Annotated in this window: 52 protein-coding genes and 1 pseudogene (2 of these 53 cut by a window edge); 31 read left to right on the top strand and 22 right to left on the bottom strand. The window is 59.1% G+C overall.

What is annotated here, in order from left to right:
- Together CPY51_RS08660 and oiaX are read right to left on the bottom strand one after the other, a co-directional pair.
- Positions 1–1,338, bottom strand: partial view of a four-carbon acid sugar kinase family protein gene (locus tag CPY51_RS08660; RefSeq protein WP_111159903.1) — the 5' portion only. Its footprint begins 3 nt before the window's first position; 1,338 of the gene's 1,341 nt are visible here — the first part of the coding sequence; its start codon is at positions 1,336–1,338; the stop codon falls past the left edge of the window.
- 5 nt (positions 1,339–1,343) lie between these two features.
- Positions 1,344–2,603, bottom strand: a complete 1,260-nt coding sequence (gene oiaX, locus CPY51_RS08655) for a 3-oxo-isoapionate-4-phosphate decarboxylase OiaX (protein ID WP_111159862.1) — start codon at positions 2,601–2,603, stop codon at positions 1,344–1,346.
- 187 nt (positions 2,604–2,790) lie between these two features.
- Between oiaX and CPY51_RS08650 the strand changes: the two genes are divergently transcribed.
- The 8 genes from CPY51_RS08650 (at position 2,791) to CPY51_RS08610 (ending at position 10,943) form a co-directional block, all read left to right on the top strand.
- Positions 2,791–3,495 carry a transcriptional regulator NanR gene (locus tag CPY51_RS08650; protein ID WP_111159861.1) on the top strand — a complete coding sequence of 235 codons (705 nt, stop codon included), beginning with the start codon at positions 2,791–2,793 and terminating at the stop codon, positions 3,493–3,495.
- 631 nt (positions 3,496–4,126) lie between these two features.
- Positions 4,127–5,206, top strand: coding sequence for an ABC transporter ATP-binding protein (locus CPY51_RS08640; protein WP_111159859.1), 1,080 nt, complete (start codon positions 4,127–4,129; stop codon positions 5,204–5,206).
- A 10-nt stretch (positions 5,207–5,216) separates the two neighbouring features.
- Positions 5,217–6,287: an ABC transporter ATP-binding protein gene (locus CPY51_RS08635; RefSeq protein ID WP_111159858.1), complete on the top strand. Its 1,071-nt coding sequence runs from the start codon at positions 5,217–5,219 to the stop codon at positions 6,285–6,287.
- A gap of 3 nt (positions 6,288–6,290) precedes the next feature.
- Positions 6,291–7,157, top strand: a complete 867-nt coding sequence (locus tag CPY51_RS08630) for a carbohydrate ABC transporter permease (protein WP_111159857.1) — start codon at positions 6,291–6,293, stop codon at positions 7,155–7,157.
- An 85-nt stretch (positions 7,158–7,242) separates the two neighbouring features.
- Positions 7,243–8,079 carry a carbohydrate ABC transporter permease gene (locus CPY51_RS08625; RefSeq protein ID WP_420820681.1) on the top strand — a complete coding sequence of 279 codons (837 nt, stop codon included), beginning with the start codon at positions 7,243–7,245 and terminating at the stop codon, positions 8,077–8,079.
- A gap of 2 nt (positions 8,080–8,081) precedes the next feature.
- Positions 8,082–8,369 carry a DUF2160 domain-containing protein gene (locus CPY51_RS08620; protein ID WP_111159855.1) on the top strand — a complete coding sequence of 96 codons (288 nt, stop codon included), beginning with the start codon at positions 8,082–8,084 and terminating at the stop codon, positions 8,367–8,369.
- An 81-nt stretch (positions 8,370–8,450) separates the two neighbouring features.
- A complete protein-coding gene (locus CPY51_RS08615; RefSeq protein WP_111159854.1) occupies positions 8,451–10,175 on the top strand; it encodes an ABC transporter substrate-binding protein in 1,725 nt (574 codons plus the stop codon).
- A 171-nt stretch (positions 10,176–10,346) separates the two neighbouring features.
- Positions 10,347–10,943, top strand: coding sequence for a DUF922 domain-containing Zn-dependent protease (locus tag CPY51_RS08610; RefSeq protein ID WP_111159853.1), 597 nt, complete (start codon positions 10,347–10,349; stop codon positions 10,941–10,943).
- Positions 10,944–10,988: 45 nt separating this feature from the next.
- On the opposite strand, the gene CPY51_RS08605 is transcribed toward CPY51_RS08610, so the two are convergent.
- Positions 10,989–11,636 (bottom strand): TetR/AcrR family transcriptional regulator, encoded by a 648-nt coding sequence (locus CPY51_RS08605; RefSeq protein WP_111159852.1) that lies wholly within the window; start codon positions 11,634–11,636, stop codon positions 10,989–10,991.
- Positions 11,637–11,767: 131 nt separating this feature from the next.
- Between CPY51_RS08605 and CPY51_RS08600 the strand changes: the two genes are divergently transcribed.
- Both CPY51_RS08600 and CPY51_RS08595 read left to right on the top strand, forming a co-directional pair.
- The gene (locus CPY51_RS08600) at positions 11,768–12,973 is read left to right on the top strand and encodes an HlyD family secretion protein (RefSeq protein WP_111159851.1); all 1,206 of its coding nucleotides are present in this window, start codon (positions 11,768–11,770) and stop codon (positions 12,971–12,973) included.
- 26 nt (positions 12,974–12,999) lie between these two features.
- Positions 13,000–14,583, top strand: a complete 1,584-nt coding sequence (locus CPY51_RS08595; RefSeq protein ID WP_111159850.1) for a DHA2 family efflux MFS transporter permease subunit — start codon at positions 13,000–13,002, stop codon at positions 14,581–14,583.
- A gap of 28 nt (positions 14,584–14,611) precedes the next feature.
- Here the strand turns inward: CPY51_RS08595 and CPY51_RS08590 are convergent, their stop codons facing one another.
- Positions 14,612–15,178, bottom strand: coding sequence for a TetR/AcrR family transcriptional regulator (locus tag CPY51_RS08590; RefSeq protein WP_111159849.1), 567 nt, complete (start codon positions 15,176–15,178; stop codon positions 14,612–14,614).
- A gap of 113 nt (positions 15,179–15,291) precedes the next feature.
- On the opposite strand from CPY51_RS08590, the gene CPY51_RS08585 reads away from it, so the two are divergent.
- On the top strand, positions 15,292–15,978 hold the full coding sequence (locus tag CPY51_RS08585) for a glutathione S-transferase family protein (RefSeq protein WP_111159848.1): 687 nt from the start codon (positions 15,292–15,294) through the stop codon (positions 15,976–15,978).
- Positions 15,979–15,994: 16 nt separating this feature from the next.
- Here CPY51_RS08585 and CPY51_RS08580 read toward each other — a convergent pair whose 3' ends face one another.
- The 5 genes from CPY51_RS08580 to CPY51_RS08560 form a co-directional block, all read right to left on the bottom strand.
- Positions 15,995–17,098: an ABC transporter ATP-binding protein gene (locus CPY51_RS08580; RefSeq protein WP_111159847.1), complete on the bottom strand. Its 1,104-nt coding sequence runs from the start codon at positions 17,096–17,098 to the stop codon at positions 15,995–15,997.
- On the bottom strand, positions 17,098–19,689 hold the full coding sequence (locus CPY51_RS08575; RefSeq protein ID WP_111159846.1) for a GH116 family glycosyl-hydrolase: 2,592 nt from the start codon (positions 19,687–19,689) through the stop codon (positions 17,098–17,100). The genes CPY51_RS08580 and CPY51_RS08575 overlap by 1 nt, the downstream gene beginning before the upstream one ends.
- Before the next feature lie 21 nt (positions 19,690–19,710).
- Positions 19,711–20,562, bottom strand: a complete 852-nt coding sequence (locus CPY51_RS08570; RefSeq protein WP_111159845.1) for a carbohydrate ABC transporter permease — start codon at positions 20,560–20,562, stop codon at positions 19,711–19,713.
- Positions 20,559–21,467, bottom strand: coding sequence for a carbohydrate ABC transporter permease (locus tag CPY51_RS08565; protein WP_111159844.1), 909 nt, complete (start codon positions 21,465–21,467; stop codon positions 20,559–20,561). Before CPY51_RS08565 ends, CPY51_RS08570 begins: the two co-directional genes overlap by 4 nt.
- A 116-nt stretch (positions 21,468–21,583) precedes the next feature.
- Positions 21,584–22,867, bottom strand: a complete 1,284-nt coding sequence (locus CPY51_RS08560) for an ABC transporter substrate-binding protein (protein ID WP_111159843.1) — start codon at positions 22,865–22,867, stop codon at positions 21,584–21,586.
- A gap of 207 nt (positions 22,868–23,074) precedes the next feature.
- On the opposite strand from CPY51_RS08560, the gene CPY51_RS08555 reads away from it, so the two are divergent.
- Entirely contained in the window at positions 23,075–24,109 is a 1,035-nt protein-coding gene (locus CPY51_RS08555; RefSeq protein WP_111159842.1) for a LacI family DNA-binding transcriptional regulator, read from the top strand.
- 20 nt (positions 24,110–24,129) lie between these two features.
- On the opposite strand, the gene CPY51_RS08550 is transcribed toward CPY51_RS08555, so the two are convergent.
- On the bottom strand, positions 24,130–24,447 hold the full coding sequence (locus CPY51_RS08550; protein WP_111159841.1) for an ArsR/SmtB family transcription factor: 318 nt from the start codon (positions 24,445–24,447) through the stop codon (positions 24,130–24,132).
- 115 nt (positions 24,448–24,562) lie between these two features.
- Between CPY51_RS08550 and CPY51_RS08545 the strand changes: the two genes are divergently transcribed.
- Positions 24,563–25,735 (top strand): MFS transporter, encoded by a 1,173-nt coding sequence (locus CPY51_RS08545; RefSeq protein ID WP_111159840.1) that lies wholly within the window; start codon positions 24,563–24,565, stop codon positions 25,733–25,735.
- 314 nt (positions 25,736–26,049) lie between these two features.
- Here the strand turns inward: CPY51_RS08545 and CPY51_RS08540 are convergent, their stop codons facing one another.
- The 4 genes from CPY51_RS08540 to CPY51_RS08525 form a co-directional block, all read right to left on the bottom strand.
- On the bottom strand, positions 26,050–26,742 hold the full coding sequence (locus CPY51_RS08540; RefSeq protein WP_244598540.1) for an aldo/keto reductase: 693 nt from the start codon (positions 26,740–26,742) through the stop codon (positions 26,050–26,052).
- A 63-nt stretch (positions 26,743–26,805) separates the two neighbouring features.
- Positions 26,806–27,063 carry a hypothetical protein gene (locus CPY51_RS32790; protein WP_195909476.1) on the bottom strand — a complete coding sequence of 86 codons (258 nt, stop codon included), beginning with the start codon at positions 27,061–27,063 and terminating at the stop codon, positions 26,806–26,808.
- A gap of 127 nt (positions 27,064–27,190) precedes the next feature.
- Positions 27,191–27,871, bottom strand: coding sequence for a 3-oxo-tetronate 4-phosphate decarboxylase (gene otnC, locus CPY51_RS08530; protein ID WP_111159839.1), 681 nt, complete (start codon positions 27,869–27,871; stop codon positions 27,191–27,193).
- A gap of 16 nt (positions 27,872–27,887) precedes the next feature.
- On the bottom strand, positions 27,888–28,886 hold the full coding sequence (locus CPY51_RS08525; protein WP_111159838.1) for a LacI family DNA-binding transcriptional regulator: 999 nt from the start codon (positions 28,884–28,886) through the stop codon (positions 27,888–27,890).
- Positions 28,887–29,129: 243 nt separating this feature from the next.
- On the opposite strand from CPY51_RS08525, the gene ltnD reads away from it, so the two are divergent.
- The 6 genes from ltnD to eglC all read left to right on the top strand — a co-directional run bounded on the left by ltnD (position 29,130) and on the right by eglC (position 37,116).
- A complete protein-coding gene (ltnD, locus tag CPY51_RS08520) occupies positions 29,130–30,074 on the top strand; it encodes an L-threonate dehydrogenase (RefSeq protein ID WP_111159837.1) in 945 nt (314 codons plus the stop codon).
- 12 nt (positions 30,075–30,086) lie between these two features.
- On the top strand, positions 30,087–30,863 hold the full coding sequence (otnI, locus tag CPY51_RS08515) for a 2-oxo-tetronate isomerase (protein ID WP_111159836.1): 777 nt from the start codon (positions 30,087–30,089) through the stop codon (positions 30,861–30,863).
- A 3-nt stretch (positions 30,864–30,866) separates the two neighbouring features.
- Positions 30,867–32,147: a 3-oxo-tetronate kinase gene (gene otnK, locus CPY51_RS08510; RefSeq protein WP_111159835.1), complete on the top strand. Its 1,281-nt coding sequence runs from the start codon at positions 30,867–30,869 to the stop codon at positions 32,145–32,147.
- Positions 32,148–32,408: 261 nt separating this feature from the next.
- On the top strand, positions 32,409–34,154 hold the full coding sequence (locus CPY51_RS08505; protein WP_111159834.1) for a type I secretion system permease/ATPase: 1,746 nt from the start codon (positions 32,409–32,411) through the stop codon (positions 34,152–34,154).
- The gene (locus CPY51_RS08500) at positions 34,151–35,461 is read left to right on the top strand and encodes an HlyD family type I secretion periplasmic adaptor subunit (RefSeq protein ID WP_111159833.1); all 1,311 of its coding nucleotides are present in this window, start codon (positions 34,151–34,153) and stop codon (positions 35,459–35,461) included. Before CPY51_RS08505 ends, CPY51_RS08500 begins: the two co-directional genes overlap by 4 nt.
- Before the next feature lie 215 nt (positions 35,462–35,676).
- On the top strand, positions 35,677–37,116 hold the full coding sequence (gene eglC, locus CPY51_RS08495; protein ID WP_111159832.1) for an endo-1,3-1,4-beta-glycanase EglC: 1,440 nt from the start codon (positions 35,677–35,679) through the stop codon (positions 37,114–37,116).
- Positions 37,117–37,163: 47 nt separating this feature from the next.
- On the opposite strand, the gene CPY51_RS08490 is transcribed toward eglC, so the two are convergent.
- Together CPY51_RS08490 and CPY51_RS08485 are read right to left on the bottom strand one after the other, a co-directional pair.
- A complete protein-coding gene (locus tag CPY51_RS08490) occupies positions 37,164–38,069 on the bottom strand; it encodes a proline iminopeptidase-family hydrolase (protein WP_111159831.1) in 906 nt (301 codons plus the stop codon).
- A gap of 53 nt (positions 38,070–38,122) precedes the next feature.
- Positions 38,123–38,905, bottom strand: a complete 783-nt coding sequence (locus CPY51_RS08485; protein WP_111159902.1) for a helix-turn-helix transcriptional regulator — start codon at positions 38,903–38,905, stop codon at positions 38,123–38,125.
- Positions 38,906–39,033: 128 nt separating this feature from the next.
- Here CPY51_RS08485 and CPY51_RS08480 point away from each other — a divergent pair, with 128 nt between their 5' ends.
- From CPY51_RS08480 to CPY51_RS08460, 5 genes are read left to right on the top strand one after another with little or no spacing between them, the layout of a single operon-like run.
- Positions 39,034–39,924: a proline iminopeptidase-family hydrolase gene (locus CPY51_RS08480; RefSeq protein ID WP_111159830.1), complete on the top strand. Its 891-nt coding sequence runs from the start codon at positions 39,034–39,036 to the stop codon at positions 39,922–39,924.
- Between the two features lie 51 nt (positions 39,925–39,975).
- Positions 39,976–40,914, top strand: coding sequence for an ABC transporter permease (locus tag CPY51_RS08475; RefSeq protein WP_111159829.1), 939 nt, complete (start codon positions 39,976–39,978; stop codon positions 40,912–40,914).
- Positions 40,911–41,762, top strand: coding sequence for an ABC transporter permease (locus CPY51_RS08470; RefSeq protein WP_111159828.1), 852 nt, complete (start codon positions 40,911–40,913; stop codon positions 41,760–41,762). The genes CPY51_RS08475 and CPY51_RS08470 overlap by 4 nt, the downstream gene beginning before the upstream one ends.
- Entirely contained in the window at positions 41,759–43,462 is a 1,704-nt protein-coding gene (locus CPY51_RS08465) for a dipeptide ABC transporter ATP-binding protein (RefSeq protein WP_111159827.1), read from the top strand. Before CPY51_RS08470 ends, CPY51_RS08465 begins: the two co-directional genes overlap by 4 nt.
- An 18-nt stretch (positions 43,463–43,480) precedes the next feature.
- The gene (locus CPY51_RS08460; RefSeq protein WP_111159826.1) at positions 43,481–44,995 is read left to right on the top strand and encodes an ABC transporter substrate-binding protein; all 1,515 of its coding nucleotides are present in this window, start codon (positions 43,481–43,483) and stop codon (positions 44,993–44,995) included.
- 81 nt (positions 44,996–45,076) lie between these two features.
- On the opposite strand, the gene CPY51_RS08455 is transcribed toward CPY51_RS08460, so the two are convergent.
- The 4 genes and pseudogenes from CPY51_RS08455 to CPY51_RS08445 form a co-directional block, all read right to left on the bottom strand.
- Entirely contained in the window at positions 45,077–45,709 is a 633-nt protein-coding gene (locus tag CPY51_RS08455; protein ID WP_338049415.1) for a Gfo/Idh/MocA family protein, read from the bottom strand.
- A gap of 93 nt (positions 45,710–45,802) precedes the next feature.
- Positions 45,803–46,047, bottom strand: a pseudogene (locus tag CPY51_RS33895) (Gfo/Idh/MocA family oxidoreductase); the annotation flags it as partial.
- 60 nt (positions 46,048–46,107) lie between these two features.
- Positions 46,108–47,271, bottom strand: coding sequence for an adenosylhomocysteinase (locus CPY51_RS08450; protein ID WP_111159825.1), 1,164 nt, complete (start codon positions 47,269–47,271; stop codon positions 46,108–46,110).
- Between the two features lie 536 nt (positions 47,272–47,807).
- Positions 47,808–48,590 carry an alpha/beta fold hydrolase gene (locus tag CPY51_RS08445; protein WP_111159824.1) on the bottom strand — a complete coding sequence of 261 codons (783 nt, stop codon included), beginning with the start codon at positions 48,588–48,590 and terminating at the stop codon, positions 47,808–47,810.
- A gap of 373 nt (positions 48,591–48,963) precedes the next feature.
- Here CPY51_RS08445 and CPY51_RS08435 point away from each other — a divergent pair, with 373 nt between their 5' ends.
- Both CPY51_RS08435 and CPY51_RS34045 read left to right on the top strand, forming a co-directional pair.
- A complete protein-coding gene (locus tag CPY51_RS08435) occupies positions 48,964–49,650 on the top strand; it encodes a GntR family transcriptional regulator (protein WP_111159822.1) in 687 nt (228 codons plus the stop codon).
- Between the two features lie 521 nt (positions 49,651–50,171).
- Positions 50,172–50,597 carry a hypothetical protein gene (locus CPY51_RS34045; RefSeq protein WP_111159821.1) on the top strand — a complete coding sequence of 142 codons (426 nt, stop codon included), beginning with the start codon at positions 50,172–50,174 and terminating at the stop codon, positions 50,595–50,597.
- Positions 50,598–50,696: 99 nt separating this feature from the next.
- Here the strand turns inward: CPY51_RS34045 and CPY51_RS08425 are convergent, their stop codons facing one another.
- A complete protein-coding gene (locus CPY51_RS08425) occupies positions 50,697–51,002 on the bottom strand; it encodes a hypothetical protein (RefSeq protein ID WP_111159820.1) in 306 nt (101 codons plus the stop codon).
- 365 nt (positions 51,003–51,367) lie between these two features.
- Between CPY51_RS08425 and CPY51_RS32500 the strand changes: the two genes are divergently transcribed.
- The 3 genes from CPY51_RS32500 to CPY51_RS08415 all read left to right on the top strand — a co-directional run bounded on the left by CPY51_RS32500 (position 51,368) and on the right by CPY51_RS08415 (position 54,267).
- Positions 51,368–51,508: a hypothetical protein gene (locus CPY51_RS32500; protein WP_154677725.1), complete on the top strand. Its 141-nt coding sequence runs from the start codon at positions 51,368–51,370 to the stop codon at positions 51,506–51,508.
- A gap of 209 nt (positions 51,509–51,717) precedes the next feature.
- Positions 51,718–53,757, top strand: a complete 2,040-nt coding sequence (locus tag CPY51_RS08420) for an EAL domain-containing protein (protein ID WP_111159819.1) — start codon at positions 51,718–51,720, stop codon at positions 53,755–53,757.
- A 72-nt stretch (positions 53,758–53,829) separates the two neighbouring features.
- Positions 53,830–54,267 carry a CoA-binding protein gene (locus tag CPY51_RS08415; protein ID WP_111159818.1) on the top strand — a complete coding sequence of 146 codons (438 nt, stop codon included), beginning with the start codon at positions 53,830–53,832 and terminating at the stop codon, positions 54,265–54,267.
- A 562-nt stretch (positions 54,268–54,829) separates the two neighbouring features.
- Here CPY51_RS08415 and CPY51_RS08405 read toward each other — a convergent pair.
- Positions 54,830–55,120, bottom strand: a complete 291-nt coding sequence (locus CPY51_RS08405; RefSeq protein WP_195909475.1) for a winged helix-turn-helix domain-containing protein — start codon at positions 55,118–55,120, stop codon at positions 54,830–54,832.
- Between the two features lie 462 nt (positions 55,121–55,582).
- Here CPY51_RS08405 and CPY51_RS08400 point away from each other — a divergent pair, with 462 nt between their 5' ends.
- A complete protein-coding gene (locus CPY51_RS08400; protein ID WP_111159901.1) occupies positions 55,583–56,005 on the top strand; it encodes a DUF4168 domain-containing protein in 423 nt (140 codons plus the stop codon).
- Positions 56,006–56,211: 206 nt separating this feature from the next.
- Positions 56,212–56,807, top strand: the beginning of a protein-coding gene (locus CPY51_RS08395; RefSeq protein WP_111159816.1) for an elongation factor G. Its footprint extends 1,366 nt past the window's final position; only the first 596 of its 1,962 coding nucleotides appear in the window; the start codon lies at positions 56,212–56,214; its stop codon lies beyond the right edge, outside the window.

Genomic DNA, 56,807 nt, shown 5'->3' with positions numbered 1-56,807 from the left:
TGCCGGAAGTCCGTCGCGAATCTGTGAGAAATAGCTGTCGGTTCCGACCTGCCCGCCTTTCAATGCGATCTGCAGCCCGTTGGTGGCGGGATAGGTGCCGTGGGCGGTGCAAAGCGGCGAGCCGGGTGTCCGCGGCAATGGCAGAAGCGTCGTCAACGCCTGCACATGCAATTCCTTGAGCGCGTGACTTGACGTGTCGCCGCCGGCGATGACGGCGCGGCCGAGGTTCTCGGCTTCGACAAGTCGCCGAAGGATCGTTCCGAGCGCGCGTCCGAGGCGATGGCGGGCGCCGGGCATCCGGTCGATGTCGTCGCCGCGATCAGCCGATGGCCCAAGCGCCGTATGAAGAACGACGCTGTGACCGTTTTTCAGGATCCGCAGCCCGGCGGCGATGGCGCGTTCGATTGCCTGTTCGCCGTCTTTACCGACGAGCGAAAGAGGATCGACACCGATGCCGCCAAAGCCATTTTCGGTCGCATGGCGGATCTGGCGCTCGGTCGTCGGCGAGACACTCCCGGAGACGACCGCAAGGCGATCGACCTTGCCCGGCAGAGGGAACGCGATCTTGCCCCCGCTGAGGCCCCCGGCCCGCCAAGCGGCCAGCAGGGCATATTCGACGCCGGAGGAACCAGCAACGAACCATCCGCCCGGTTGACGCAACCGCCAGAGCTGTCGACCTGCCCGGGCCTGGGATTCAGTGCTGTCGACGTCGAGAAGCAATATTCCATCGCGCTCTTTGGCCAATGCATCGATGCGCGCGTCGGCATCATCGGCGCTGAGCAAGGCGAGATCCGCGACTGCGATGCCAAGTGTCGTCTGGTATGAGAGGTGAATGGCAAGATCTGCCTCGGCCATCGGCGTTACCGGGTGGCGGCTCATGACCGGATGCCGGTCGATGCGGTAGATGGCGCCCTGATAGGCGGCGAATAGATTGCCGAATGCCGTGTAGCGCTTCAGCTGCGGCGCACCGACAATGACCGGCACCATTTCCTGGCCGAAGGTTTGCCTGCCGATCTCGATTGCTTTGCCGATATTGCCAATTCCGGGGCTGGAATCGAACGTCGAGCAGACCTTGTAGTGGCAGATATCGGCGCCGAGGCTCTTCAGCCAGTCGATATCAGGCAAAAGATGTTCGTCCATCCATTGCGGCGTTTCGCTGCGGCTGGTGCCGGCAATGCCGATTGCCCGACAGTCGGCGAAACGTGCCAGAAGAGCCTCGTCGGGTATATCCATGAACAGTACCGTCGGGACGCCATTTGAAGCGAGTGCTTCCATCACGTCGGTCGATCCGGTGAAGTCGTCGCCATAGTAGCTTAGGAGCAGGTTGCGATCAGCCATGTCGGTCACGCTTCCCTGCCGTTTCCGAATTTACGGATAGAGGCGGCAAGCTCTGGATGATCCTTGGCGTAGGTTTCCAGCGGGATGTCGGCCACGGCGGCCTGCCAAGCCTGCTGCACGGCACGGACGCCAGCGGTCGGGCCACCCGGATGGCTGACGATGCCGCCGCCACAGAGATAGAGGAGGTCGGTCGTGCGGCCTGTAAGCTGATAGGTCTCCGGCGCCTGGCCACCCCATTGACCGGAGCCGGCGACCGGGAGGGGGCAGTCGGCGGGGTCAAACAGAGGCGTGCTGACGGCCTTGAAGGATTCGACAAAGCTCTCGTCCGGCTCCCAATATTTCACGCGGATGCCGTTGATCTGAAACTGATCAACGCCGATCAGCCGCCAGAATTGTTGCCAGACCTTGAAGTCCATGCCGGCCCCTGGGCTGCGGGTCAGCAGATCCCAGCCGTTGCGGTGGGCATGCAACACGAGGCCAGAGCGCTTGCGCAGGAAAGTGACGCCACCCATGCCGATCGAATTGATGTTGACGACGGCGCAGTTGCCACCGGCCTTGAGAACAAGATCATGGTTTCGCATGATCTCGTCGGGATCGGCGTGCGAAATGCCGAAGGCATACATGACCTTCTTGCCGGTCTTCTGCTCCTGATCGAGGATCAGCGGCATGATTGCCGCGACGCGCTGCCTGAGCGGCGAATAAACCGGGCTCATTAGCTTCTCGTCGTCCTTGATGAAATCGACGCCGGACTGGACCAGTTCACCGACGAGACCTGCCGTTTCGGTCGGCCTTAGCCCGACCGCCGGCTTTACGATTGTCCCGATGATCGGCCGGTCATGCACGTTGGTGAGACGGCGGCTGCCGGCAATGCCGAATTGCGGTCCGGGATGGGCCTCGCGAAACGCATCCGGCAGCTTCATGTCGACGATGCGAATGCCGGTCATGCCCTTGATCGAGAAGACACCGCCGATCGCAATGGTCATCAGCGCTGACAGATCGGTGCCTATGGCATCCAGCGGAAAAGCAATATCCGTGTCGGCGCGGCGGATCGGGCCATGGCCCTCAGCCAGTTCCGGCCATGTCGGGTGCTCGGCGTCGTCAAGCGGACGGATTGCAAGCACGCGCGCCGCGACGCGGGCCTTCAGTTCCTCCGTCTCGCCGGGAACGGCAACGAAGGTACCGGTCGACTGGTCGCTTGCAATCTTGGCGGCCATCGCCTCGACGCTGCCGGATGTCTCGATGCGGTATGTCAGGGTGATCATCATCGCGGAAACCAGTTGCTCCTCTCGCCAGAAAAATCACCATGGCGCCAACTCATCATCTGGTATAATGAGTATCCCGATTTTGCAACAGGTTTTTCCCGTGACATCTCTGCCGCGCGGCAAAAGAGTGGCTTTCGTCGGCGGGTTCGAAGATGCATAAAGGGGAAATGCCTTGAGCCAGCGAGAGACCATGAGCCAACCGATCGAACCGATTGTGCGTCGAAAACTGTCCGACCAGGTTTTTGACCGGTTGGAGCGCTTGATCACGTCGGGTGAATTAAGACCGGGCGACGAAATGCCGTCGGAACGCGTCCTGATGGAACGGTTCGGTGTCGGCAGGCCGGCCATTCGCGAGGCCATGCAGTCGCTGGCCAGCATGGGTCTCGTCGTCATCTCCCACGGCGAACGCGCCAAGGTTCTTGAATTGACGGCGAGATCGCTGTTTCGACAGGTCGACCTGACCGCGAAGATCATGCTGTCGCAGTCGGCAGACTCGCTCGAGCATCTGAAAAGCGCGCGCATCTTCTTCGAAAGGGGAATGGCTCGCGAGGCAGCGGCGAAAGCGAACGCCCAGGATATCGAGGATCTTCAGAGGATTCTTGAGGAACAGCACGGCTTTCTCGGCCATGCAGACGAATTTATAGCCGCTGACATGCAGTTTCACACCCGCATAGCGCAGATTTCCGGCAATCCGCTCTATGTAGCCGTGAGCGAGGCAATGCTGGCGTGGCTGAAACAGTATCACACCGAGATGCTGATCTGGACCGGCAAGGAAAAATTCACGCTGGTCGAACACAAAGAGATCTTGGATTCTATTGCCGAACACGATGTCGAAGGCGCGGAAGCGTCGGTCTTGAGGCATCTGGAACGCTCAAGGGCGCTTTACTCGAAGTAAAGTTGCCGCGCTGGCCCTCACGGCTGTATATTCATCCTGGCATTCATAGCTCCGGTTTCGGACGGCGGACCTGACAGAATGTCGGGGAGCTCAGCAGTCTGCGATCGGCGTGCGTACCGCCTGTTCAGAATGTCTGGTACCTCGGGAAAGTGCCCATTTGCGAGCGCCCGCGCTGGTTCCTTGACGGCAAGGCGTGGCTCGCGCGATGCGAGTATTCCATGCAGTAGGAAAGTCGGAGGCAGATATTTCGGAGCGCGAAAAATAAACTTTCCAATACCGAGTGACATTCTTTTGACATTCGATTGAATTTCATTTTAACTTGTCTGGCTTTCGTTTCGGCTTTTGTTTGGGTCAATGCGAAAAAGAGGAACTCCGGGGGGAGAGACGAGTGAGCGACGGGGTCTACGATATTTTTGCTGTCGGCAGTGGGAGCAACGGCCATGGGATCGCCTGCAAAGCGGTCAAGGCCGACCGCGGACCTGTGGCGCATGTCACGGGGCATGACCGGAGGGGTCTCGGTCTGTCGCCAAGCGAAACAAGCATGTCAAGGGAATGCATCGCCGCGGTGGTAGGCTGAGAAGCCTGGCGCTGGCGATATGTGGTTCTGTGTGTTGAGGAGGTGCAGACTGGAATGCTCGAATTGAGGAATGCTGCCAAGGTAGTCAGCGGTGAATATCACATTCACCCGACCAATCTTATCTTGGAGCGAGGAACGCTGAATGTCCTGCTGGGTCCGACGCTGTCGGGCAAGACGTCGCTCATGCGGCTGATGGCCGGCCTCGACAAGCCGACCAGCGGAACGGTGCATTTCGATGGTGCAGACGTCACCGGGGTTCCGGTGCAGAAACGCCAGATTGCCATGGTCTACCAGCAGTTCATCAATTATCCGGCGCTGACCGTCTACGAAAATATCGCCTCGCCGATGCGAATTTCCGGAAGGGATGCGGCCACCATCGACCGCGAGGTGCGCAAGGCCGCCGAGTTGCTGAAGCTGACGCCCTTTCTCGACCGCACGCCGCTCAATCTCTCCGGCGGCCAGCAGCAACGCACCGCTCTTGCCCGCGCTCTGGTCAAGAACGCTAGCCTGGTTCTTCTCGACGAGCCGTTGGCAAACCTCGACTACAAGCTGCGCGAGGAATTGCGCCAGGAGCTGCCGAAAATCTTTGCCGCCTCCGGTGCGATCTTCGTCTATGCGACCACGGAACCATCCGAGGCTCTGCTGCTTGGCGGAAACACCGCGACGTTGAGCGCGGGCCGCATCACTCAGTTTGGACCGACGATCGATATCTACCGCAATCCGGGCGATCTTCTCACAGCAAAGACCTTCGCCGATCCGCCGCTGAACCTGCTCGATGTCACCAAGCTGGACGGCAGTTTCAATCGGGACGGCAAGCCTGTCTTTCCTGTTCCGGCCCATATGACCGGCATAGGCGACGGGCCGATCACGATCGCCTTCCATCCCCACCATCTCGGCCTTTCCCCGCAAACGGGCAATGCCGCGAAACTGCGGATAAGGTCGCTTGTGTCGGAAATTACCGGTTCCGAGAGCTTCGTGCATCTCGACAATGCAGGCGTCCGTTGGGTCATGCTGGCGCATGGCATTCACGACATTGATCCCGACACGGAAATCGACGTCTTCGTCGACACGCGACATCTGATGGCGTTCGGTACGGATGGCGGTGCCATCGTGACTTCAGGACAGCGGGCATAGAGGGAACACCATGGCACGCATCACCCTCGATCATATCCGGCACGCCTACGGTCCCAACCCGAAATCGGAGAAGGACTACGCGCTGAGGGAAGTCGATCACGAATGGAACGACGGCGGCGCCTATGCGCTGCTCGGCCCGTCCGGCTGTGGCAAGACAACCCTGTTGAACATCATTTCCGGCCTTGTCCAGCCGTCGCATGGCCGCATCCTATTCGACGGCAAGGACGTCACCGATCTGTCGACCCAGCAGCGCAACATTGCGCAGGTGTTCCAGTTTCCGGTCATCTACGACACGATGACCGTCTACGACAATCTCGCCTTTCCGCTGCGCAATCGCGGTGTCGCGGAGCCGGAAGTCGATCGGCGTGTCCGCGAAATCCTCGAGATGATCGATCTTTCGGGCTGGGCCAACCGTCGGGCGCGGGGGCTTACCGCCGACCAGAAACAGAAGATCTCTCTCGGGCGCGGTCTTGTGCGCTCGGACGTCAACGCCATTCTCTTCGACGAACCGCTGACGGTCATCGATCCGCACATGAAATGGGTTTTGCGATCGCAGCTCAAGCGCCTGCACAAGCAGTTCGGCTTTACCATGGTCTACGTCACCCATGACCAGACCGAGGCCCTGACCTTCGCCGACAAGGTGGTTGTCATGTACGACGGAGAGATCGTCCAGATCGGGACGCCCGCCGAGCTTTTCGAGCGCCCGAGCCATACCTTCGTCGGCTATTTCATCGGTTCCCCGGGCATGAATTTTATGCCAGCCAGGGTCGAAGGAAATGCGGTTCGGATGGGCGGCGAAACCCTGACGCTAGACTACGCGCCGAAGACCACGGGCGCGACCAAGACCGAATTGGGAATCCGCCCGGAGTTCATCCGGATCGGTCGCGAAGGCATGCCGATCACCGTCATCAAGGTCGAGGATATTGGCAGGCTGAAGATCGTCCGGGCGCAATTCGCCGGTCAGCCGCTCGCGATCGTCACGTCGGAAGACGCCGAAATCCCAAGCGAGGCGCGCGTCACTTTCGAACCAACAGCGATTGGCATCTATGCCGATAGCTGGCGCGTCGGCAGGGAGGCCTGAGCCATGGACAAGACATGGAACAACAAGGCGTGGTTTCTAGTGCTGCCGGTGCTGCTGCTGGTTGCCTTCTCGGCCGTCATTCCCTTGATGACGGTGGTCAACTACTCGATGCAGGATACGTTCGGCAACAATCAGTTCTTCTGGGCAGGGACCGAATGGTTCACCCAGTTGCTCGCTTCGCCGCGCTTCTGGGCCTCCATGGGGCGCAATCTGGTATTTTCGGCCATTATTCTTCTGATCGAAGTACCGCTTGGCATTTTTATCGCGTTGAACATGCCGAAGAAGGGACTGGGAGTCCCGTTCTGCCTGGTGTTCATGGCGCTGCCGCTATTGATTCCGTGGAATGTCGTCGGCACGATCTGGCAGGTATTTGGCAGAAACGACATCGGGCTGCTTGGCTACTATGTCAACGCGCTGGGCATCGACTACAACTATGTCCAGCATCCGCTCGATGCGTGGATCACCGTCATCGTGATGGATGTGTGGCACTGGACGAGCCTCGTCGTGCTGCTCTGCTACGCCGGCCTAGTATCCATCCCCGATGCCTACTATCAGGCTGCGAAGATCGACGGCGCCTCCGGCTGGTCCGTTTTCCGCTACATCCAGCTTCCCAAGATGAAGCGCGTGCTGCTGATCGCGGTTCTCCTGCGGTTCATGGACAGTTTCATGATCTACACGGAGCCGTTTGTTGTCACCGGCGGCGGGCCAGGCAATTCGACGACCTTCCTGTCGATCGACCTCGTCAAGACGGCCCTCGGTCAATTTGACCTCGGTCCGGCGGCGGCGATGTCGCTGGTCTACTTCCTCATCATCCTGCTTTTGTCATGGGTGTTCTACACCGTCATGACGACCTACGACGCGGAGGGCTGAAATCATGTCTGTCAGCCAGGGAACCACGAATGCGGAGCGGGAAACGATGAACGGTCAAGCAAGATCCGCAGATTCCGCGCATGAGATGCCGAGAAACGACGTCCGCCGTCTGAACCGGGAAGAATCGCGGTTCCGCTGGCTGATCCCGACGATCTACATCATCATTCTGCTCCTGCCGATCTATTGGCTCATCAATATGAGCTTCAAGACCAACGACGAGATCGTCAACTCGCTGACGATCTACCCGCATGCGCCGACGCTTCGAAACTACTACATCATCTTCACCGAAAAGGCTTGGTACTCCGGCTACATCAACTCGATCATCTATGTCGTCATGAACATGGTGATCTCGGTATGCGCGGCGCTGCCGGCGGCCTATGCCTTTTCGCGCTATCGCTTCCTCGGCGACAAGCATCTGTTCTTCTGGCTGCTGACGAACCGGATGGCGCCGCCGGCGGTCTTCGCCTTGCCATTCTTCCAGCTCTATTCCGCCTTCGGCCTGATCGACACGCATATCGCCGTGGCGCTGGCGCATTGCCTGTTCAATGTGCCGCTGGCGGTATGGATCCTTGAAGGCTTCATGTCGGGTGTGCCGAAGGAAATCGACGAGACGGCCTATATCGACGGCTATTCGTTCCCGCGGTTCTTCCTGAAGATCTTCGTCCCGATGATCGCCAGCGGCATCGGCGTCGCGGCCTTCTTCTGCTTCATGTTCTCCTGGGTCGAGCTGCTTTTGGCAAGGACACTGACGACGACCGACGCCAAACCGATCGCGGCAACGATGACCCGTACGGTGTCGGCGTCCGGCATGGATTGGGGGCTTCTGGCGGCTGCCGGCGTGTTGACGCTCATTCCCGGCGCGCTCGTCATCTACTTCGTCCGAAACTACATCGCCAAGGGCTTCGCCCTGGGGAGGGTGTGAGCATGAACCTCGATTTTACATGGATGGCCTGGACCTGGCCGACCGCCATCTTCTTCGTCGTCATTCTCACTTTGATCCTTGGCATGGGCGTCTGGGAATATCTTTCGCCTGGCGGCAATCCCCGCGTCGGCATTCTCCGCTTTGAGACGACGCGCGGCGACCGGCTGTTCGTATCGCTGCTTGGAGCGGCTTTCATTCATCTTGCATGGCTGGGTCTGGGTGGACCCAACCTGTGGTGGGCTCTTGCCATCTCCGTAATCTACGCCGTCGGCGTATTTCGTTATGTGTGATGCAAGTTGATACAGATGGCCGGGGTAGGACTGGCCGCCTGGAACGTGAGGACTGCAATCGCAAACCTTTGGGAGGATAATATGCGAAGGCATCTATTGACGACAACGGCAGTGACACTGCTTGCTCTTTCAGGCTCGGCTTATGCCGGTATGGACGAGGCCAAAACCTTTCTCGACAAGGAGATAGGCGGCGTTTCGACCCTTTCCCGCGCTGAGCAGGAAAAGGAAATGCAATGGTTCGTTGACGCGGCCAAGCCCTTCAACGGAATGGAAATCAAGGTCGTCTCCGAAACCCTGACGACTCACCAGTATGAATCGCAGGTTCTAGCGCCTGCCTTTACCGCCATCACCGGCATCAAGGTCACGCACGACGTCATCCAGGAGGGAGATGTCGTCGAGAAGATCCAGACGCAGATGCAGACTGGCCAGAATCTCTATGACGGCTGGGTCAACGATTCCGATCTGATCGGAACGCATTGGCGCTACAAGCAGGTCCGCAACCTGACCGACTGGATGGCTGGTGAAGGCAAGGATGTCACCAATCCGGGGCTCGACCTCAAAGACTTTATTGGGACTTCGTTCACCACGGCTCCTGACAAGAAGCTCTACCAGCTTCCTGACCAGCAGTTCGCGAACCTCTACTGGTTCCGTTATGACTGGTTTAATGACGCGAAGAACAAGGCCGACTTCAAGGCGAAATACGGCTACGAGCTCGGCGTTCCGGTCAACTGGTCTGCTTATGAAGATATTGCCCAGTTCTTCTCCGGCCGCGATGTAAACGGCAAGAAGGTCTTCGGCCATATGGACTACGGCAAGAAGGATCCGTCGCTCGGCTGGCGGTTCACTGACGCCTGGCTCTCGATGGCCGGCAACGGTGACAAGGGACTGCCAAACGGCCTTCCCGTCGACGAATGGGGCATCAAGGTTGACGACAATTCCCGTCCGGTCGGATCTTGCGTTGCTCGCGGCGGCGATACCAACGGGCCGGCCGCCGTCTATTCGATCCAGAAATATCTCGACTGGATCAAGGCCTATGCACCGCCGGAAGCCCAGGGCATGACCTTCTCCGAAAGCGGTCCAGTTCCCGCGCAGGGCAACGTCGCTCAGCAGATCTTCTGGTACACCGCCTTCACCGCCGACATGGTCAAGCCCGGCCTGCCTGTCATGAATGACGACGGCACGCCGAAATGGCGCATGGCACCGTCGCCGCATGGTGTCTACTGGAAGGACGGCATGAAGCTCGGCTATCAGGACGTGGGCTCCTGGACGCTGATGAAGTCGACGCCTGTCGACCGCGCCAAGGCCGCATGGCTCTATGCGCAGTTCGTGACGTCGAAAACCGTCGACGTGAAGAAGAGCCAGGTCGGTCTCACCTTCATCCGCGAATCCACCATCCGCGACAAGAGCTTCACCGAACGCGCTCCGAAGCTCGGGGGTCTTATCGAGTTCTATCGCTCGCCGGCCCGCGTGCAGTGGTCGCCGACAGGCACCAACGTTCCGGACTATCCGAAGCTTGCGCAGCTGTGGTGGCAAGCCGTTGGCGACGCCGCCGCCGGTGCGAAGGATGCTCAAGGTGCGATGGACTCGCTGTGCGCCGAACAGGAGAAGGTGCTTCAGCGTATCGAACGCGCCGGCATCCAGGGTGACATCGGACCCAAGCTCGCCGATGAGCACGATCTGGCCTACTGGAACGCAGATGCTGTCAAGAAAGGCAACCTCGCTCCTCAGCTGAAGATCGCGGACGAGAAGGAAAAGCCGGTCACCATCAACTACGACGAGCTCGTCAAGAGCTGGCAGTCGAAGTAAAGATAGACCTGGCCGGGCGGGTGCCAATGCATCCGCCCGGCTTTTTGCTGTCCAGAGTTACGACTTGCGGAGTTTGGAAATAAGCGACCGTATCTGCACATGGCCGATTGAAGACGGTGTCTGTCCCATCTAGTTGTCTGTCGAATAAAGCAATGATCGTCGAGGATTCGCGTGAAAATAGTCGTCGGATTTTGCTTGCTGCTCAGCGCTTTCACATCATTGCCGAGTGCCGCACGTGCAGAATGGCAGGCGGTTGAAAAGGTCCAGAACTATTCGATCGCTGGGAAATCCGGTGCTGAGCTCTATGCGTCCATCGGCGAGCGAGGGCCTGAGATCGGCAAAGGTCTCCGGGTCATCGCGCATACCAATTTCAAGCTGACATGGTCGAGAAAATACGAGACTGAAGGCGATATCTGCACGCTGGTCTCCGTGCGGCCCAATCTCGTCATCACCTACACGCTTCCCAAGCCGACCGAGCAGCTACCGGCCTCCACAGAGAAGCGTTGGCGGACATTCATAGCCGGCGTACGGGACCATGAGCATGTGCATGGCGGCTTCATCAAGGACATGGTGAAGAAGATCGAGATGGCGACGGCTGGCCTGTCCGTTCCCGATGATCCGAAATGCCAGAAGATTCGGATCGAGCTGACAAGACGGCTCTCCGAGATATCGGACTTTCGTCAAAAGCAAAACATCGATTTCGATCACGCCGAGATGAGCAAGGGCGGCAAGATTCAGCAGCTGATCCTAGCGCTGGTCAATGAATAGCGATCAGGCCTGAGGCGACGCCATTCCGGCATGCCGGCGAGGAATTCAAAGAGTGCAGCCCTTGAGGAACAGGCCTGCGCACATTGTTGCCCGGGCTCTGATCTCCTCGGTTCCCGGCGCGGGCTTCTGGCCCAGGGTTGCTGCGCGCTGCGGCTCCATGATCATCATTCCACGCAGCATGCCGCATGCCTCGTGCGGGTCCTCAAGCTCGATCAGCCCGCGTTCGCATTGACGACGCAACCAATCTTCCATCACCCTGTTGGTCGGAATAATCGCACGCTCGTAAAAGGCGGTGGCCATCTCGGGGAACCGATCGGACTCGCCCACGACCAGCCGCGTCATGCGAACGGTTTCGTCTGAAAGGGTCAGCATGCCGTAGGCAGTCAGTATGCGCTCCAACCCCTCGCGCAGACCCATTGTTGCAAGCATGCCCTGGTCCAGCGCCAGAAAGAAACGCCCGATCTTTTCCGAGATTACGCTGGAAAAGAGATCGGCCTTGGCCGGAAACAGCCGGTAGAGTGTTTTGGTCGAAACGCCGGCATTCTGCGCGATCACGCTAATACTGGCGGCAGCGTAGCCGCGTTCCCGAAATTGATCGTTCGCAGCCTCGATGATGACGCTTTTGGTGTCGTCGTCGCAGCGGACCTGCGGCCGTCCACGCGACCGCGTCTCAATTTTCGTAATTTCGACCATGATGATTTTCCAAATTCATATTGACATTCGCTTTATAAGGCATATTTTAGAAAACAGCAAGTTTCCAAAATAGCATTTACGCATTCAGAGGCCGCGGCGCCAACGACGGCGACCGGCACCAGGAGACCACAATGACCAAGCTGCATGCCCTGAACAACAATTCTGCTCCGGCCGCGAAGGTTGAAATTCAGCCCGTCGCCACGCCGACCCTGGAAGCGGCCAAGCCGGCGAAAATCGCCGAAGCCCTTCCGGCGACGGCTGCTGGCGAAACACCTATCCGCAAGCGCGGCGGTCGTTCGTTGCTTTTGGGTGCGACTGCCATCGCCCTGATTGCCGCAGGCGCGTACTATGGTCACGAATACTGGACCGTCGGCCGTTTCGAGATCTCGACGGATGATGCCTATGTGAAAGCCGACAGCAGCTCCATTGCGCCGAAGGTTTCAGGCTATATCGCAGCAGCGCTCGTCGGCGACAATGAAACTGTCAAGGCCGGCCAGCCGCTCGCCCGTATAGACGACCGCGACTATGTGGCCGCTCTCGACCAGGCCAAGGCCGATGTCGCTGCAGCAGAGGCCACCGTCCAGGCCAAGCAGGCTTCCCTGGACATCCAACAATCGACGATCGCCGCGGCCCGAGCGACGGTCGACGTCGATCGCGCCAATGAGACGTTTGCCGAGCAGAACGACAAACGCTACGCCGGACTGGCCACCAACGGCTTTGCCTCCGTTCAGACCGCCCAGCAGGCCGCATCTCAGATCGCCTCTGCCAAGGCCGCGATTGTTCGCGACAACGCCTCTCTCGAAGGAGCGACGAAGCAGGTCGATTTGCTGAAGGCGGAAGTGGCCCAAGCCAGCGCGACGCTTGCCCATAGTCAGGCTGTCCAGCATCAAGCCGAACTCAATCTCTCCTATGCAACCATTGTCGCTCCCGTCGACGGCGTTGTGGGAAATCGCACGCTCCGCGTCGGCCAGTATGTCCAGGCGGGCACGCAACTGATGTCGGTCGTGCCGACTACGGCTGCCTATGTCATCGCCAACTACAAGGAAACGCAGCTGACCGACGTCCGTCCAGGACAACAGGTCGATATCGACGTCGATATGTTCCCGGGCAGGGTCTATCACGGCCACGTCGACAGCCTTGCTCCGGCAAGCGGCCAGGAATTTGCGTTGCTGCCGCCCGACAATGCCACCGGCAACTTCACCAAGGTCGTCCAGCGCATCCCGGTGAAGATCGTTCTCGACGCCGATAGCATTGCCGCCGGAGATCTGCGTCCCGGCATGTCTGTCCAGCCGAGCATCGACACAAAGGCCGATGCTGCCAAGCGCCAGAGCCATTGACCCCGAGGGGTCAGAAGGATCGTGTCATGTCTACTATCGCATCAACCGGCACTGCGGTCTCGCCGCCGCGCGCCAGCACCAGGGAATGGATCGCCGTTCTCGCCGGGATGATCGGCGCCTTCATGGCTATTCTCAACATCCAGATCACCAATGCCTCGCTGCTCGATATCGAGGGCGGGATCGGGACGGGCGTCGACAACGGCGCCTGGATATCCACGTCCTATCTGATCGGCGAGATCATCGTTATTCCGCTGACCGCCTATTTCAGCAATGTGTTTTCTTTCCGCCGCTATATCCTCGTGAATTCGATACTGTTTCCTTTGTTCTCGATCGCCTGCGCCTTCACCCATGATCTCGGCTCGATGATCGTCATGCGTGGCCTGCAGGGTTTCGCCGGCGGCGTGCTGATCCCCATGGCCTTCACCATGGTCCTGACGAAGCTGCCAAAGCCGCAGCAGCCGATCGGCCTTGCCGTCTTCGCGCTCTCGGTCACCTTCGCGCCTGCCATCGGCCCGACAATCGGCGGCTACCTGACCGAGAACTACGGCTGGCAGACCATTTTCTTCATCAACGCCATTCCGAGCGCCATCATGGCCGTTGCTCTTGCGGCAACGCTCGACAAGGCGCCGATGCAGCTGCGATTGTTGAGGGAAGGGGACTGGGCGGGCATCGTCACGATGGCGATCGGCCTGGCGGCGTTCCAGACCGTGCTCGAAGAGGGAAACAAGGAGGACTGGTTTTCCTCGCCGTTTATTCTGAAACTGAGCCTTGTCGCCTTCGTCTTTCTCAGCGCCTTCATTTGGATCGAGCTTGCCGTGGAAAAGCCGCTGGTAAAGCTGCGCCTGCTGAAGCAGCGCAACTTCGGCATCGGCGTCGTGGTCAATGTGCTGGTCGGCGTCGCGCTCTTCGGGACGGTGTATATCCTGCCGCAATATCTCGGCCAGGTGCAGCGCTACAATGCTGAACAGATCGGCAATGTTCTCGCCTGGACCGGCCTGCCGCAACTGCTCCTGATCCCGCTCGTGCCAATGATGATGAAGCGCTTCGACGCCCGCTATATCGGCTGTCTCGGCATCAGTATCTTTGCGATCAGCTGCTTCATGAACATCACGCTTTCGGGAGACAGTGCAGGTGACCAGTTCTGGATACCGAACATTGTCCGCGCAATCGGGCAGGCTCTTGTTTTGACGCCGATCACGGCGATCACGACGGCGGGTATTGCCGCTGCCGATGCCGCCGCCGCGTCAGGACTTACCAACATGCTGCGCAACCTCGGCGGGGCCGTGGGTACGGCGACGCTTGGCACGGTTCTGACCAAGCGCGAGCAGTTCCACTCGAACATCATCGGTCAGTCGATCACCCCTGCGCGCGAGGAGGTGCGGCAGCGTCTGGACCAGATCACCGGCTACTTCATGTCGCACGGGGTTTCCGACCATGCCGTTGCTGCCCAACAGGCCGTCATCGCACTCGGTCGCATCGTCAAACGGCAGGCGCTGATCATGGGTTTCAGCGACACCTTCGCCGTCATCGGGGTCCTGCTAGCGCTCGCAGCCGTCACCCTGCTCTTTGCCCAGAAGCCCAAGGCAGGGACAGGTGCGGGCGCGCACTAGACAAACCGGGCTGTTGCGTTTGACGGCGTCAGGGGAGGAGACCGGCCACGCGATACGCTTCCACCGATTGGTCAAAGGCGGCGATGTCACCGCGGCCTCTCGCTATCAACTGGGCGCCTTCGATGGCAGCGAATATGGCAAGTGCCTGTCGCTGGATCAGCGCCGCATCCGCTTTCGGCGCTCGTTTGGAGAGCACCGCCGCCAGCCATTCGACATTCGCGTCGATGAAACGGTTCACCTCGAGGCGAACCTCGGAAGGCAAATCACTGTGTTCGGCGGCCATGATGCCGGCCATGCACATGCGGTTGTCGTTCAGGAGCGGCGAGCGGAAAACGTCGGTGTAGTATTGCGCCCACCTCTCGCCGCTATCTGGTAACGCCAGCAATCCGCCGAGATAGCCGGTGAGTTCCTCGGTGTAGCGACGGGCAAGGGCGGCGCCAAGGTCACCCTTGGTGGGAAAATGATAGTGGACGCTGGCGCTCTTGACGCCGACGGCCTTGGCCACCTCGCGGAAGCTCAAAGCATTGTAGCCATTGGCCTGCACCATCAGACGGGCCGCGTCCATGATTGCTTCCCGCGTGTCATTCGTTGACATGGAATGTCTCCTTTTGTCTATCTATCGATAGGTAGCACTTGACAGAGGAAAGGAAAAGGCGGTTTATAAATTTGCCTATCAATCGATAGATAAACAAACGAAGGATCTAACCCATGAAAATCTTTGACCGCCCCGGATTCCCAAACCCGGCCCGCATCCGCATCGTTCTGGCCGAAAAGGGACTGGACACCAAAGTTGAGTTCGTCTCGGTCGACCTGATCGGCGCAGAACACAAACAGCCAGACTTTCTCGCCAAGAACCCTTCGGGTGTTCTGCCGGTTCTCCAGCTGGATGACGGCACATACCTCTCCGAGTCGACCGCCATCACCGAATATCTCGACAATCTCGATGGAAACCCGACGCTTACGGGAAAGACGCCACGCGAAAAGGGTATGATCCACATGATGCAAAGGCGCGCCGAAGCCGAGTTAATAGACGCCGTCGGGATCTATTTCCACTATGCCACGCCGGGCCTCGGCGCGGAGCTGCAGGTTCATAAAAGCCCTGATTGGATCGGCCGGCAGGAATGGGGCAACAAGTCGGGCCAGAAGGCCCTCGCGGGAATGAAATATTTCGACGAGGTTCTGAAAACTCGCCCCTATGTCGCGGGCGATAGCTTCTCGATGGCTGACATCACCGTCTATGCCGGGCTCGCTTTCGCCGACGCTGCGGGTCTCGCTATTCCCGAAGACGCAACTGCGCTAACAGCCTGGCGTGCCCGTGTCGCCGAACTACCGAGCGTCAAGAACCGCACGGGACAGTATTTCGGTTCGGAAGATCTGCGTCGCCTCGGCTTCTGATCGGGTTGGGCAGGCGCTAGCTCAGATAGGCACTTCGCCAATCACTGCTGGCGCCGACCGTCAGGCCTGTAGCGTCAAACAGATGGACAAAGGGTTCCGGTAGGTTGACGGGGATCAGGTCGCCCGGCTTTGCCGCGCTGATGCCACGCTGGGCGATCGTGAAGGGATCGCCCGCTTTCGTTTCGGCGTGGATGATGGTTTCCGAGCCTAAAATCTCGGTGCTGTTCACCGCAACGTCGAAAAGGCCGTCGCGAATCTCGATGTGTTCGGGGCGGACACCAAGAGTAATAGGCGCACCGTGCGGAAGACCGATATCGCGGCCACTCAAGGGGATGTCGACGCCGTCGCTAAGACCGACGCTCGTCTGGTTCCCTTTCCGGCCGAGCGTGCCCTTGAGAATGTTCATGGGAGGAGCGCCAAGAAAACGGGCGACGAAGAGATTGGCCGGACGAGCATAGAGCTCGACGGGAGAGCCCACCTGGACAACACGCCCCTCGTTCAGAACCACGATCTGGTCGGCCATCGTCATCGCCTCGACCTGGTCGTGGGTCACGTAGACCATCGTCGATCCAAGCCGCTTATGAAGGCTGCTCAGCTCGCCGCGCATCTTCACGCGCAACTCGGCATCCAGATTGCTGAGCGGTTCGTCGAAAAGAAAGGCCTTCGGCTCCTTGACGATTGCCCGGCCAATGGCAACGCGTTGGCTCTGGCCGCCGGACAACTGGCTTGGCCGCCGGGCAAGAAGATGTCCGATCTGCAGAATTCCCGCCGCCTTGGCGACCCGCGCGGCGATTTCGAGTTTGCTCAGCTTCTGATTTTCCAGGCCGAACCTCAGATTTTGCTCGACCGTCATATGCGGATAAAGCGCGTAGCTCTGGAACACCATGGCCATGCCGCGGGCCGATGGCAGGAGATGATCGCATCGGATACCGTCGATCTGTATCTCGCCTGAGGTTACCTCCTCGAGGCCGGCCATCATCCGCAGCAACGTCGATTTTCCGCAACCGGATGGGCCGACGAAAACCGTAAACGAGCCGTCGGCAATCTTGAGGTCGATACCGTGAATGACTTCAAAGCTCTGGAAGGCCTTGCGAACCGACTTGAGTTCAATCCCAGCCATTACGCTACAGCCCCAATTTCCACTGTGCAGCCGGCTTTGAGCGGTCCGCGTTCCGAAATGCGGTGAACCCTTCCGTCGATGAGGATCTCGGCGACATCGAGCGTCCCTCCAAGAACCGTCAGGGTCACTTGTCCATTCTGCCTTGTCAACTTTCCGAAACCCTTGCCTGCTGACCAGAACAACGAATAGTCCCCGGCAATCTTCGGCGAGAAGGCAAGGACGCCGGAGACGAAATCGGCACTGAGCCCCGAGAAGGCATTGACGAGCTGCCAGGCCGACATCGAGCGCGCATAATAGGAGCCGCACTCGATATCGTTCCAGGGATTGCGGCGGGTGCCATCGTGGCGATGGCGAACGCCCCGAACGATATCGATGCCCTCCTCGACGAGGCCGTGCATGATGAGATGGGAAGCCGACATATATTCGATGCCGGTCCAGACCTCTTCGGCATAGGGCGCTGCGACCATCGGCTGCCGGATGCCCTCGGGATAGGTGGCGATCAACAGGCCCGCCTCATCCTCGTACGCATAGTTGCGGCACGGATTGAAATGATCTTCCAGTGTGGGGCGGAAGTTGTTGGTGTGGACCGATTTCAGCGCGGTCCGGATCTTGGCGGCATCGAGGAATCCGCCGATTCCCGCGACCTCGGCATGCCACTGTCCGAGGATCTGGTCGGATATGCAGCCCTCGCCCATCTGATACTTCAGTTCGGAGAATTCCTCGGACCAATAGGTCTCCATGAACCCGTCGGCAAGGACGCCTGCGGCGCGGCCAACGTCAAACGGAGTGAGGACACCCTTGTCGGAGAGATCGAGCTTTTGAATGAACCAGCGGCCATTGAAAAGTTCGGAGTTGATATAATCCGCACCAGCCGCACCGAGGCGTCCCGCCTTTTCGGCCAATGCCTCATCTCCCATGACTGCGGCCATCTCGGTCGTTGCGAGAAGCGCTGCGACATACATCGAGCCCAGCCAGGAATTCGGACCGAAGAGCTCCATGTCGAGCGTGTGATGCTGGCGTCCGGAAAGTATACCGGTTTCGCCGGGGTCCCAACGGTCAGGATTCTCCGGCGACCAGGCGTATTCCATGGCGCGTTTGACATTCGGCCAATAGCGTCGCAGCCAGTCCGTATCGCCCGACATTTTCCAATCGCGATAGGTCTTGATGATCGCGCCGAAATGCCCATCGGCGCACGGGCCGATAATGTCGAAACCCGATCCGAGCGGCAGCTTTTGGCGAAAGGTCAGGCCACCCGTCGGGAGTTGATTGTAGGCGAATTCGGTCTCGCGCAGCGTCCGCTCGATCGCCGGGAAAAGATGGGACAGCGCCTGCTGGTAGTTCCAGACATGGGTGCAGGAGCCCTCGCAGGAACCATCGTTGGTGTGCTGGCCTTCCCATCCCCAGAGCTCGCCGTTTTCAAGCCGGATGCAAGTTGCGGTGCGCAGAAGCGCCAGGGTCGAGCTTGCCGCATCGATGACTTCGGCGGGCAGGGTGGTGTCGAACAGACCGTCGCGGAAGGCGAGGGTGGCGGCCGTGAGGTCGTCCCACCGCCGGAGGGCTTCGGTCGCGCTATCGGTCGAATCCACCCATTGGGTGGCATAGTAATTCTTCCAGCTCGGCGTCGGCCGGTCCGGGATGACGCCATCGGGTTTGTTGCGGTAGGCCCAATAGATGTCGCCTTCCGGGAAGTTCCACGAGATCACGAAACGCACTGTTTTCCTGCTGCCGGCGGGCACGGTGAACCGAGCGCCCAAGGTGCCGTGTTCCGGCTGCAGGCTCATATGTCTCGAGGCGCGCGGCTGGTCGTAATGCCGCTTTGGAAGGTGGCCCGGGCGCGCGAATTCCTTCCAGTAGACTGCGAGGTCGTCAAACCATTGGCCGCGATAATGATGGTCGGTGTGATCGACGTCTGCCGCATCCGTTGCGACGGTGAGGCTGCCACGTTGCGTCGACGGCAGGTCTTCATCCGAGGATGTCAGGTACAGGCGGCTGATGCCGTTTTCCTGGCTGAAACGATGGGTGCCGCTGTTAGAACCATAGTTTCCAAGCGTGCAGGCGAGCGTGTACGTCAATTCGTCGGCCGTGTCGTTGACGATTTCGAACGCGAACATGGCAACCGGCATCGACGAGTCGCGATCGTTGTGGGGGATAAAGGGGCTCATCGCCGTCTGTCGAACGAGACCCGGGAAACGATCGTCGTTGAAGACAAGGTCGGCAGTAGGGAAGCGGCCGTAGAATTCGACCTCGCGAAAATGTGGAACCCCGACCATGGTCTGGCGATTGGCGCCGTGGCCGAAACCATCGAACATCTGGCGCTTGCCCGGCGCACCGGATGGATTGAGGTCGTAAGGACCATTCAGGACGCGGGCATCGACGAGCTTGTCGCCCTTTTCGGCCTTGATTGCGAAGTGCGAGTAACCATTATAGCCCTGAAGCGCCGGCCGGTTGCGGATCGACCAGTCGATCAGCCGCCCGCTGCCGGAGATGGAGAGCCCGCCGGAACCTATCCCGCCGAGCGGAAAGGCGATGTAGCGGCTGCGTTCGCCTTTGTAGGCGAAGTGCGGATCGATCGAAGCGAGGTCATGCCACATGAAGATCAATGTCCCTGAGTGCTAGTTTTTGATGCCGCTCATCGTGATGCCTTCGATCACGAATTTCTGGGCGAGGAGAAAGAGGAGCACGACGGGCAGGATCGACATGCTCATCGCCGCCATCACGACCGAGAGATTGCCGGCGCCCATGTAGCCGCGCAGCACATCCATCGCGACCGGCAAGGTCAGCGATTCATTGGAGCTGAGCAGCACTTTCGCCTGGAAATAGTAGTTCCAGGTCTGGGTGAAGGTGATGATGCCGAGCGCCGACAGTGCCGGCCGCAATTGCGGCAGGGAAATCCGCCAGAAGATCTTGAGATAACCGGCGCCATCCATCAGCGCCGCCTCTTCAAGCGCCTTCGGCTGGCTGAGCATGAATTGCCGTACGAGAAACACGCCGAAGCTGGAGGTCAGATACATGAGCGCCAATCCGATCGGTCGATCGAGCAGGCCGAGGCGGGCGTAGCCGAGATAGATCGGCAGGATCGTCACCTGCGCTGGAAACATCAACCCGATCAGGAGAATGAAAAACAGCGCGTCGCGACCTTTGAAATTGAGCCGGGCGAAAGCGAAGGCGGCAAATGTGCAGGTTATGAGCTGGCCGATTGTCACGATCACGGCGATCATGACCGAGTTGAAATAGATGTGCAGAAACGGCACCCGGGAGTTCAATACTTCGCGATAGTTGCTGAAATTCAGGCTCGGCGGCAGAAAGCTCGGCGGCAGCTTGTAGGCATCCGACACCGGCCGGAACGACATCGAGAACAGCCAGAGGAACGGCAGCAGCATGCCGATGGCGAGAACCAGCATGGTGGCGATGATTGCCCAATCGATCCAGCGCTTGGCAGCGCGGGTCTGCATGGTCTCGCTCATTGCTGCACCCATCGACGGGAGAGGATTTGCTGGACCGCGGTGATCATGAGGATGAGAACGGTCATCACAACCGAAATCGAGGCGGCATAGCCGATCTGGTAGCTGCCAAATCCTTCCTCTACAATGAGGATGGAGAGCGAACGCGTGCTGTCGCCGGGGCCGCCCTGGGTCAGGATGACGATCGATTCGAACACCTGCAGAGCCCCGATCGATGCATAGACGATGCAGAAGAAGACGACCGGCGAGATGTAGGGAAGGGTGATCCGGAAAAATGTTCGCCAAGCCGGCGTGCCGTCCATGGCCGCTGCTTCAAGAATATTCTTCGGCACGCCCTGCAGGGCCGCGATGAAGATGATCATGAAGAAACCGGTGTTCTTCCAGACATCCATGATGACGATCGAGGTCATCGCATGCGTCGAATCCGTCAGCCAATGTACGGGCGAGAGCCCGACGAGGCGGAGGTAGTAGTTGATGACGCCAAGGTCGTCACCGTAGAAATAACCCCAGACGATGGACACGAAGGCGGCGGCGATGATGACGGGCAAGAAGAACGCAAGCCGGAAGAAATAGAGCAGCCATCCCGGCATCGCCCGATTTAAGGCGAGCGCCAGGATGAGGCCGATGGAGACGTTGAAACTCACGGCGAAGAGCGCAAAGCGCAACGTGTTCCAGAGTATCTGCAGGGATCGCCGATCTGTGAAGAACCGCGCGAGATTGTCGAGGCCGACCCAGCTCGAGCCGAGCATGGGGTCGTAATAAGAAAAGGCCAGCACCGTCGTAATGATCACCGGCGCAATCACGAATGTCAGATACAGCACTGCCGCCGGCAGCACGAAAAGATAGCCGCTGCGTGCCTGGGCGCGACTGAGTTCGGAGGGGCGATGTCTTTCAATCGTGGCGTTCATCAAACATGCTCAAGGGGTCAAGGACAAGTGATTGAAGCGGCGCACTCGGCGCGCGGGAGTGGGCGACGCCTCGTCGGCGTCTGCCCCCTTTCTCACCGTGGTAAGCTTAACTCCGGTTACCCGCCCATTCGCTTCTTCAACCGCTCGAACGATGCATTGAGTTCGGCGTCGGCCTGCTTCACGCCGTCGGCGATGGAAACCTCGCCCGCCATCATCGCGGTGTAGTAGCGGATGAAGATCTTCTCGACTTCCTGGAAATTTGCCGGAGAGGGCACGGCCTTCGTATTCGGCAGGGTCTGGTAATAGAGGGCAGCGCTTGGTGGGAAGCTGAGGAATGCAGGCGTATCCGCCGCCGCCTTGCGGCCCGGTACGCCGCCGCCTTTTTCGCCCTCCTCCTTTTGCGTTTCCTCGCTGGTGAGTTCGAGGATGAGCGCCTTGGCGAGATCGGGCTGGGTGGTCGTCTTCGATACCGCATAGCCGCCGAAACCGATCACCGTCGTATCGGTGGCCTTGCTCGGCGGAATGGCGACGTCCATGTTGAGCTTGTTGTTCTTGGCGTTCTGGACGATCCAGTGGCCGCGGCTGATCATCGCGACCTGACCGGCAAGGAACTGGTTGTCCATCGTATCCTTGCCGGGAATGGGCGAGACACCGTCGACATGGATGAGATCGTAGAGGAACTGCAGGCTCTCGGAGACCTTCGGATCGAGCATGTTGGACGCCGTCCAGTCGTCGTTGAGCGCGCCTGTGCCATTGGAGAAGAACCAGGGCTGGATGAAGAAGTTCTGGTTCGGCACCTCGTAGCCGAACTGGGTGACATTGCCCGAGCCATCCTTGACCGTCAGCTTCTTGGCAACGTCACGGAACTGATCCCAGGTCCATTTGCCATCCTTCGGATAGGCGACGCCGGCCTTGTCGAACAGATCCCTGTTATAGTTGATCATGATGTTGTTCCAGCCGATAGGGATATAGTTGATGTTCCCTTTGTAGCTCGACTGTTTGAAGAGGCTGGGTGCAAAGTCTGAAAAGTCAGGATTGGCCGCAACGAAATCGTTGAGCGGCAGGAATAGGCCTCGAGACGAGAAGCTCTGGAACGTCTCGATCGCGGTGCCGTAGATATCGGCCTGCTGGCCGGAGTTGAACTGGCTGAAGACCTTGGTCACGTAGTCGCCCCAACCGGTCGAGATCGGGTCGACGGACAGGTCGACCTTGACGTTCGGGTACTTCTTGTTGAAGCGGGCAATGGCATTTGTCATGGCGGCGAGTTCGGCATCGGCGCCGAACCCCTGCACCTTCAGCGTGCCACTTGCCGTCGACTGCGCAAAGGCTCGGCTGATCCCTGCGCCCAGTACCAGAGCCGCAGACGAAGCGAGCAGTGAGCGCCGCGAAATATTATGCATGTCGTCCTCCCCAATGCGCCTCCTACAGCGCGTTACCGTTCAACAAACCTTTGATCGAAACGTTTCGTTTTTTCGAACTGGATATTAAAGCGCCGGATCCTCCCCCGGCTCTCCAATACTGAATTTGCTTAGTCGAAACGTTTCGTATAACAGCATCCAGATCCCCTCTTGGCAAGAGGGTCGCGGAAAAAGGGCAGCGGAGGCGGCATGGCCACCATCAAGGACGTGGCGAAACTGGCGGGTGTTGCGATATCGACGGCCTCGGCCGCGATCAACCGTTCTGCGCCGGTCAGCGAAGAGGTGATCGCCAAAGTCGAGGCTGCCGTGCGCGATATCGGTTACGTGCCGCACGGGGGCGCGCGCAGCCTGAGGATGGGTCAGTCGCGGTTGATCGGGCTCATCCTGCCTGACATCACCAATCCGCATTTTGCCAAGGTCGCCAAGGTGGTCGAATCCGCCTGCCTCAATGCCGGCTACATGGCCGCGGTCTATTCAACCAGTGAGGATCATGATCGCGAGCGACAGATACTCACGATGATGCGGATGCAGCGCGTCGAAGGGCTGATCATCATTCCGACGCGCTCCGACGCCGAGCACGGCGCCCGCATCATCGGCCAGATTCACGTGCCGACGATCCTGCTCGACAGCTTTGTTGAGGGGCTCCCCTATGACGTCATCAAGCTCGACAATATCGCTGCCGGGCGCATCGCCACTGAACACCTGATCGGTCTCGGTCATAGGCGCATCGCAGTGACAGTCGGCCGCGACAATATCGTCACCGGCGAGGATCGGCTGCAGGGCTATCTGCAGGCCCATGCCGCTTATGGACTAACTGTCGACAACGACCTGTTGCTGTCCGGCCGCTTCGATCAGGTCCTTGCTCATGACAACACCTTGAGGAGAATGCGGCAACCCGATCCGCCGACTGCGATTTTCGCGCTGTCGAACATGATGATGCTCGGCGTCCTCAATGCGCTCAGGGAATTGCGATTGAACGTGCCCGGAGACGTCTCCGTCATCGGCATTGACGATTTCGATTTCGCCAACATCATGAACCCGCCACCGACCGTCGTCGCTGCACCTGTCCTCGAAATGGCGCAGATGTCGATTGCGGCTCTGCTGGATGAAATCGCTCGGAAAACGCCGCCCACCGGCACGCGCACCGTCTTTGCGCCGAAGCTCGTCGTCCGCGAATCCTGCGCCGCCCTCATGCCGGCTTCTGATGACCCGGTGGCGTCCTAGCAGATTTGCAGCTCAGAGCGTCAGGTCTTGCTGCGGGGAGCGGCTGCAAGAATAGCCGTCATCAGACCGGGAAAGCGCATCTCGAGGTCATTGAGCCGCAGCGAAATCAGCCGCTGGGTTCCCTCGATGCGGGTCGAGGTAATGCCGGCCTCGCGCAATCGCGCATAATGATAGGTCAGGTTTGTTTTGGAGCCGAACTCGGAAAAACCGGAACAATTCTCTTCGCCGACCTCCACAAGGCGCAGCACGATATCGCGCCGTGTCGGGTCGCTCATTGCGTCGAGCACGGCCGACAGGTCGATCTGTTCAGTGGTGGGATGATGGATTTCCTTTGCCATGAGGATTAGCTAGCGCTATTCGGGCAAAAATTCAATAGTCGTTGAACTACTTGACAAGTCGAAGTGCGAAGGTTCATAACTTCAATAGTTGTTGAACTTTAGGAATGGACTCTCGATGTACCGAAATTTGATCTGGCTGGCTTTGGGTGCCTTCGCCATAGGCACCGAAGGTTTCATGATCTCCGGCATCCTGCCCGGCATGGCCCATGATCTCGGTGTGTCCGTTGCGGCGGCTGGCCAACTTGTCACCATTTTCGCCTTCGCCTACGCGATTGGTTCGCCGCTGATTGCCGTTGCCACCGCCAATGTGCCACGTCGAGCGCTTCTGATCGGCGCGATGACCGCTTTTACCCTGTCCAATCTGCTTGCCGCATTCGCGCCGGGCTATGCTGCGCTCGCCTTTGCGCGTGTACTACTGGCGCTTTCGGCGGGTACTTTTATGCCGGCATCCGCCGGCTATGCGTCTATGACCATCGCGCCTGAACGTCGCGGCCGCGCCCTTTCCTTCATCTACAGCGGCATGACGATCGCGCTCGTCCTTGGTGTGCCGATGGGTACCTTGATCGCAGCCCGGCTTGACTGGCGCGCGACCTTTATCGGCGTTGCCGCTCTCGGCGCTTTGGCGTTGATCGGCATTGTCGCGAAGCTGCCGCGCTCGCCCAGTCCTCCTGCCATCAGCCTCAAAAGGCGTCTGGCTGTGGCCCGACGGCCTGATGTGCTGGCCGTCCTGATGCTGACGGTGCTCGTCCTGATCGGGGCTTTCGCGGTCAACACCTATTTCGGCGCATACCTGGAAACGGTATTCGGAATTTCGCCGCAGGGCGTCGCTGTTACGCTCTTCGTGTTCGGACTTGCCGCGGCAGTCGGCAACACAGTTGGCGGCCATGTTGCCGATCGTTGGGACAAGCGGCGCTTTCTCATTCTGGCAACGGTGATGATGGTGATTGCCTTCACGGCACTGACATTCCTGGCGGACTTCGCTCCGGCGTCCTGGGCCTTCGCCGGCGTCGTTTGTGCGATTACACTTTGGGCGCTGTTCGGCTGGTCCCTGCCGGCTGTGCAACAGGTCAGGCTTTTATCGATCGACCCTCATCTCGCCCCGGTCACCCTTTCACTCAATTCCTCGGCGATCTATCTCGGCGCGGCGATCGGAGCCGCGCTCGGTGCGGCCACGGTGCAATTGACCTCACTGGCGATGCTCGGCCTCGTCGGCGCAGTCTGCGAGTTGGCGGCACTGGGCTTTCTCCTCGTTAGCACGCGTTCGTCACCAGTGCCGGTGCCGGCATAGCTATCAGGCGCTGGCAAATGGATCGGATACCGCATTCGTCGTTGCGGAGCGCAGCCCATTGCGGCGTCGGCGCAATCCTTGGGATAATCGACCCCGGATTGTCGAAATATTGGTTGTCAATGGATAGAAAACTCGCGCTTTAGGATGTATGGTTGATTCAGTTGATTGCGCGGCGGCCATTCTCCTCCCGGTACCTCCGCTTCAGCTGTTCCCCTCTGGAGGCAACAACCTCCAAAACTTCAGGGCCACCAGTCTTGGTGGCCCTTTTTTGTTGTCTGGCACTGACCACGTTCGGCAGGCTCAAAGCTCCTATTTCAAAGTCTTGCTGCGATCGTCATCCCGCCGAACATGACCTCCCTCGTCAGCGGCAATGCGAGGAAGTCGTGCGGGAAGCCGAGTACGATCGCGCTCGCATCGTTCAACCGCGTCCGTTGCGTATCCGCCAAGACGACATCCAGCGCGCCGAGATTGTCCTCAAGCTGCGCAACGGTTTTCGCACCGACAATCGGAGACGTCACGGCGGGATTGAGTAGCGTCCAGGCAATGGCCACCTGTGCCGGCGTTTTTCCGAGCTCCGCCGCGATTTCTTTGACCACATCGGCAATGGCGAGACCTCGTTCACTGAGGGAACCGTTGCCGGCGGCTATGTTTTTGCGCGTTCCCACGGTTTGCGCCGTCCCGCTGCCGATATCGAGGTCGGCCTTGCTGTATTTGCCTGTCAGGACACCCATGCCAAGTGGCGACCACGGGATGACGCCGAGCCCCATCTCGCTGGCCATCGGGACGAGGTCGCGTTCGACCGTTCGCTCGATCAGGCTATACTCGACCTGTAATGCGATCAAAGGCGACCAGCCGCGCAGATCGGCGATCGCCTGCATGCGCGCGACCTGCCAGGCCGGAGTGTCGGATATGCCTGCGTAGAGGATCTTTCCAGCCCGTACGAGATCGTCCAGCGCCCGCAGAATCTCGTCGACCGGCGTCGGTGAAGCTCGTTGCGAGTTGCGCATGATGGTCGTGGCTTCTCCGGCCTATGTCGAAAGCTTCGGTATTCCGGATAATCCGCGAGACCTTCAGCGCCATCGCTGCGTCAATTTCCGCTGCCGACGGACGGCAGTCTCTATCATTGGGAATTTGAGCGCGGCGGCGAAAAGCTGGAGACAGCGGTCGATGGGCCTCTGATCGTCACGGAGCCCGCGGTGGCCGTGCGCGCAGTGCTCGACGGCGTTGGCATAGGCTATCTTTTCGATCATCAGGTCGGCGAACTGATTGCGGCGAAGTAGCTGGTGCATCTCCTCCAGGACTGGACGCCCGCCTTTCCGGGCTTCCACCTGTACTATCCCAGCAAACGGCAAATGCCACCGGCGTTGCGCGCTTTCATCGACTTTGTGCAGCATTCTTCGGCAGCAAGGGCTGAATGACAGCTGACCCGCCAGCTACCTACCTCGGGATCGAAGCTCAGCTATGATCGTGGGTATCGTCGTGCTCGCCGTGAAGGGGCAGTTCGAGGCCGAACGCTTTGACAAGGTCGTCAACCTGGGCCGGCGTGAGGTGCCGGGGATTGAGGTTTCGCAAAAGCAGATAGAGCTTCGCCGTCTCTTCCAGTTCTTCTGTCGCAAAAACCGCCGCTTCAAGGGTGTCGCCGGCGACTACCGGTCCATGATTGGCCAGCAGCACGGACGAATATTTGCCTGCCAGACCCCGGATGGCGTCGGCCACGGCCGGATCGCCGGGCCGGTAGTAGGGCACAAGCGCGGTCTGTCCAGCGCGCATGAGATAATAGGGTGTCATGGGGGGAAGCGCCGCGCGCGGATCGATCTCCGGCAGCATGGTGAGCGCGACCGCGTGCGTGGAATGAAGGTGAACGATGGCGCGCGCATTTGAGCGTGTTTCATAAAGGGCAGAGTGAAGCGGAATTTCCTTGGTGGGTTTATCGCCTGACAGTAATCGCCCTGCCGAATCGAGCCTGGAGATGCGAGCCGGGTCGAGGAATCCGAGGGATGCGTTCGTCGGCGTCACCAGCCAACCGCCGTCATCCAGTCGCAAGGAGATGTTCCCCGACGATCCTGGCGTCAGGCCCCGCTCGAACAGGGATCGACCGTATCGGCAGATTTCTTCTCGCAGACGCGTGTCGGACATTGCAATTTCTCCGGTGTCAGGCGGTTGCGCCCTCGATCAGTTCAAATCCCAGATCGACGATCTGGGACGGCGCGTTCTCCACGATGAGTTGCGCCGCCACGCGACCCGTCGCCACGCGCGGCGTGCGGACGGTCGAGAGCGGCTGCGGGGTCACGCGGCCGATATCGAGGCCGTTATAGCCAAAGAGCGCCAGCCTCGAAGGGATGTGAATGCCGCGCGCCAGGCAATGAAAATAGCCACCCAACGCCATGTCGTCGTTGGAAAAGTAAACCGCATCGAGAGCCGGAGTTCTTGCAAGCAGCTGCTCCAGCCCTACCTGCCCGTTTTCCACCGACGATGCCCCGGCAACAATCTCACGGTCGACGAGAGGAACGTCATGCATGCCGAGCGTTTCGCAGAAGCTTTTGAACCGCTTGCCGGCGCGGGTGTCGCGGATCAGGTCGTGCCCGACATAGCCGATCCGACGATAGCCGCGCGTGAGCAGGAATTCCGCGCTGGCGTGCCCGGCTGCACGGTTGGAGAAGCCGACCGCGATATCCAGCGCCTCACCATCGAGATCGAGCAGCTCGACAATCCGGCAGCCGCTGGCGCGCAGCATCTTGGCCGTGCCCTCGGTGTGTTCACATCCGGCCAGCACTACCGCCGCCGGTCGCCAGGCAAGCATCGAGGCGACGAGTGCCTCCTCTTTTTGCGGATCATAGTCAGTGACGGCAAAAACCGCCTGGTGCCGATTTTCCTCGAGAACGGCGCTTGCACCTCTAAGCACGTCGGGGAAAACGATATTGGAAAGCGAAGGGATGACAAAGGCGACAAGACGCGATCCGGCGGAGGCGAGCGTTCCCGCGATGCGGTTGGGCACATAGCCCAGCCGCTCGACTGCCGCCATGACGCGCTCCCTGGTCTTGTCAGAAAACGAGCCGTGACTGCGCAGCACGCGTGAAACCGTACTCTCGCCGACACCGGCCGCTTCAGCAACTTCGGCAAGCGTCACCGCGACCTGATGTCTGAGTTCCATTTTATTCTTAGGCCCTGCTTCCGGCAATCGCGATGTCGGTCGAGACTAATCATGGGATGATTCTACCGCCAAGTCCTCAATTTTTCATCGCTCGCTCCAATAAGCAAGATATTTTTGGCAGCGCTGCCAATTTCATGTTGGCAGTGCTGTTCTGATGGGTTAGAGATAATGGCAGCGCTGCCATTTGAGCCCACTTCCCCGGAGGGGTGTCGGCCTTTCTGCTGTCAGGTTGGAGAACAGGTGATGTCCGAGATTGTCGAAAACCCGCGCCGTGGCATTGTAGCGGCCGTCATCGGCCTTGGCTCCATGGGGCTCGGGATGGCTCGTTCAATGAAACGCGCGGGTCTTGACGTCGTGGGATTTGATGTCGCTTCCGCGGCGGTGGATCGCTTCGTCGCCGATGGCGGACGCGGCGCTGCCACGCCGGCGGGAGCGGCGGAAAATGCTGACGTGGTTGTTTGCGTGGTGGTCAACGGCGCACAGACCGAGGCGGTCCTGTTCGGCGCCGACGGTGTGGCGAGCGCTATGAAGACCGGCGCGGTGTTCATCTCGTCAGCGACCATGGATCCTTCGGTTGCACGTGCTTTGTCGCAACGGGTAGCAGCGCTCGACTTGCATTATCTCGACGCGCCGATTTCGGGCGGCGCATCCAAGGCTGCAAGCGGCGAACTGACGATCATGGCATCAGGATCCGCTCGGGCTTTCGACACAGCCCGCCCGGCCCTCGATGCCATGGCCGCCAAGTTGTACGAACTCGGCGACGCAGCCGGAACGGGCGCAGCTTTCAAGATGATCAACCAACTGCTCGCCGGTGTGCATATTGCAGCCGCCTGCGAGGCCATGACCTTCGCCGCCAAGCAGGGCCTCGATCTGGCAAGGGTGTATGAGGTGATCACCGCGTCGGCCGGCAATTCGTGGATGTTCGAAAACCGAATGCCGCACGTGCTGGCTGGAGACTATGCCCCGCTCAGCGCAATCGAGATTTTCGTGAAGGACCTTGGCATCGTTCAGGATATGGCTCGCTCCGAGCGCTATCCGGTACCGCTCACGGCAGCCGCCTTGCAAATGTATCTGGCTGCCAGCGGAGCCGGCATGGGGCGCGATGACGATTCCTCACTCGCGCGGCTCTACGCCCAGCTTTCAGGCGCCGAGCTACCGGGATTGATTGGCGAACGGCAGAGCCGATAGAGGAGAACTGAAATGCCGATTTTTGCCGCCAACTTGACGATGATGTTCAATGAGTGGTCGTTCCTCGACCGTTTTGATGCCGCGGCCGATGCCGGCTTTGGCGCCGTCGAGTATCTCTTTCCCTATGACGCCACGCCGACAGCGCTCGCCGAGCGGCTCACCCGCAACAATCTGCGGCAGGCCTTGTTCAATCTGCCGCCGGGCGACTGGGCTGCGGGCGAGCGCGGCATCGCTGCCCTTCCGGGACGGTTCGATGCGCTGCGGTCAGGTGTGGAAGAGGCGCTGGACTATGCCGAGGCGACCGGCGCCAAGCGGCTGCATTTGATGGCCGGCCTTGCCGATCCTCACGATGAAGCCGCGGCATCTCGGTACAGGCATTCCGTGGTCTACGCAGCCGAGCGGCTTGCCGAAAAAGGCATCGACCTGTTGCTCGAGCCGATCAACGGGCGAAACATGCCCGGATATTTTCTCAATGATTTCGGAATGGCCGAGCAGATCATTGCGGAACTTGGCTTGGCGAACCTGAAGCTGCAGTTTGACATCTATCACCGCCAGATCCTGCATGGCGATGTCGCCATGGCGCTGCGCCGCCTGCTGCCGATAACCGGGCACATCCAGATCGCCAGCGTTCCCTCGCGCCATGAGCCGGACGGGGAAGAACTGAACTTTCCCTATCTATTCGCCAAAATCGACCGGCTCGGCTATGAAGGCTTCATCGGCTGCGAATACGTGCCCCGGGGCAACACATTGGAAGGTCTTGACTGGTTCAGACCCTTTGCACGGAGCTAGACGATGGCAATCTTGCTCGGATCGATCGCCGACGACTACACCGGCGCCTCCGATCTCGCCAACACGCTGACAAAAAACGGCCTGCGTACGGTGCAGACGGTCGGCATTCCCGATGCCGGTCTGGCGCTGCTCGAAGTGGATGCTGTCGTCGTCTCCTTGAAGATCCGCTCCGTTGCTGCAGCGGCTGCGGTTGCCGCGGCAACTGAGGCCGATAGGTGGCTGCGGCAGCGTGGCGCAAATCATGTGCTTTACAAGATCTGCTCGACATTCGATTCCACGGATGAGGGCAATATCGGCCCGGTCACGGAAGCGCTGGCCAATACTGCGGGCAGCAATGTGGTGCTGGTCACCCCAGCCTTCCCGGCAACGGGCCGCACCGTCTTTCAGGGCCACCTCTTTGTCGGCGGGCAACTGCTCAACGAGAGCCCGCTCAAGGATCACCCGCTCAATCCAATGCACGATGCCAATCTCGTGCGGGTCTTGGCGCGGCAGTCGCGCCGCACCGTCGGGCTCGTCGATCTGGCGGCGGTATCGGCAGGCCAGGAAGCCGTGAGAGCACGGCTCGATGCCCTGCTGGCACAGGGAATTGGCATGGCGATCGCCGATGCGATCTTCGAGGGTGATCTCGAGACATTGGGCGAGGTCGCACTCAAAACGCCGGTGTCGACCGGCGCATCGGGCCTTGGCCTCGGTCTTGCCCGTGCGCTCACGCGCTCCGGTCAGGTGCCGTCCAGGTCCGAAACCACGGCGGATGCCATTCGCCCCGTCGGCGGCATGGCCGCTGCCGTTGCCGGTAGTTGCTCCAGAGCGACGCTGCGTCAGCTGGATGTCGCCGCACGGTCGATGCCCGTCTTGAGGCTCGACCCCGAAAAGCTGCTTGTCGGGTCGGACGAGGTTGCGGCGGCGATTTCTTGGGCGGGAGACCGTATTTCGCTCGGCCCGGCTATCATCGCGGCAAGCGCTTCACCGGAGGAAGTGTGTCGGCTGCAGTCGCGGCATGGGCGTGACGCATCGGGCCATGCGATCGAAACCGCGACCTCGGTCATCGCCGCAGAATTGGTGACAAGAGGTGTAAGGCGGCTGGTTGTGGCCGGTGGGGAGACCTCCGGCGCCGTTGTGGACAGGCTTGCCATTCCGGCATTCCTGATCGGCCCCGAGATCGCACCCGGCGTGCCGGTGTTGCGAACAATCGGCAGCGTGCACGGCGATATGCTTCTGGCACTGAAATCGGGGAATTTTGGCGATGAGAATTTCTTCGCGACCGCGTTCGAAATGATGGATTGAAGCACGAGCGGCGCGCAGCAACATATATATTTTTTTGAATTCTTTTGAATGAGCTAACACCTTGTTTCTGCAAGCATTTGGTCTAGATCGATAAACTTTTAGGCCTGTTGTTAATGTCTCGAAAATCGACAGGCAGCCTCTCAAGCGCAATACTAAGCCACGCTGGCTACGAGCACCGCGAAGCAGGCCGCATTCTATCGCGAACCGTCTTGGACATACAGAACCGCGCTTCACGGCGGCGGCCTAACAGCGAGGGCGTTTGTGTCTCAATCAAAGGTAACACCACCGCAGGCCTTTCTTGTCGCGGTCCTGTTCTCGCTGAGGAAAGCGTTCCTCGGTGTCGGCGTCACAAGCGCGGTTGTCAACGTTCTGGCGCTGACGGGGTCCTTCTTCATGCTGCAGGTTTACGATCGGGTCATCCCCGGCCGAAGCCTGCCGACGCTCGTCGGGCTCGGCATTATCGCCGCAACGCTTTTTGCATTCCAGGGCGTCCTGGAACTGATCCGATCGATGCTATTGGTGCGTGTCGGAGCGGCCGTCGACGAACAATTCGGAGAGACGGTCTATCGGTCTCTCATTCAGCTGCCGTCCCGCATGCAGATATCTGGCGATGGGTTGCAGTCGGTGCGCGACCTCGACAGTGTCCGCGGATTTCTTTCAGGACCAGGCCCGACGGCGCTGTTCGATATTCCGTGGATGCCTTTCTATCTCGGCCTGTGTTTTCTATTCCATGTCTGGATCGGGGCGACGGCGCTTGCAGGTGCGATCATACTGATCGGTCTGACGGCACTGGCTGAAAGCAAATCGAGGCAGCCGGCGGCCGAGGCGGCAAAGATAGCCAACGAACGAAATACACTTGCGGAAGCGACCCACAGGAATTCGGAAGTGGTGCTGTCGATGGGCTTTGGCCATTCCATCGGCGAGCGGTGGACAGACATCAACCGGCGCTATCTGGCTAATCATCTACATTCGTCCAATGTCACAAGCACTCTGGCGACGACCTCCAAGATCGTCAGAATGATGCTGCAATCCGGTGTCCTCGCCGTCGGCGCCGTTCTCGTCATTCGCCAGGAAGCCACCGGTGGCATCATGATCGCAAGTTCGATACTGGTCAGCAGAGCGCTTGCCCCCGTCGAATTGGCGATCGGTCAATGGAAGGGCTTTGCCGCGGCGCGGGCCAGTTGGTCACGCCTCACCAAGCTGATGCAGCAGATGCCGGAGGATGTTCGGGAAGTCGACCTTCCGGCTCCTTGCGAGACGTTGAGGGTCGAAGGCCTCTATCTGTCCCCGCCAGGTCTGAAGGCGTCTATCGTTCGCGGCGTTTCCTTCAACGTTCTGGCAGGCGAAGCGGTCGGCATCATCGGACCGAGCGCATCTGGAAAGTCATCGCTGGCGCGCGGCATTGTCGGCTTGTGGCAACCCTATGCCGGCACCGTACGGCTGGACCGTGCCTCGATTGCCCAGTGGGACCGCAGGGAACTCGGTAGGCACATCGGCTATCTCCCACAGGATGTATCTCTGTTCGACGGTTCGATTGCCGAAAACATCGCCAGGTTCGAGCGCGACGCGCCGTCAGGGAAGATCATCGCGGCGGCAAAAGCTGCCGGCGTCTACGACCTGATCGTGCAGTTTCCCGATGGTTTCGATACGAAGATCGGCGACCATGGCTCTGCCTTGTCAGCCGGTCAACGACAGCGCGTCGCACTGGCGCGCGCCCTTTACGGCGATCCGTTTCTTGTCGTTCTGGACGAACCCAATTCCAACCTCGACGCGGAGGGCGAGGGGGCACTGACGAAAGCGATCTTCGGCGTTCGTGCCCGCGGCGGCGTGGCAATCGTCATCGCTCATCGGCCGAGTGCGCTCATCGCCGTCGACAAGGTCCTGGTATTGGCAAATGGCCAGCAGCTGTCATTTGGACCGAAAGACGAAGTCCTGAAAAAGGCGACACAGACGCCGGCGCCTACACCGATACGGCTGATGGTTGCTGGAGAGGAGGCCGCGGAATGACAGGATATTCTGCTCCTTTGGCCGAGAAGGCTATTGCCCGGCTGACGCTTACCGCCCTTGCCGCGGTGTTTCTGCTTGTGGGCGTGCTGGGCGGCCTGGCGGCAACGACACATCTCTCTGGCGCCGCAATCGCCTCCGGCACGCTTGTCGTCGACAGCTACGTAAAGCCTGTTCAGCATCTAAAGGGCGGAACGGTCGGGGAGATCTTCGTCAAGAACGGCGATCGTGTGGCCGCTAGCCAGATCCTCGTCCACCTCGACGATACCCAAACGCTTGCCAATCTTGGCATTATCTCAAAGCGGCTAAGCCAACTGGCCGCCAGATCATCGAGATTGACGGCCGAGCGCGATGGAAAGGACGGGATCGCCTTTCCGACCGAGTTGGCGGCAGCAAGTGGGGCGCCCGAAATCGCTGCAATGATTGACGGCGAAACGCGACTGTTCAATGACCGGCGCGCCTCGAAGATCGGAAAGAAAGCGCAGCTCATGGAGCGAATTCACCAGCTCGCACAGGAGGCTGATGGACTGAACGCGCAGCAGGATGGCAAGCGATCGGCAATCGAGATCATCGGTAAGGAACTTGCCGACCTGCAGCCGCTGCTGCAGCAGCGGATTATTCCGGCAACACGGGTTTATTCGCTCCAGCGTGACGCTGCTGATCTCACCGGGCAGCTCGGCAATCTGGTCGCATCGACGGCGGAAACCAAAGGCAAGATCGCCGAGACCGAGTTGCAGATCATCCAGGTCGATGACGACCAGCGAACCGAAGTCTCGGATCAGCTTCGTCAGGCTCAAGGTGAAGCCGGTGAATATTCGGAGCGGCTGATTGCGGCTCAGGACGAGTTGAAGCACATCGACATTCGCGCTCCCCAGGCTGGCATCGTTCATCAACTTGCGGTGCATGCCCCGGGCGCAGTTATTACTCCGGGCGAAGCGATCATGCAGATTGTCCCGAGCCAGGACGCACTGACACCGGAAGTCAAACTGTCTCCCCAGGACATCGACCAGGTGAGGAGCGGCCAGAGCGTTGTCCTTCGCTTCTCCGCCTTCAATCAACGCGACACGCCTGAGCTGAACGGCATTGTCACAGGCGTGTCGGCCGATCTGACGACGGATCAGCGGACCGGCCAGAGTTACTATAGCCTGCGCGTCAAGGTTCCCGATGAAGAGTGGCTGAGGCTTGGCAATCTCGCGCCTGTGGCCGGCATGCCGGTAGAGGCGTTCATTCAGACCGGCGATCGTACCGCGCTTGCCTATTTGACAAAGCCCTTCACCGATCAGGTGGCGCGTGCCTTCAAAGAAGAGTGACCTGCCGCGCGAATCCCGTTTCTCCACAGGTCGACTCACAATGATACATATCGACTTCACTATGTTTTGCGCCGCGGCCAAACGTTAAACCTGTTGCCGGTTTTGAGGGGATCGGCGGCCCTGAGCGTCTGGCCAAGGCTGTTTGTCGTTCTGCCAAAGCCGAGGCGGTGGTAGCCTTCTGATCGGGAGAGCATTTCAAACCGATAGGTGTTTCAATGACCAATACGATCACCAATGCCTTGGGGCGCGTTCTCCCATACAGCGGAAGTTCGACGGGATTCTTTTCGGCAACCGGTTCCGGCCCTCTGCTCTACGGCACGGCAGGCAACGATTCCATGTGGGGCGACAGTTCCGTCAATGTGACGATGAGCGGCGGCACCGGCGACGACATCTACTATCTTTACTCGGCTATCAATCATGCCTCGGAAGCGCCGGGCCAGGGCGTCGACACGATCAATACGTGGATGAGCTACACCCTTCCCGACAATTTTGAGAACCTGACCGTAACGGGCAATGGCAGCTTCGCTTTCGGAAATTCCGCCGACAACATCATAACGGGGGGCTCCGGCAGCCAGACGATCGATGGCGGCGCTGGAAACGACGTGCTGATTGGCGGCGGTGGCGCCGATACCTTCATCTTCACACGGGGGAATGGCAGCGACCTTATCACGGATTTCGGAAGTGACGATGTCGTCCGTCTCAACAAATACGGATTGACCTCTTTCGATCAGCTCATGCAGCACACGACACAGGAAGGTGCCAATCTCAGGCTTGACCTTGGAGGCGGAGAGAGCCTCGTGTTTGCAAACAAGACCGTCGCGGATCTGCATGCAAATCAGTTTGCCCTCAGTCTCGATCGCTCGGCCCTGACGCAAACCTTTTCAGACGACTTCAATAGTCTTTCCCTTCGAAATGGGACTACCGGCACGTGGGATGCGAAGTTTCCGTGGGCGCCTGATAGAGGCAGCACCTTGCCGAATAATGGCGAACTACAATGGTATATCAATCCGTCCTACGGGCCGACACACGCGGTCAATCCCTTTTCCGTTGCAAATGGTGTCCTGACGATATCCGCGGAGCCAACGCCGGCGGCGATCAAATCCCTGATCGACGGTTTCAACTATACATCAGGCATACTGACCACGCATTCGTCCTTTGCTCAGACGTATGGCTATTTCGAAATCCGCGCCGACATGCCCAATGATCAGGGCGTCTGGCCCGCCTTCTGGCTTCTCCCGCAGGACGGCTCGTGGCCTCCGGAACTCGACGTCGTCGAGATGCGCGGTCAGGATCCGAATACCGTCAACGTCACCGCCCATTCGAACGCGACGGGGACGCACACGATGCAGTCGACCCCGGTAAAGGTCGCGAGCACGGACGGGTTTCACAATTACGGCGTTCTATGGGACAAGGACCAGATCGTGTGGTACTTCGACGACGTCGCCGTGGCGCACGCCAACACCCCGGCCGACATGCACAAGCCGATGTATATGCTGGTGGATCTGGCGGTCGGAGGGGTCGCCGGAACGCCGACGAACGGCCTTGATCACGGTTCAGACCTCAAGATCGACTACATCCATGCCTATTCGCTCGATCAAGTGGCGGCCACCACTGCAGCTCAACACACGACGGCCGCGACCGACTGGCATATTTAGCGTCGTCGGAACATCGATACCGCGGGCACGATTTGGCCGGAAGGGCTTTAATCGTGCCTGGAAAGAAAGTCTGAAACGGTTTTGAGGCAGAGCTCCTTTTCTTCCACATGCGGCATGTGGCTGGAGTTTTCGAAGAGTACCCATTCGCACCGCGGCACCCGATCGACATAGGGCTTGACCACAGCAGGCGTTGCCTCGTCGTATTTGCCCGAGATCAGCAGGGTCGGCGCCTCAATGTGGCTCAGACGATCTTCGATCATCCAGTCCTTCATTGTTCCGATGACATGGAATTCGGTCGGACCGTTCATGTTGCGGTAGACGGTGTTGTCCTCGTCCATGATGGCAAAGGTGCGCGCCACCTCCGCCGGCCATGGGACGACACGGCAGACGTGGCGGTCATAGAAGACGCGGGAGGCTGAGACATATTCCGGATCGGTCAACGTTTGCGCCAGCTCATGCCTGAGCAGGGTGTCCTGTATCTCCTGAGGCAATTCCAGCCGCAGACGGTTGGCTTCCGAAACCCAGGTGTGCATGTTGGCCGGCGAATTGGCGATCACCAGTGCCTTCAGGCCCTTCGGTTGCCTGACCGCATGTTCGGCGCCGAGCATGCCGCCCCAGGACTGGCCGAGGAAGGCATAGCGTTCCAGAATGCCTAGATGTTTCAGCAGTGCGTCGAGCTCGTCCAGGAATAGCGAAACCGTCCAGAAATCCGGCCCATTTCCCGGCAGGCGAGTTGAGTTGCCGTTGCCGAGCTGGTCGTAATGGATGACAGGTCGGCCATCAAGTGCGGTGATATCCTTGAAGGCATCGACGTAGTCATGGGTGCAGCCGGGGCCACCATGGGCGACGACGAGAGGAAGCCTGTCCGTCTCCAGCGACCCAGTAACTCGGTACCATGTCTGGTATTCGCGAAAAGGCAGGTAAGCTTCTTTCGACGTCACGGTTATCTCCATCTTCGCGAGCAGTGATGGAGAGCATAGCGCGGGCCGAAAGCCTTCGGCAGCTATCACAAGTTATAGGAGGGCCGGTCGTCGAGCAGGCGGTAATGCGTGGCGCGCACGACCGCCTGCGTGCGGTTCTTGGCGCCGAGCTTCTTGGCTGCTGCGTTCAGATGCATGACGACCGTCGGCACCGAGCGCTGGATGATCCGTGATATCTCCTTTGCAGAGAATCCTTCCGCCGAGTGGCGCAGGCATTCGCGCTCCCGGTCTGTCAGGCGCATCTTGCCGACGTTCAATGCTGCGGCGTCGAAGAGAGGATAGGCCGCTTCGTGAAAGACGTGCGCGAGCAATCCGAAATCGGCGATGTAGCGCAGCGCGTGCTTTTCGAAATCCTTGCTCTGCCCAAAGCTGACACCGGTCACCGTCGCATAGTCGCCGCGCGGCATGTGAACGGGCACGGTCACGCCGGTCGACATATCACGCTCGCTGAGATATCGGGCGACGGGCTCGCTGTCCTCGCTCATGAAACGGTTGATAAGGGTGCCGGCGTTCCTGTCATAATTCCAGAAGAACGGTGTCGAGGTGCGCAGGGCAACCTGCTGCACCGGATCGAAACGGAAATAGCCGCGATCGCACCAGTATTCGTGCATATCTTCGGATATATTGCGCAGCTTTAGAAGCGACGGGATCATAATGTCGCCGTTGAGATCGTAGGGGACCGGCGTGTAATCGTAAATCAGTGCCTCGAAGCCAAGATTTTTCATGGCTTCGAATATCTGGTCTATCCGCCCGTCCAGCGTCTCGTGGGCCGTGAACTTCCGTCTGATCGTCCCAATCTCGTCAAGCATAGCGGCTCCGTCCGGCATTCATCCGCCACCCTATCACTTCTTATAGCTGGTATGGACAGCGGTTTCCGGTAAAAATTTAGCCATGCCCAAATGTTGAGCAAGAAGAATCTTCGCTTGGAGTAAATTACATGTGGCGCGAGATACAGCCGGACGAACGCTACGAGGTCGAAGTCGACGGCTATCGGGTCGTCGCCTACAGCTTTGGCAACGGCAGCGAAACCGTCTTCTGTCTCAACGGCGGTCCCGGCCTTCCCTGTGACTATCTGCGCGAGGCTCATTCCTGCCTCGTTGACAAGGGCTATCGCGTCGTGGCGTTCGATCAGCTCGGCACGGGGGCCTCCGACCGGCCGGACGACCGCGCGCTCTGGACCATCGGGCGTTATGTCGAGGAGACGGAAACGGTTCGCCAGGCGCTGGGGCTCGGCAAGGTCCATATGCTCGGACATTCCTGGGGCGGCTGGCTCGCAATCGACTATGCACTGACCTATCCAGAACATCTCCGCTCGCTCATTCTGGAGGATACCGTCGCCGATATGCCGCATCTGGTCCTGGAACTGGAACGGCTGCGCGCTGCCCTCGGGGCAGAGACGGTCGCGATGATGCAAAAGCACGAAGCCCAGGGCACCTACGATCATCCCGAATATCTGGCCGCGGTCACAATCCTGAACTACCGCCACGTTTGCCGGTTGCCAGAATGGCCGGCTCCCGTCCGTCGCTCCCTCGACGACTGGAACATCGGTCCCTACGCCACGATGCAGGGACCGAACGAATTTCTCTACATTGGCAATCTCAAGGACTGGAACCGCATTCCCGATCTGCCGCGGGTGACGATGCCGGTCCTCATCACGACGGGCGAGCATGACGAATTGACGCCGGCCTGCGCGCTCAGAATGAAACTCGCGCTCCCGAATGCGGAGCTGAAGGTCTTTGCCAACGCCAGCCACATGCCGTTCTATGAGAATCCCGGGGATTACTATCCAGTGCTCCTCGATTTCCTGTCTCGGCACAAGGAACTATAATGCAGGAACACCCGAACCAAAGCCGACGAAAGCAAAGGGGCACCAGCCACGATGCATCGCTATAAGTTCGTATTGAGCCGCCCGCTGCAGTTCCTTCCGGTGCTCTTCGGCATTAGCGTCATTACCTTCATCCTCGTGCGTCTCATTCCCGGCGATCCCGCCCGCAATATTCTCGGCACCCGCGCCACGCCGACGGCGATCGCCAACATTCGCGCCCAGTATGGCCTCGATCAACCGCTATGGCTTCAATACTTCTATTTCCTGCGCAATCTGGCCAATGGCGAAATGGGCAAATCCATCCTCTACAAGATCGACGTTTTGAAGCTTATCCTCACCCGTATCGAACCGACGGTGGCGCTGGTGCTTTCGAGCGTCGTCCTGTCGATCCTGATTGCCCTTCCGATGTCTGCGCTGGCTGCCCGCAACAGCGGCCGCGCGCCTGATCATGTCGTCCGCATCCTGTCGACCTTCGGCATCGGTTTCCCACCCTTCTGGCTCGGATTGATGCTCATCATCCTTTTCAGCGTCGACCTCGGCCTGTTTCCTGTCTCCGGTTACGGCAATACGATCGGTGAAAAGCTCGCGCATCTGGTTCTGCCGAGCCTGACGATCGCGTTGTCGCTATCGACCGTGCTCACCCGCAGCCTGCGCGCCGCGATGATCGAATCCCTGAAATCCGATGTGGCAACCGCGGCACGTGCACGAGGCATGCCCGAGGGCATCGTCTTCTGGCGGCATGTGTTGCCCAATTCCATCGTGCCGACCATCAATCTGCTTGCCGTCAATATCGGTTGGCTGATCGGTGGAACAGTGGTGGTCGAGAGCGTCTTTGCGCTTCCCGGCATGGGGCAACTGCTGGTACGCGCCATCTTCTCCCGCGACTACATGGTGGTGCAGGGCGTCGCCATGGTCTTTGCCTGCGCCACCGTGCTGGTCAATTTCATTGCCGACATCATCACCGTCGCAGCGGACCCGAGGGTGAAGCTATGAGCGTCAAGGCAAGCGCTCCCCTGACTTTGGACTGGCGACGCTTCTTCGGGAAGCGGCTGACGCTTGCGGTGGGTGGCGGGATATTGCTGATCTTCTTACTGCTGGCGATCGGCGCGCCCCTTCTTGCGCCCTATGATCCGATCCTGCAGGGCGGCGACGTCCGGCTGCAGCCGCCATCCTGGCTGCACCCCTTCGGTACCGACAATTTTGGCCGTGACATTCTCTCCCGGGTCATCTGGGGGACGCGCATCGACCTACAGATTGCGGTCATCGGCGTCATCTTCCCGTTTGTGATTGGCACGACGGTCGGGACGATCGCAGGATTCTTCGGCGGAATTGTCGATGCGGCGTTCATGCGCCTTGTCGATGTCATCCTGGCGTTTCCTTTCCTGGTTCTGATGCTGTCAATCATCGCCATTCTTGGCCCTGGCCTTGGCAGCTTCTACATCGCGATGGCGTTGGTCGGGTGGGTCTCCTATGCCCGGCTGATCCGCGCCCAGATGCTGATCCTTAAAAGTAGCGACTATGCAATTGCTGCTGTCAGCCTCGGTTTCAGCCGCGCGCGCATCATGTTCCGCCACCTCCTGCCGAACGCGATAGCCGGGTCGCTGGTTTTTTCGATGTCCGATGCCGTCCTCGTTCTGCTAAGTGGAGCGGCGGTCAGTTATCTTGGGCTTGGCGTTCAGCCGCCCGTTGCCGAATGGGGCGTGATGGTGGCCGACGGCCAGAGTTTCGTAACGACTGCGTGGTGGATCACGCTTTTCCCGGGCCTTTCCATCGTATGCCTGGCCTTCGGCTTCAGCATGCTCGGCGATGGGCTCGGCGAACTTCTGGGAGTGCACGAATGAGCGCTCCCGTTCTTTCGGTTCGCGACCTGACCGTCAGGGCGTATCTCGACGACGGTGTCCGCACGTTGATCGATGCTGTCTCGCTCGACCTGCGTGAAGGTGAAATCCTTGGCCTGGTCGGCGAAAGCGGTTCCGGCAAGAGCCTGTTCTGCCGCTCGCTGGTCAGACTGCTGCCCTCTTCGCTATTGACGATCGACAGTGGATCGGTCCTGATGGAAGGGCGCGATCTTACCCGGATCAGTGATGCCGAGATGCTGAAAGTTCGCGGCGGCAAGATCGGCATGATCTTTCAGAATCCGACGAGCCATCTCGATCCGGTCATGAGGATTGGCGACCAGATCGCCGAAGGTATCCGCTATCACCAGGGACTGAACGCCCGCCAGGCGCGCTCCGCGGCAACCGAGATACTGGCACAAGTCGGCTTTCCCGATCCGATCCGGCAATATGACAGTTACGCCCACGCGTTTTCCGGCGGCATGCGCCAGCGGGCGATGATCGGGGTGGCGTTGTCCTGCAATCCGAAAATCCTGATTGCCGACGAACCGACGACCGCGCTCGACGTCACCATACAGGCGCAGATTCTTCGGCTGCTGATGGATATACGCGACAAGCGCGGCCTCTCGATCATCCTTATTACCCACGACCTCGGCATTGTCGCCCAGACCTGCGACCGCATCGCTGTGCTTCGTGGCGGTCGACTGCTCGAACAGGGTCCCAAGCGCAACATACTCTTAAAGCCGCAGGATCCCTACACGATCAGTCTGATTGCCAGCCATCCATCGATGACTAACGGGACACCGGCTGGTGGAGGCGAAACCATGCCGGCGCCGGGTGTCAAGCCGTTGCTTGAAGTCGACGATCTCCATGTCCGCTTCGCTGTCGGGGCCGGTCTTTTCAAGAGCGGCGCCAAGACAGTGAGCGCCGTTTCGGGCGTCAGTCTCCGGGTCATGCCAGGAGAGAGCGTCGGTATCGTTGGCGAATCTGGTAGCGGCAAGAGCACGCTTGCCCGCGCCGTTCTTGGACTGACGCCATTGTCCTCCGGTCACGTCACCTTCGAGGGCGTCGATCTCGCGCAGCAGAAGAGCGCAGCCCTTGGAAAGCTGCGGCGTGAGACCGCGATGGTGTTCCAGGACCCCTACAACGCACTCAATCCACGCTTGAGGATCGGCGACATGCTTGCCGAAGTGCTGAAGGTTCAAGGGAAGGTCAGCGCCGCCAGCATTCCTGCGCGGATCGGCGAATTGCTGGACCTTGTCGGGCTCGATCGAGAATTTGCGAGCCGCAAGCCGCGCAGCATGAGCGGCGGCCAATGCCAGCGCGCCGGTATCGCGCGGGCACTCGCCGTCGATCCGAAGCTTATCATCGCTGACGAATGCGTCGCCGCCCTCGACGTGACGATCCAGGCCCAGATCATCGATCTGTTCCGCGACCTCAGACGGAAGATGAATCTGACGCTGATCTTCATCGCCCACGATCTCGCGATCGTGCGCAATCTCTGCGATCGCGTCGTCGTCATGTATCAGGGCGAAATCGTTGAGGAAGGCCTTTCCGAGGAAATCTTCGTCCGGCCGAAACACGCCTACACCGCAGCCCTTATCGCCGCTATCCCGGACATCAATCCGGACAAGCCGCTGCTTCGCGAAGTCGTCGACGGCGAACCCCAATTCATGCCGCAGCAGCCAATCAAACGCATGCAATAACAACAAGGGAACGAATTCATGATCAACAGGTGGAAGACAATCGGACTTGCGGCCGTCATGGCCGGCCTTACTCTCAGCGCCAGCTTTGCCGAAGCGGCGGGTGTATTAACCATCGGTCGTCGCGAAGATTCGACGACGTTCGATCCGATCAAGACGGCGCAGAATATCGACAACTGGGTTTTTTCCAACGTCTATGATGTGCTTGTGCGTGTCGACAAGACCGGTACCAAGCTTGAGCCAGGTCTCGCCGAAAGCTGGACGGTCTCCAGCGACGGCCTGACCTACAGCTTCAAGATCAGGGACGCGAAATTTTCCGACGGCTCACCGCTCACTGCAGAAGACGCAGCCTACAGCCTCCTTCGCATCCGCGACGACAAGGCTTCGCTCTGGAGCGATTCCTACAAGGTGGTCGATACGGCTGTTGCCACGGATGCCCATACGCTGACGGTCAAGTTGAAGAACCCGTCGGCACCATTTCTTTCAACCCTGGCGCTGCCGAACAGTTCGGTCATTTCCAAGAAGGGCATGGAAGCGCTCGGCTCGGACGGCTACAGCGATAAACCGATCGCATCGGGCGCCTTCGTCGTCGACGAATGGCGCCGCGGCGACCGCGTCATTTTAAAGAAGAACCCTTTCTTCTGGCAGGCCGACCGCGTCAAGCTTGACGGTGTCGAATGGATATCGGTGCCGGATGACAATACGCGAATGCTGAACGTGCAGGCAGGCCAACTCGACGCTGCCATCTTCGTTCCTTTCTCCCGCGTGGAGGAATTGAAGAAGGATCCGAACCTCAACGTCGATATCGACCCTTCAACCCGCGAAGACCATCTACTCATCAACCACGAGCACGGTGCGCTTGCAAAGAAGGAAGTCCGTCAGGCTCTGGACATGGCGATAGATAAGAAGGCAATCATCGACGCGGTCACCTTCGGTCAGGGGCAGGTTGCCAACTCTTACATCCCGAAAGGTGCGCTCTATTACTACGCTGACAACATGCAGCGACCCTATGATCCGGAGAAGGCCAAGCAGATGCTGGCGGCTGCCGGTGCTTCCGATCTGACACTGAACTATCTGCTGAGAGCCGGCGACGAAGTCGACGAGCAGATCGCAGTCCTTCTACAGCAGCAGCTTCAGAAGGCAGGCATCACCGCCAAGCTCCAGAAGGTCGATCCGAGCCAGGAATGGGACATGACGGTCGCCGGCGACTATGACATCTCCGTCAACTATTGGACGAACGACATTCTCGATCCGGACCAGAAGACGACCTTCGTCCTCGGCCACGACTCCAACAACAACTACTCGACCCACTACAAGAACGAGAAGGTGAAGGAGTTGGTCGCAGCAGCCCGTCTGGAACTCGATCCGGTCAAACGTCAACAGATGTATGTCGACCTGCAGAAAATGGCCAAGGACGACGTCAACTGGATCGACCTCTATTACAGCCCCTACATCAACGTCTCGCGCAAGAACGTTGACAATTTCTATCAGAATCCGCTGGGCCGCTTCTTCCTTGAGGATACGGTGAAAAACTGAGTGTTCGAACCGCCAGTACCAATGTCTCGCCACCTCCCGGTGGCGGGACGGGCTTAAGCCATGGTCTCCCCCGCCTCGGGGTCATCGCGGATCGTGGCGGGGCTGTGGGATTGTTGTCCTGCAATGCTCTTCCCATGTGGTGAGCAATGCCATGATCTCGAGCGAGTCCGACAGGCGAGGGGATGGTCGGGGAGCTTGCCTCAGCCCGAGACGCAGGCATTCCTCCACCCGCATGACCTGATGTTGAAAGGCATCGTAAAGGGAGGTGACGACAATGGTTTCCGCCCCACCATCATAGAGTTGAATTTCCAGCGCATTTTCGCCGGCGATCGGCAACCACGGATTGGTACGGAAGCGCAACACGCCGCAATCGCCGTGGATGGCAAAATCGAAGCTCATCCCGTAACTGTCGGTGGACTGTATGGTGGCGAGCACACCGTTACCAAAGCGGACAAGAAGTGCCGCGTCGCAGATGTTGCCGTCGTGGCCGGATACGTTGCCGCTGCCACGCGTCACGCGGTCGGTGAAGACCTCAGCTCCAAATGCCGTTTGAACGACATACTGCAGCAGCGAAACCGGATAGCAGCCGAGATTGAAGATCGTGCCGTTGCCGAGCGGATTGACCAGCTTCCAGATGTCGGCGGCATAGGAACCGCTCACGGACCGGATTGTGCCGAGGCGTCCCGAGCGGATGATTTCGCCAACCTTTTCCATCAAGGGATGGCTGAGATACATCAGGCCTTCCAGGAAAAAGACGTCGGCGGACCGCACGGCCTGGGCGAGCCTGTCGGCATCCGCCATCGTTGTAGTCAGCGACTTTTCCGAAACGATCGCTTTGCCCCTCGAAGCCGCTTTCATGACGGCTTCGTGATGGATATTGTTTGGCAGGCCGATATAGCGACATCGATATCGAGATCGTCCAAAAGGAGATCGTAGTCGGTATAGCGTTTGGCGATGCCATGACGGTCCGCGAAGTCCGAAAGCCGACCGGCGTTGCGCCCGAATACAGTTTCGATCCGCGAACCTTCGCTCGCAGCGATAGCCTTCGCCATCGTCTCGGAAATGAAGCTCGTGCCGATGATCGCCCAGCGTAGCATCGTGTTACCTTTGTGTTATCGGTGAAGATCGAGATAGGCGGCGGCAACCATCGCATCGATATCGCGCGGGACAGGGACGACGCACATTGATGCGTCTAGCTTGCCGCTTGCCACGCGCTCAAGGCATCGGGCCTGCAATGTGAAGCCAAGGTCCATTGATTCCACCGAATTTCCAAGCGGCCTTGGGCCCGCCAGGTTGGCCATGTGTCCGCCACTCAGAATGTGAACGCGACGTCCGTCCTTCAGATGAATCGTCTGGATCCCATCCTGCCCGTAGCTGTCGACCCTCTTGACCGATGCGTCCACGCGCAGGGCCGCGACGTCGATCTCATTGGGAAAGTGCCCGCCATTGATGAGAATGACGCCGTCCTTCAGCAATCCGGTGTCTGCGGCCGTCAGAATTGCAGGATAGCCAGTCACCGTAACGATGATATCTGCCGAGCGGATCGCTTCGTCGCGCAGCGGTGTGGAGAAGCCGTCGAGATGGGCTTCAAGCGTCGTTACCGGGTCGATGTCGACCACGCTGACAGCGCTGTACGCGTTTTTGAAGCATGCCGCCGTACCCTTTCCGCAGGCGCCATAGCCGAAAACAGTCACTCGCTTGCCGTTGGTCGAGCGATTGGTGAAGCGCATGTAGCTTTCAAACAGGCTCTGGCCGACAGCATGACGGTTTTCGGCAAACTGTTTGATTGGGCTGTCGTTGATGACGAGAACCGGAAGACCAATCGCCTGGCGCATGGGTTCGAGACGAGTGCGTCCCGATGTCGTTTCCTCGGTGCCGCCGCGCAGCTTGGCGTAGGGCCGCTCGGCCACCCGCGCGAAAAGATCGCCGCCATTGTCCAGCAGAATTTCCGGATTTTGGTCGAGCAACGCGTCGATGAATCCGTGATGTGCGGCTTCATCGGTCGTCTGGCCACCGATGACCTCAATGCCTTGCGTACGCAGATAGGCAACCGTTTCGGGCTGGGTGCTGTTGAGATTGCCGGTCGCGACGAGACGGGCTCCCCCGGCCTTCAACGTCATCAGCAAAGCCACCGTTTTTGGCTCGAGATGAATGGCCGTGCCTATCGTCAGCCCCTCGAAAGGTTGCGTTCTTTCGAATTCGGTGGCGGTTTCCCGCAGCAAGGTGCAGCTTTGTCCTACCCAGTCGATGCGGGAAAGCAGGGATGAGATCGTCATGGCAAACCGGTCCTGATTGCTTCGAGGCTTCAGGACATACTAGACGGGATGATCCAGCTAGGCATAGAGAGATTAAGCCGACGGTCGCGGCAATTCCTTCCCGCGCAACTGACATCTTGCCCTCTTCGACAGGCCACGTCCGTAGCACGGCAATCGGCTTGCGGTCGCGGTCTGCAATTCAAATTGTTTTCGCTTCGCGATGTGATCCGCCAAATAGTCGGCGTCATGCCAGACGCCCCAGATGAACGGCGACGCTCTGTGCGAAAGTCACGGAGGCCCCAGAAAATAAAGTCATGGAGTAGGCTTCACACCGCGTTCATGTATGGGCCAGCCACGCTCGTCGAACTTTCCAATTTTCAGCCAACCGAAATCGAGCGCTTAGCCTGTGGCCCAGACGGTGGATCTGATACCAGCCTTCGCAGCATCGATCTCAAGGATAGGGTTGATGACACAGTCCGGGTATTTAGGTGACAACTGCTCACAGAAGCGGATCAGTCGGTCGGTAGCCACGATCTACTGTTTTGCCGCCGCTGAATTCACTCCGCGGTCTGGCCCGCCGCCTCGAGAATTAGCTGGGCGATCTCATCCGGGTGAGAGATGAGCGAGAGATGGCTCGACTTCAATTCAATGGTCTTGGCACCCATGCGTTTCGCCATAAAACGCTCGAGGTCTGGATTGATCGTACGGTCTTCCGTCGAAACGGCGTACCAACTCGGCTTTGAACGCCAGGCCGCTTGCGTGGTCTTACCGGTGAGCAGAGCCTTGTTGAACGGTTCCTGGACGGCATAGAGCACCTTTGCCTTTGCTTCGGGCAGGTCACCCGCGAAATCGTGCAGAAACGCGGCCTCGCTGAGACGACCTTCATCACCGTCGAAGACGATGCCTGCGGAGGCGGGAGGTGTGGGAAACGTCTTGGCCAATGCGGTGTAGTCTTCGCCCGCATCCGGCGCGCGCGCTGCGACATAAACCAGCGCCGACACGTTCGGGTGGACGCCGGCCTCGGTGACGATCATCCCGGAGAAGGAATGTCCGACTAGAACCGTCGGGCCGTCCTGCCTTGCGAGGACCCGCTGGACTGAGGCTACTGCTTCAGGCAGCGTCGTAAGAGGGTTTTGAACGGCCGTGGCATTGAGCCCCCCCTTTTGCAACCGCGCGATCACCTCGGACCAGCACGATCCGTCGGCGAACAGCCCATGCGCGAGGACAACGTTGCGGGCCTTCACCGGGGCGGGCGTCGCCGCTATGCCGCGGCCCGAGAGAAGGGAGGTGGCGGCACCGGCAACAAGGGCGGCTGAGAAAGAGCGTCTGGTCATCATCATGATTTGGCTTCCTTCTGCGTGGAACAGTTTCGAGAATGGATACGAGGTCGTGCTGGCTGACCGCGGAGACCCGGCGGCGTCTGTTGGTAAACAAGATATTGCCGAGAGCGGGCCTGACGCGAAGCGCTATTCGCGGCCGTCCCATTTTGCAAAAACTTCCTTCCGCGTATTCCAGCTGGGCTCTTTAGCGGTCTTGTGTGTGCAAGGCCCTGCTATCATGGGCATTGTGTATCCTTTAAAAGTAAATTGGTCAACTATTGAATACATAACATATTCGTGATAGCGATATTGTATACACGATGTGGGTCGTATGCTGGATTTGCATACACGGACGGGCGCTTTACGCGCAGGAAAGACTTCAGGAGCTTGCGGTATGACGAAGGAATTGGAAGGTGATGATGACGCTGGTGATCGAGGACTATTGTCCGATCGCATTCGCAATGCGCTCACCGACGAGATAACACAGGGGCTCCTGGAGGCTGGCGCGGCGCTGGACGAACAGCAACTTGCAGACCGCTTCGGCGCTTCGCGCACCCCGGTCCGAGAAGCGTTGCGTCAACTGGCGGTCAGCGGCCTTGTCGAGGTTCGCGGGCGGCGCGGCGTCGTTGTTGCCCGCATGACTCCCGAACGAATCATGGAGATGTTCGAGACTGTCGCCGAGATTGAGGCGATGTGCGTCAGGCTTGCCACCTACCGAATGACGCCGATCGAGCGCAGCCACCTGATTGAAATGCACGACTTGTCGGAGGCTATTGTCGAGAAGGGCGATTATGACGCCTACGACGCATTCAACCTCGAATTCCATGACAGGATCTATCACGCCACCCACAACGGCTTTCTTGCGGAACAAGCGATCGCAGTGCGCAGCAGGCTCAATGCCTTTCGACGCACGCAACTTCGCCAAGGCGAGCGCATGCGCCGATCCAGAGATGAACACGATGCCATCATGCAGGCGATAGCGGAGGGTGACGGCGAGATGGCATCTCGGCGCATGCGAGCCCATATGTTGAACGCGGCCACAGCACTCCGCCGTTTCATCGAGGCCAGCAAGCCGACGTAAATCCCCGGGGCATTGCGCGCGAACCCGCTAGGGGAAACCTTGCCGCGTTGGCAAGCAGGGATGAGCATACCCACAACACGCTGACACCCATCGAGGCGATCGTCGGAATAAGCCGCCTGATCTACCGCCAATCTGATTGGTGTTAGTGGGCTACTCAAGCAAAGTCCGGGAACTAAAGGCTGGCAGTCGCCAAAGCGGATGTCGAATTCCCAACTGATCCGGAGCAAGGGAGGGCGGCGCTGTTTATCTTCCGAGCAGATCCGCGAACAATCTCGCTGGCGCGCTTGGGAGACGCTTTTCGTCCAGAGCATTTGATCGATACCAGGAGACAAGCCTGTCACGGCCTTGCTCCATCGCTCAAGCGGCAAGAACCGCAATGCATTGCGTCGGAGATCTTGTCAGGGCGCTGCCGCGGGTGTTGAAGACTTCGTGTTTTCAAGCTTGATCTAGCATCGGCGCATCGTTGCGAACGGCAAAGGTACTGACGGGCGTTGCCGGTACCGCCGGAGAGTTTGAGCCATATGGTGCTCGACCCTCATGGCGATCTCTGCAGTTGCGGTACTCGTGGTTGTCTTGAGCTCCGTTGCAGTGGCGCGACGGTGTTGAACGTCGCTGAGGCGCTTGGCTGGGGCCATCTCGATGGCAGATTTCGTCGCGGCGGCGCGGGCGATATCGGCTTCCACGCCTGCTTGAAGATGCCGGCGAAGCTGCCGACGGTTTGGCGCAGGTTGGCACCATCATCAACCCGGGCCTGTTCGTCACTAGTGGTGGTCTGGCCGCCGCGGGCGAAATGCCTCGCTCCGATGAGGTCCAGTCACGCGAAATACACTCTGGTGAAGCCGGGCGATGTAGAAGGTTCCGCGCCGCAATTTGCGATCGGAAGGTTTCTTGACGACTGCATGGGCGCCGTCGGTCTCATATTGCGCCACCATGGGCGCCTAGCATAGCAGTTCGATGCTTGGATCTCGGCAAATGCCCAAATGGGCGCGTGCAAGTATGCCAAAAATGACGAACCCGGCTCGCTTTCGGCCGGGTTCTTTCGGTTGCTAGTCACAACGACGAATTGTCTTGGTGACTTCAGAGCCGTCATCCGTCTGGCGTGTCATGGTCTTGGTCGAGCACCTGTCACGATTGCGATAGTGGTCACGTTGCTCGGCAGAACCAAAGGTAACGCCGCGGTCGTTGATAACGATACCCGGCCGATGACGATGATGACGATACCCATTGTCGTTGTTGTATCCGTCGTCATAGTAGCGCTGACCGGTGACAAAAACGTCGTCGGCCAATGCTGGCAAAGCAACGGAACCGGCTGTTAGCACTGCCATCGTACAGGCGAGAATGGCGTTTCTCATAGAATATCCTCCTAATTGGATACCTGTACAACAACTGGGCAGCAACATTGTTCCCATATTCAAAGCGGCCGCTCGATCATATTCCAGGGATCGTCGACCGGGATGCCTGGACTGATTTTGGCAAATTGATTGCACCCAGGGCGGCCTGTAGGGTTTCATGCGAACCCTAACGAGCGTCCAGGAAACCGCCAGTAGGCCATTGTTCAGCATCGATTCCGTCGTGTCGGACGCAGGGCTCCCAGGCGTCCATGTAATCCGATCCCTCTCAAAAATATTTAGCAAACATTTCCCGGTCAGCGTTAAAATGATTTGATGGCCACCCTCGGTTTGACAAAGACTAGTGCTACGAGGGCAATGGGTGGTCGGTGAATGACATCAGCGCTGGCGTGACCGTTGTGCTGAATGGTCGAGAACTCAGCGCCCTCGATCTCGAAGGCGCACATGATCTATGCGAGCTGCTGAACCTCGACGATATCCTGAGAAACATAAAGGTTACCCTTCAGTGACCGCCTGTCAGACATACCAAGGATAGTGTGTCCAAGGGGGAAGCCGATGGACGAGACGAGGTTGCAACGACGCCATGTGCATGACGGTCGGTAGAAATGCTCGATGTCCGCCGGACAGCTTTTGGACGCCGAATAAGCATTCATTAAGTGTTATCGCATTAAGCGCATTCTAGGCTTGCGTGTACTCGCTGTTCTTGCAAGGGTAGATTATGTTCAATTCCTCTCAGGTTATTCTGGATAATGTGTCGCAGGGCATTGCGGTTCTGGACGCCGACCTAAGATTGACGCTTTTCAACGATCGACTGAAGGAATTGCTGCGGCCCCCTGAGGGAGTGATCTACACTGGCGTCAGTGCGAAAACGATCGCCGCACTGATCCCGGTCCATGCTCACTCGTCGCAATCGTCCTCGGGCGAAAGCGAGAATTGGCTGACAAAGCTCCACACATGCCTAACGCCATTCCACCAAGAGGTCGTCGTTGACGGGCGGGTGGTCTTGATGACCTCCATCCCTACAAGTGACGGTGGGTGGTTGATCACATTCGACGACATCTCAGCGCTTTCAGGCATGAAAAAAGAGCTAGCAGATCAGAATAGCCGTTTCGATGCAGCGTTAAGCAATATGCCGCATGGATTGTGCATGTTTGACGCCGACAAAAATCTGTTGTTGTGCAACATTGCGTACGCTCGACTGTACGATCTGCCGGAGCTTTTAACGCTGCGCGGGACATCCCTTACGCAGATCCTCGACTATCGCCAGATAACCGGCAATGCGCCCGCCCGTCGGGATACATATTTCGATGTCGTCATCGAAGCCGCGCTCAAGGGCTCCACTGCCAGCCAAAACATCTCGCTGGCGGATGGCAGAGTGATAAAAATCTCGCATCAGCCGATGGTAAACGGCGGTTATGTTGCGACGCATGAAGACGTCACTGAGGCCGTGCGCGCCGAAGAACAGATCAAACACATGGCGGGTCATGACCCGCTGACCGGATTGCCCAATCGAACGCTCTTGCGGGAGAAACTGGATAGAGAACTAGCCCGTGGCGGCGATGGAAATGCCATCGCGCTCTTGTGTTTGGATTTGGACCACTTCAAGGACGTAAACGATACGTTGGGACATGCCGTGGGCGACCTCTTACTTAAGGAGGTCACGGAGAGACTGAAGAGCTGCTTGCGTGAGGGCGACAACATCGCTCGACTGGGCGGCGACGAGTTCGTGGTCTTCCAGAGATGTGTTCAAACAAGACGACAAGCGTCATCCCTTGCGCAAAGACTTGTCGACGCCATTGGTGAAACCTTTAAAATCGACGGTCACACCATTCATATCGGCGTCAGCATCGGCATCGCAACTGCGCCGGATGACGGTGACGCCGCCGATGTCTTGCTGAGGCATGCGGATACCGCTCTGTACAGAGCGAAATCAAGCGGTCGCAGCACCTATTGCTTCTTTGAGCCGGCCATGGATGCCAATATCCAGGTGCGGCGCAAGCTCGAGGTCGATCTTCGCCACGCACTGGTGGCCAGGCAGTTCGAAATCTACTACCAGCCGCAAGTCGATACCGCGACCGAACAGATAATCGGCTTTGAAGCACTTTTGCGTTGGAACCACCCCGAACGTGGCTTGGTTTCACCCGATGAATTCATTCCATTGGCGGAGGAGACCGGCTTGATTGTGCCCATCGGGGAATGGGTCTTGCGTCAAGCCTGTAAAGATGCTGCACATTGGCCAGCGCCTATCAGCATAGCGGTAAACCTTTCCCCGCTTCAGTTCAGAAGTCAGACGCTTGCACACACAGTTGTTTCGGCCCTTACCGAGTCCGGTTTGTCAGCCTCCCGGCTTGAACTCGAGATCACGGAATCCGTCCTCCTGACCAACAGCGAGGCAGCCTTGGCGACCCTGCATCATATCAGGAGTCTTGGCGTTCGGATTGCGATGGATGATTTCGGCACCGGGTATTCGTCGCTGAGCTATTTGAGGCTTTTCCCGTTCGACAAGATCAAGATTGACCAATCCTTCATTCGCGAGCTTGGGCATTCCAGGGATTGCGCCGCCATCGTGAAGGCCGTGGTCGACCTCGGCACCAGCCTTGGCATCACGACGACCGCTGAGGGTGTCGAGACAACCGAGCAGCTGCGCCGGGTGAGGGAACAGGGTTGCAGCGAAATCCAGGGGTACCTGTTCGGAAAGCCTCTACCGCTGAGCAGCGTTAACGAAGTTCTACGCCGACTTTCGGCGAGTGCTGCCTGAGCTTAACGCGAGTTCAGCGCCGACGAAGCAGCAATCCTATGTTGGAACGACGTCAACCGGGAGGAGACTTCAATGAACCACGATCACTATTCCGACGACTATCTGGCTGGCCTTCTTTCTTCTGTCAAAAATGTCGCTGTGGTCGGCGCGTCCGTGTGGGACGACAGGCCGAGCCATTGGATCTGCGGATTTCTGCTTGGCAAGGGTTATCACGTTTTCCCCGTCAATCCGGCCTACGAGGGGCAGACGCTTATGGGGCAGAAAGTCTACGCACATCTTGGCGACATCTGCGACCATATCGACATGGTCGACGTCTTCCGCCCTGCGGGCGACTTCGCCGGCGTTGTAGACGAAGTACTTGCCCTCGCGGATAGGCCACACGTGATCTGGGGTCAGTTGACCGTCCGCGACGATACGGCAGCACGCAAGGCCGAAGAGGCAGGGTTGAAAGTTGTCATGGACAGGGCACTCGCTGTCGAGTACGCGCTCGTGCATCTTGCACATCATTGACCGACCAGGAGCCGCTGGATCTGGACATTGTCTCCTTTTATACCATTCCGCCTGACGAGGCGGCTCTCTGTTAAGTCGATACAACTGATTTGGCACAACAGGGGGGAGGCGATGACCATCACGGCAATCAAAATCATGCAGGATCGGAAAAAATGTCCGATGCCTATGAACTGACTACTTCATTCAGAAGCAGGCCATCACAAGAACCGACGCGGTACGGATTCTCAAGCTATATCGATCCGACCGAGACGCCTGCGACCGCGCCGCCCATCACCTCAAAGGGTCACTCTCCGCCCACAATGTCAGCCCGCCAACACCTTGAACCAGTCTGCCATCTCATTTGCGGACGAGATTCATGACGAGAGCGACGAGCGCCTCTCTGAAATGCGTGTGTGAGAGCACCAAGAGATCTGAACTTTCGTCCCCGTCCGGCGAATAATCATGTCGAGCGCAGGCCTCCTGAAAGAGATTGATGAGAACGGCGATGGAGGCTTCTCCGGGGCGCACGCTATCAAATGAGGGCATGCTTCGTCCTCGAGTGACACGTTGGTTCAGTTGTTGATCACGCGGGTCGCAACAGCTGCGCGTCGTCTGTGGGGGACCACTTTGATTTCCCCAGCGGAATGCCGGTCAGGCGTTCATATTCTGTCCCGGCGGGACCATAGGTGCCTTGGCTGAGGCCGATAAGCCCTTGGCGGTCCTTGACGAAAATTTCGCCCCGCTGAGATTTGATGAAGCGCCTCGGTTGGAGAATTTGCAGCGCCACCGTTACGCCCGGCCGACGGTCGAGCATCATTGCAAGAAATTCGTGGGTCACATAGAAGCTGCCGGTGTCGACACGGTCATGGACCATGAGCAGCCCACCGCGCTAGCCGCTCTTCCAGTTTGATCTGACTGTTCGCCCCCTGGCGCTGGATCAGCTTGATGCTGAAGGCGCGAGTGATTGCCGTTTGGCCAGCCACCGCCAAATGGAATTCCCACGCGCCGAAGCAATTGCTCGCGAGAGATGACGCAAACTTGTCGTTCAGATCGATGCAGCGCTGCGGCCAGGAAATCGGCGGCCGTCGCCTCGATCCGACCTTGCGCCGCATGGCCATATTTTGGAGGCCGTCGACGTTGCAGCCGCCGTCTTTCGCTGAAGCGGTCACGTGGTGTGCCATAAAGTCGCCGCTCAATGGTCAGCAGATCACCTCGCTGTTGCCACGCGGCCATCGCCTGAGCGTCGCATGGTTGCCAGATCGCACCCCAACCCCAACCCACGGCCAGAGCAAGGCAATATGCCGCCGTTCACGCCGTACAATCCAAAGGAATGAATATGATCACCCGCCATACCCGTGCTGCATCGTTGAGCGCTGCTGCCTTCAGCTTGATCTTTCTCGGCAATGCCGCATTCGCACAGGAGAAGGCTCAAGAGCGGCCGCCGATCCCCGGGCAAGTAGACAGCAATGGCGCTGGTGCAGCCATCAGCGATCAGAAAATCGAAGCCTTTGCGGTCGCCTATCTCCACGTCGACAAGGTCCGGCAGGACTATTCGGCCAAGCTTGGAGCAACGCCGGACGCGGCGGCGAAACAAAAGCTACAGACTGAAGCCAGCAAACAAATGGTGCAGTCCGTGGAGGCCACTCCGGGCATATCGGTGGATGAATATAGCGCCATTCTAACAGCGGCGCAGAACGATCCGGCAGTCGCCAAGAGAGTTCAGGAAAAGCTCCAGAAATCCGCGCCCGCCCAGCCGTAAGCGGTGCCTGGGATTTGTGCTCCGAGCATTGCCCAGCCGAAAAGACTGCGCTCACAGCGAGCCTGTCATTTTCTGTTTGGTTCGGGCTTACCTCCCCTGAAGCGGTCAAAAGGCCGCTTCAGCAATCGCGCCTCTAGCGCCTTGCAGCCGTTCAGGGCATCCTGTGATAGCCGAAAATGGTACTTTTGGCAGTTGGAGGAATGCCGATGCGCTGCTTTACCGTACTTGGACCCTCGCAGACCGGAAAATCGACGGTCGTGGGAAAGCTCAGCTCCCTGGAGGGGGCGCCCAGAAAATCCACATCTCCTTATGGACTGAATCTGACAGCATTCACCTCGGGAAACGAGGCCTGGTGTGCATTGGATACGCCAGGACCCAACGAAGCGTTGGCGCATGCACAGCACGCTCTTCTTGCCAGCGACATTTGCATCCTGTGTGTTTCACCGGCACCCAAGGAGGCTGTGCTTGCCGCGCCCCATCTGCGGATAATCGAGGCCTCGGGGACGCCTTGCATCATCTTCGTCAACCGGATGGACGAACCGAGAGGACGGCTCAGGGACGTGATCGCAGCGCTTCAAGACTACGCGAACCACACCCTTCTGCTTCGCCAGATCCCGATACGCGAGGGGGACAGGATCGTAGGCAGTTGCGATCTGATCTCGGAACGGGCGTGGCGCTACCGGGAAGGTCAGACTTCCGCGCTGATCGAAATTCCCGAAAGCGCCACCGACCGCGAGCACGAAGCGCGCACCGAACTCCTCGAACACCTGTCGGAATTCGATGACTGGCTTCTCGAGGAGCT

The sequence above is a fragment of the Arminella tubonensis genome (assembly GCF_003240585.1).
Lineage (GTDB): Bacteria > Pseudomonadota > Alphaproteobacteria > Rhizobiales > Rhizobiaceae > Rhizobium > Rhizobium tubonense.
Note: the sequence above shows the minus strand (reverse complement) of the source record. Positions and strands in the feature narration are given on the sequence as shown.

What these genes read in the sequence shown, in the direction of transcription:
- oiaX (WP_111159862.1), bottom strand. Translation starts at nt 2,603, where the DNA reads ATGATGATCACCCTGACATACCGCATCGAGACATCCGGCAGCGTCGAG.
- CPY51_RS08650 (WP_111159861.1), top strand. Translation starts at nt 2,791, where the DNA reads ATGAGCCAACCGATCGAACCGATTGTGCGTCGAAAACTGTCCGACCAG.
- CPY51_RS08640 (WP_111159859.1), top strand. Translation starts at nt 4,127, where the DNA reads ATGCTCGAATTGAGGAATGCTGCCAAGGTAGTCAGCGGTGAATATCAC.
- CPY51_RS08635 (WP_111159858.1), top strand. Translation starts at nt 5,217, where the DNA reads ATGGCACGCATCACCCTCGATCATATCCGGCACGCCTACGGTCCCAAC.
- CPY51_RS08630 (WP_111159857.1), top strand. Translation starts at nt 6,291, where the DNA reads ATGGACAAGACATGGAACAACAAGGCGTGGTTTCTAGTGCTGCCGGTG.
- CPY51_RS08625 (WP_420820681.1), top strand. Translation starts at nt 7,243, where the DNA reads ATGCCGAGAAACGACGTCCGCCGTCTGAACCGGGAAGAATCGCGGTTC.
- CPY51_RS08620 (WP_111159855.1), top strand. Translation starts at nt 8,082, where the DNA reads ATGAACCTCGATTTTACATGGATGGCCTGGACCTGGCCGACCGCCATC.
- CPY51_RS08615 (WP_111159854.1), top strand. Translation starts at nt 8,451, where the DNA reads ATGCGAAGGCATCTATTGACGACAACGGCAGTGACACTGCTTGCTCTT.
- CPY51_RS08605 (WP_111159852.1), bottom strand. Translation starts at nt 11,636, where the DNA reads ATGGTCGAAATTACGAAAATTGAGACGCGGTCGCGTGGACGGCCGCAG.
- CPY51_RS08600 (WP_111159851.1), top strand. Translation starts at nt 11,768, where the DNA reads ATGACCAAGCTGCATGCCCTGAACAACAATTCTGCTCCGGCCGCGAAG.
- CPY51_RS08595 (WP_111159850.1), top strand. Translation starts at nt 13,000, where the DNA reads ATGTCTACTATCGCATCAACCGGCACTGCGGTCTCGCCGCCGCGCGCC.
- CPY51_RS08590 (WP_111159849.1), bottom strand. Translation starts at nt 15,178, where the DNA reads ATGTCAACGAATGACACGCGGGAAGCAATCATGGACGCGGCCCGTCTG.
- CPY51_RS08585 (WP_111159848.1), top strand. Translation starts at nt 15,292, where the DNA reads ATGAAAATCTTTGACCGCCCCGGATTCCCAAACCCGGCCCGCATCCGC.
- CPY51_RS08580 (WP_111159847.1), bottom strand. Translation starts at nt 17,098, where the DNA reads ATGGCTGGGATTGAACTCAAGTCGGTTCGCAAGGCCTTCCAGAGCTTT.
- CPY51_RS08575 (WP_111159846.1), bottom strand. Translation starts at nt 19,689, where the DNA reads ATGTGGCATGACCTCGCTTCGATCGATCCGCACTTCGCCTACAAAGGC.
- CPY51_RS08570 (WP_111159845.1), bottom strand. Translation starts at nt 20,562, where the DNA reads ATGAGCGAGACCATGCAGACCCGCGCTGCCAAGCGCTGGATCGATTGG.
- CPY51_RS08565 (WP_111159844.1), bottom strand. Translation starts at nt 21,467, where the DNA reads ATGAACGCCACGATTGAAAGACATCGCCCCTCCGAACTCAGTCGCGCC.
- CPY51_RS08560 (WP_111159843.1), bottom strand. Translation starts at nt 22,867, where the DNA reads ATGCATAATATTTCGCGGCGCTCACTGCTCGCTTCGTCTGCGGCTCTG.
- CPY51_RS08555 (WP_111159842.1), top strand. Translation starts at nt 23,075, where the DNA reads ATGGCCACCATCAAGGACGTGGCGAAACTGGCGGGTGTTGCGATATCG.
- CPY51_RS08550 (WP_111159841.1), bottom strand. Translation starts at nt 24,447, where the DNA reads ATGGCAAAGGAAATCCATCATCCCACCACTGAACAGATCGACCTGTCG.
- CPY51_RS08545 (WP_111159840.1), top strand. Translation starts at nt 24,563, where the DNA reads ATGTACCGAAATTTGATCTGGCTGGCTTTGGGTGCCTTCGCCATAGGC.
- CPY51_RS08540 (WP_244598540.1), bottom strand. Translation starts at nt 26,742, where the DNA reads ATGCGCAACTCGCAACGAGCTTCACCGACGCCGGTCGACGAGATTCTG.
- otnC (WP_111159839.1), bottom strand. Translation starts at nt 27,871, where the DNA reads ATGTCCGACACGCGTCTGCGAGAAGAAATCTGCCGATACGGTCGATCC.
- CPY51_RS08525 (WP_111159838.1), bottom strand. Translation starts at nt 28,886, where the DNA reads ATGGAACTCAGACATCAGGTCGCGGTGACGCTTGCCGAAGTTGCTGAA.
- ltnD (WP_111159837.1), top strand. Translation starts at nt 29,130, where the DNA reads ATGTCCGAGATTGTCGAAAACCCGCGCCGTGGCATTGTAGCGGCCGTC.
- otnI (WP_111159836.1), top strand. Translation starts at nt 30,087, where the DNA reads ATGCCGATTTTTGCCGCCAACTTGACGATGATGTTCAATGAGTGGTCG.
- otnK (WP_111159835.1), top strand. Translation starts at nt 30,867, where the DNA reads ATGGCAATCTTGCTCGGATCGATCGCCGACGACTACACCGGCGCCTCC.
- CPY51_RS08500 (WP_111159833.1), top strand. Translation starts at nt 34,151, where the DNA reads ATGACAGGATATTCTGCTCCTTTGGCCGAGAAGGCTATTGCCCGGCTG.
- eglC (WP_111159832.1), top strand. Translation starts at nt 35,677, where the DNA reads ATGACCAATACGATCACCAATGCCTTGGGGCGCGTTCTCCCATACAGC.
- CPY51_RS08490 (WP_111159831.1), bottom strand. Translation starts at nt 38,069, where the DNA reads ATGGAGATAACCGTGACGTCGAAAGAAGCTTACCTGCCTTTTCGCGAA.
- CPY51_RS08485 (WP_111159902.1), bottom strand. Translation starts at nt 38,905, where the DNA reads ATGCTTGACGAGATTGGGACGATCAGACGGAAGTTCACGGCCCACGAG.
- CPY51_RS08480 (WP_111159830.1), top strand. Translation starts at nt 39,034, where the DNA reads ATGTGGCGCGAGATACAGCCGGACGAACGCTACGAGGTCGAAGTCGAC.
- CPY51_RS08475 (WP_111159829.1), top strand. Translation starts at nt 39,976, where the DNA reads ATGCATCGCTATAAGTTCGTATTGAGCCGCCCGCTGCAGTTCCTTCCG.
- CPY51_RS08470 (WP_111159828.1), top strand. Translation starts at nt 40,911, where the DNA reads ATGAGCGTCAAGGCAAGCGCTCCCCTGACTTTGGACTGGCGACGCTTC.
- CPY51_RS08465 (WP_111159827.1), top strand. Translation starts at nt 41,759, where the DNA reads ATGAGCGCTCCCGTTCTTTCGGTTCGCGACCTGACCGTCAGGGCGTAT.
- CPY51_RS08460 (WP_111159826.1), top strand. Translation starts at nt 43,481, where the DNA reads ATGATCAACAGGTGGAAGACAATCGGACTTGCGGCCGTCATGGCCGGC.
- CPY51_RS08455 (WP_338049415.1), bottom strand. Translation starts at nt 45,709, where the DNA reads ATGGAAAAGGTTGGCGAAATCATCCGCTCGGGACGCCTCGGCACAATC.
- CPY51_RS08450 (WP_111159825.1), bottom strand. Translation starts at nt 47,271, where the DNA reads ATGACGATCTCATCCCTGCTTTCCCGCATCGACTGGGTAGGACAAAGC.
- CPY51_RS08445 (WP_111159824.1), bottom strand. Translation starts at nt 48,590, where the DNA reads ATGATGATGACCAGACGCTCTTTCTCAGCCGCCCTTGTTGCCGGTGCC.
- CPY51_RS08435 (WP_111159822.1), top strand. Translation starts at nt 48,964, where the DNA reads ATGACGAAGGAATTGGAAGGTGATGATGACGCTGGTGATCGAGGACTA.
- CPY51_RS34045 (WP_111159821.1), top strand. Translation starts at nt 50,172, where the DNA reads ATGGTGCTCGACCCTCATGGCGATCTCTGCAGTTGCGGTACTCGTGGT.
- CPY51_RS08425 (WP_111159820.1), bottom strand. Translation starts at nt 51,002, where the DNA reads ATGAGAAACGCCATTCTCGCCTGTACGATGGCAGTGCTAACAGCCGGT.
- CPY51_RS08420 (WP_111159819.1), top strand. Translation starts at nt 51,718, where the DNA reads ATGTTCAATTCCTCTCAGGTTATTCTGGATAATGTGTCGCAGGGCATT.
- CPY51_RS08415 (WP_111159818.1), top strand. Translation starts at nt 53,830, where the DNA reads ATGAACCACGATCACTATTCCGACGACTATCTGGCTGGCCTTCTTTCT.
- CPY51_RS08405 (WP_195909475.1), bottom strand. Translation starts at nt 55,120, where the DNA reads ATGGTCCATGACCGTGTCGACACCGGCAGCTTCTATGTGACCCACGAA.
- CPY51_RS08400 (WP_111159901.1), top strand. Translation starts at nt 55,583, where the DNA reads ATGATCACCCGCCATACCCGTGCTGCATCGTTGAGCGCTGCTGCCTTC.